The sequence below is a fragment of the Rhodoferax sp. genome, from assembly GCF_034519335.1.
Lineage (GTDB): Bacteria > Pseudomonadota > Gammaproteobacteria > Burkholderiales > Burkholderiaceae_C > Allorhodoferax.
On the sequence record NZ_JAXHOL010000002.1, the window covers coordinates 56,821 to 113,532 of the forward strand.

Sequence of the window (56,712 nt, forward strand, 5' to 3'; positions counted from 1 at the left end):
ATCCTGCTGCACGAAGCGATTGGCCACGGGCTGGAAGGCGACTTCAACCGCAAGGGCAGCAGCGCCTTCAGTGGCCGTATTGGCCAGCGCGTGGCCGCCAAGGGCGTGACCGTGTTGGACGACGGCACGATTGCGGACCGCCGTGGTTCGCTGAATGTGGACGACGAAGGCAATGCCACCCAGAAGACTGTGCTGATCGAAGACGGCATTTTGAAGGGCTACATCCAGGACAACATGAATGCCCGCCTGATGGGCGTGAAGCCCACCGGCAATGGCCGGCGTGAGAGTTACGCCCACGTGCCCATGCCGCGCATGACCAACACGTACATGCTGGGTGGCGACAAGGAACCCGAAGAAATCGTCAAGAGCATCAAGAAGGGCTTGTATGCCGTCAACTTCGGTGGCGGCCAGGTCGACATCACCAGCGGCAAGTTTGTCTTCAGTGCGTCTGAGGCCTACTGGGTGGAGAACGGCAAGATCTTGTATCCCGTGAAGGGCGCCACCATTGTGGGCAGCGGCCCGGAGTGCCTCAAGCGCGTCTCCATGATCGGCAACGACATGAAACTCGACAGCGGCGTGGGCACCTGCGGCAAAGAAGGCCAGAGTGTGCCTGTGGGTGTGGGCCAGCCCACGCTGCGCATTGACGGATTGACCGTAGGTGGAACTGCGTAAAGCAGATTTTGAAACCTGTGCTACATTGAACCCCATGCATTCCGCACGTTTCTTTTTTAGCTACTTTTGGTTCTCACGCGCATCCGGCGGTCGAGAGATCTGAACGTACCCACAAGAAACGTCCTGAATCTTCCCAAAAACCGCCGGCACCCCCGGCGGTTTTTTTTATGCCTTTTTCTTTTTAACTTTGACCTCAGGAGCGACCCATGAATGCAAATGCAACGGCTACCGGTGACTGGTATGGCCAACCCCAACCCGCCGACCGCACCAGCAAGACCGACGACGAACGCATCAAGGACATCACCGTGTTGCCCCCTCCTGAGCACCTTATCCGCTTCTTCCCCATCCGTGGCAGCGCGGTGGAGAGCCTGATCACCGACACGCGCGGCGCCATCCAGAACATCATGGCTGGCAAGGACGACCGCTTGCTGGTCATCATCGGGCCCTGTTCCATCCACGACCCCGCCGCCGCGCTGGACTACGCGCGCCGCCTCAAGGCCGTGCGCGAGCAGTACAAGGACACGCTGGAAATCGTGATGCGCGTCTATTTCGAGAAACCCCGCACCACCGTGGGCTGGAAGGGCCTGATCAACGACCCCTACCTGGACGAGAGCTTCCGCATTGACGAAGGCCTGCGCATTGCACGTCAGTTGCTGATTGAGATCAACCGCCTGGGCCTGCCCGCGGGCAGCGAGTTTCTGGATGTGATCTCGCCCCAGTACTTGGGCGACCTGATTTCCTGGGGCGCCATCGGTGCGCGCACCACCGAAAGCCAGGTGCACCGCGAGCTGGCCTCGGGCATCTCGGCGCCTATCGGCTTCAAGAACGGCACCGACGGCAATATCAAGATCGCCACAGATGCGATCCAGGCCGCAGCCGGTGGTCACCACTTCCTGTCCGTCCACAAAAACGGCCAAGTGGCGATTGTGCAAACCAACGGCAACCCGGACTGCCACGTGATTCTGCGCGGCGGCAAGACGCCCAATTACGATGCCGCCAACGTGGCCGCGGCCTGTGCGGATTTGGCCAAGGCCAAGTTGCCCCAGACCCTGATGGTGGACTGCAGCCACGCCAACAGCAGCAAGCAGCATGAGAAGCAGCTGGACGTGGCCAAGGACATCGCTGGCCAGATCCGCGGCGGATCGAAGAGTATTTTTGGTGTGATGGTGGAAAGCCACCTGAACGCTGGTGCCCAGAAGTTCACCCCCGGCAAGGACGACGCGAGCAAGCTGGAGTACGGCAAGAGCATCACCGACGCCTGCCTGGGCTGGGACGATTCGATCGAGTCGCTGGAAGTTTTGTCGGCCGCCGTGCAGGCACGCCGCGCGCTGAAGTAAGCGCCGCGTTTCAGGTGGGTGCGGCGTCGCCCGTGCCCGCCTGTTCAATCATGGCCTCGGCCCATACTTGGGCGGCTGCCATGGTCTCGAAAATCTGGAAGGGCCGGTCAATGTCGGCATAAATCTTGGCGAACTGGGGCGCCATGATGCGACCGCCTTCCACATCCGGTGCGATCACAAACGCGGTGGCCACGGGAATCATGTTGTCGGGCTTGGGGGCGGCCATGATGGCGGCGTAGCGCGCAATACCCTCGGGGCTGCTCATCGCGTTGCCCACCAAGGTGCACACACTGACCCATGCCCCTTCGGGTCGGGTGGCCAGCAGGTAATCGCGCTGCGCAATCGCCAAACAGTCCACCAGCTCGGTGTTGAACGGGCCGGTGGCTTCGTAGTGCATCAGGCGGCCTTCCATCCAGATGTCCACCACCCCGTGGGGCGTGAATTGCGAGGCCTTGATTTGGTTGGTGCTGCGCTTCTTGGGCTGAGCTGCTGAGGACATGGTGTGTGGAAAAAGCGACTGGGTCTGCTCCCCGTCTTAGCGGGCACGGTCGTTCTTTTTTAGTCCGTAGCCACAGTCTACGCTCAGGGTATTCCCGCAATATTTGAAGCCAAAAATGGCGCTAAGCGCCGTTGATATTGCGCGAACAGCTATTGTTTTTGTAGCAGATTCAGTAATTTGGTGTGGATGCCCCCAAAGCCTCCATTGCTCATGCACAGAATGTGGTCGCCCGGGCGCACTTGTGCTGCCACTTGGTGGGCCAGGTCGTCAATGGAGTCGGACACCACCGCGCGCGCGCCCATGGGTGCCAGCGCCTCGGCGGCGTCCCAGCCCAGGCCACCGCTGTGGCAGAAGGCCAGGTCGGATTCCTCCAGGCTCCAGGGCAGCTGGGCCTTCATGGCGCCCAGTTTCATGGTGTTGGAGCGTGGTTCGAACACGGCCAGGATGCGCGCGCTGCCCACCTGGCGTCGCAAGCCATTCACCGTGGTGCGGATAGCCGTGGGGTGATGGGCGAAGTCGTCGTACACGGTGACCGGGTCGCCCCCAGAGGGGAGTGTTACCGCGCCGCGCACTTCCATGCGGCGTTTGACATTCTCAAAACTGGTCAGCGCCTTGGCCGCGATGGCGGTGCTCACGCCCACATGGTCGGCCGCGGCGATGGCGGCCAGCGCGTTGAGCTGGTTGTGCACGCCGCCCAAGCCCCACTGCACGCGGGCCACGACTTTGCCCTGCTGCAGGACGGCAAAGTCGTGCGGTTCGCCCTCGGCGCTGAAGTCGCTCACCGCAGCGCCAAAGCTGCGCACTTCGCTCCAGCAGCCCTGGTGCAGCACGCGGGTCAGGCTTTCTTCCACGCCATTGACCACCACGCGCCCGCTGGGTGGCACGGTGCGCACGAGGTGGTGGAACTGGCGTTCGATGTCGGCCAGATCATCAAAGATGTCAGCGTGGTCGAATTCCAAGTTGTTTAGCACTGCGGTGCGCGGGCGGTAGTGCACGAACTTGCTGCGTTTGTCGAAGAAGGCGGTGTCGTATTCGTCGGCTTCGATGACGAAATAATTTGTTCCGGAGGGGCGGTGGGGCACCAGCACCTTCTGCTCCGTGTCCCCCGCCCGCGTCGCGGGCTCCTCCTTTACCTGCGCAGAAGGCACTGGCACCCCACCGCCTAGGCGTGCCGATATGCCGAAATTCAAGGGGACGCCGCCCACCAGAAAGCCGGGTTGCAGGCCGGCGTATTCCAGAATACAGGTCAGCATGCTGGTGGTGGTGGTCTTGCCGTGCGTGCCGGCCACGGCCAGCACATGGCGGCCCTGCAGTACATGCTCAGCCAGCCACTGGGGGCCGCTGGTGTAGGGCGCGCCAGCGTCCAGAATCGCCTCCATCAGCGGGAATTTGGGGTTGCCGTCAGGCAGGCGGGCGCGGCTCACCACGTTTCCGATGACAAACATGTCGGGCTTCAGGGCCATTTGGTCGGCGCCAAAGCCCTCAATCAGTTCAATGCCCAAGGCGCGCAGCTGGTCGCTCATGGGGGGGTAAACGCCGGCGTCACAGCCGGTGACGCGGTGGCCTGCCTCGCGGGCCAGGGCGGCCAAACCGCCCATGAAGGTGCCACAAATACCAAGGATGTGAATATGCATGGGCGTATTTTACGTGTCTGGGGAGATCGAAATTTTCAAGCCATTTCTGCCTCTAGCCCTCGTCTAGTATGCGCAAGCAGCTATCAAAATTGAAGCAATCCCGTTGTGACGCCGGGGGCACAGGGGGCGCGGTACCATGGCGCCATGGACGATCTGAAAGAAGAAATCGCTGCCACCGCCGCCCGTTTGGTGGTGGAAGAGGGGCTGGAATACGGCCCTGCCAAGCGGCGTGCGCTCAAGCAGTTGGGAGTGGCTGGCCGTGCGGCCTTGCCAGACAATGCGCAGCTGGATGCTGCGGTGGAGGAGTACATCGACATTTTTTGTGCGGACACGCAACCTGTCGAACTGCGAGCCCTGCGCGAACTCGCTTTGGAGTGGATGGAGCGACTAGCCCCGTTTCGCCCACACGTGGGCGGCGCAGTCTGGCATGGCACCGCCACACGCCGTTCTGATATTTATCTGCTGTTGTTTTGTGATGACCCCAAATCGGCCGAAATCGCGCTGATTGATGGTGGCGTACGTTTTGAAGCCCGGTCAGTGCCAGGCTTGCATGGTGAGATGGTGGACGCGCTGAGTGTGCATGCCCTGTGCAGGCCCTTGAACGAGCAGGTGGGCGTACATCTGTTGGTGAATGATCTGGATGACGTGCGGGGCGCCCTACAGCCCGATGCTCGCGGGCGACGTCCCCGTGGAGATGCGTCAGCGCTGCGCCGTTTGTTGGGTGATGTAAGTCATGATTGAACCGCCTTCCTCTTCCCAGCCTGCTTCAGAGGCTAGCTCCCGTCGCTGGTTGTTGCGTGGGCTGGCGGGGGGGGCTGCTTTGGCGGGTGTGGGGGTTGCGGTGTGGCGCGGCGTGGGCGACACGCCGGCGGTGGCGGAGCCGGTGGCCGGATTTTGGGGGCAGCGCTGGGAGACGCCAGACGGCAAGCCGCTTGCGCTCCAGAGCTTCCAGGGGCGACCGTTACTCATCAATTTTTGGGCCACCTGGTGTCCGCCGTGTGTAGAAGAGTTGCCGTTAATCAACCAGTTTTTTCGGGAACATCGCACTAACGGCTGGCAAGTGTTGGCATTGGCGGTGGACAAGACTGCGCCCGTGCAAGCTTTTTTGCAGCGCATGCCCCTGGATTTTCCGGTGGCCATGGCAGGTATGTCGGGTGCAGACTTGGGCCGCAGCTTGGGGAATTTGACGGGTGGACTGCCGTTTACCGTGGTCTTGTCGGGCGATGGTGTAGTGCGGCAACGCAAGATGGGGCGGGTTCTGCCTGCCGACTTGCAGGCCTGGGCTGGGCTAAAATAGAGCGCACTCCCTAGGCGGGGCGCGCTCTGATGGGGGCGTTTTCCGCCCGTCATCTCTTGTGAGTTGTTATAAATGACCTCATTTGCAAAGAGATAAATAAAATTATCGGCAGATATCGACATTTTTGCGGTAAATTCGCCGCTTCTCAAATGTCGGTTGTTGGAGATTCCATGGATTTACGCAAACTCAAAACCCTGATCGATCTGGTGTCGGATTCCAATGTATCGGAACTCGAAATCACCGAAGCCGAAGGCAAGGTGCGTATCGTCAAAGGTGGTGGCGCGATGGTGCAGGGTTATGCCCAGCCGGTGTACGCCAAGCCCGCTGCTGGCGTGCCCGCGGCTGCGCCCGCTGCCGCGCAGGCTGCTCCTGTTGCCGCCCCCGTTGTGGAAGTGGCTGCAGGCCATGCGGTGAAATCGCCCATGGTCGGAACGTTTTATCGCTCGTCTGCTCCTGGCGCCAAGCCCTTCGTGGAAATTGGCGACACCATTAAGCAAGGCGAGACGATTTGCATTATCGAAGCCATGAAGATCCTCAACGAGATCGAAGCCGACAAGTCGGGTACTGTGACCCAAATCCTGTGTGAAAACGGACAGGCCGTGGAATACGGTCAACCTTTGTTCACGATCGAATAAGTACACGCACCCATGTTCAAGAAAATCCTGGTCGCCAACCGTGGCGAGATTGCCTTGCGGATCCAGCGCGCGTGTCGTGAGCTGGGTATCAAGGCTGTCATGGTCTACTCCGAGGCGGACCGCGAAGCCAAGTACGTCAAGCTGGCCGAAGAGGCCGTGTGTATCGGGCCTGCACCTTCTGCGCAAAGCTACCTCAACATGCCGGCCATCATCTCGGCCGCCGAGGTGACGGATGCCGAAGCCATCCACCCCGGCTACGGTTTTTTGAGCGAAAACGCCGACTTTGCCGAGCGGGTTGAGAAAAGCGGCTTCCAGTTTATTGGCCCTACGCCTGAGTCCATCCGCATCATGGGTGACAAGGTGTCGGCCAAGCAGGCCATGATCCGCGCGGGCGTACCTTGCGTTCCGGGGTCTGAGGGCGAGTTGCCAGACGATCCCGTGCTGATCAAGCGCATGGCCAAATCCGTGGGTTATCCGGTCATCATCAAGGCGGCTGGCGGCGGCGGCGGTCGTGGCATGCGCGTCGTGCATACCGAGGCTGCGCTGGTGAATGCCGTGGCCATGACGAAGGCCGAGGCGGGTGCCGCATTTGGCAACCCTGCGGTGTATATGGAGAAGTTCCTCCAGAACCCGCGCCATATCGAAATCCAGATCCTGGCCGACAAGCACAAGAACGCAGTCTACCTGGGTGAGCGGGATTGCTCCATGCAACGCCGCCACCAGAAGGTGCTGGAAGAGTCGCCTGCGCCGGGCATCAACCGCAAGCTCATCGAGCGCATCGGTGAGCGCTGCGTCGCTGCCTGCAAGAAGATTGGCTACCGCGGCGCAGGTACCTTTGAGTTCCTCTACGAGGACGGCGAGTTCTACTTCATTGAGATGAACACCCGCGTGCAGGTGGAGCACCCGGTGACCGAGATGGTGACAGGCATTGACATTGTCAAAACCCAGATCATGGTGGCGGCCGGCGAGAAGCTGCCCTTCACACAGCGCCAGATCGAGGTGCGTGGCCATGCCATTGAATGCCGCGTGAATGCCGAAGATCCTTACAAGTTCATACCCTCGCCCGGTCGCGTGACCATGTGGCATGCGCCCGGCGGCCCTGGGGTACGTGTGGATTCTCACGTCTACACCAACTACTTCGTGCCACCGAACTACGACTCCATGGTCGGCAAGATCATCGTGCACGGCGATACGCGTGAGCAGGCCATGGCCCGCATGCGCACCGCTCTGGCTGAGACGGTGGTGGAAGGCATCAACACCAACATCCCGCTACACCGCGAGCTGATGGTGGATGCCAAGTTCATGGACGGTGGGACCAACATCCACTACCTGGAACACTGGCTGGAACAGCACAAGCGATAAGGTCTGGCATGTTTGAATTGCGTTTGATGTGTCCCGAAGATCGGGTCGAGAACCTGAGCGATGCGCTGGATGCGTTGGACGCCCTGAGTGTGAGCGTGGAGGACGCAGACGCGCAAACCGATGCAGAGCAGGCCTTGTTTGGCGAGCCAGGTATGCCACCGCCCAAAGACGGCTGGCAGCGGTCCCGGGTGATTGCCCTGTTTGCCGACCAAGCGTTGGCCGATGATGCCGCGCGTCTGCTGCAGGCGCAGGACTTTTTCGCAGGTTGTCAGGTCTTGGGCATCGCCGCCGTCGCCGATCAGGATTGGGTGCGCTTGACGCAGTCGCAGTTCGCGCCTGTGGAAATCACACCGGAGTTCTGGATTGTCCCCACCTGGCACGAGCCACCGGCGCAAGCCAAACAGGTTATTCGCCTGGATCCAGGGCTGGCTTTTGGCACTGGCACCCACCCAACCACACGCATGTGCTTGCGCTGGGTGGCAGGACATCCTAACCAGCCCGAGGTGTTGGACTATGGTTGCGGCTCTGGCATTCTTGCCATCGGGGCGGCTAAGTTTGGTGCACAACACGTGGTGGCGGTGGACATTGACGAAGCCGCCGTGCAGTCCACGGTGCTTAATGCCGATGCCAATGGCGTGCAATTGTTGGCGGGCTTGCCCGACAAGGCCGATGGGCACTACACCTTGGTGCTGGCCAATATCTTGGCGACACCCCTTAAAGTGCTCGCACCGTTGCTGTGTGCGCATGTGAAGGCGGGTGGGCATTTGGTGTTGGCTGGTATTCTTGCCCGGCAAGCGGATGAGTTGATCGCTGCCTACTCGCTCTATTGCAAGCTGTCAGTGGCGGACGAAGAGGACGGCTGGATTCTGATGACCGCCACCCTCTGATCGCAGCGATCACGGCTCTACAATGTGACGCGATGAGCCTGATTACCCAATGCCCAGCCTGCGCCACGATGTTCAAGGTCGTGCCGGACCAATTGCGTATTTCGGACGGTTGGGTGCGCTGTGGGCAGTGTGATGAGGTCTTCGATGCCAATGCCCACCTCTATAACGATCCCGAGCAGCAGACAGATTCCATCGTTCAAGAAAGCGTCTTGGCGGACGAGAGAAGCAGTGATTGGAAGTCTTCACTGAAGTTCACTGCAGACCAGCAAGCGCCGGTACCGTCCGAGCCTGAGCCTGCTTTGGCGCCAGATGATGCTGACGTTGTGGGCGTGTTTGAAATCCAGGCCGAAGTCTCGGAGGGGCATTTTTCCCCAGAAGCGCGCGCTTACCCTGCAGAGCAAAAGCCGGATCTGGATTCCCTGCTGGACTTGCGACCTGGCCATGCGCGTGACGAGCTTGAAGCGCCTGCTGATGATGTGCAAGAGAATACCAAGACACTGCCCGTGGCAGAGCCAAGGTTTGCGCAGGCCCATGTCAAGACAGTGGAGCCTGCCGACGCACCCAAACTCTCATTCATGCGCCAGTCTAGGGGCGGGGGTGTTTGGCAAGGTACTGGTGTGCGCGTGCTTCTGGCATTGATGGCGCTGTTGCTAGTCGCCACATTGGGATTGCAAGTGCTGGTCCACGAAAGAGATCGCATTGCTGCCACAGAGCCGGCCGCCAAGGAGGTATTGTTGACGGTTTGTGCTTGGCTGGACTGTGGCATTCAGCCGGTGCGCCAGATTGAATCCGTCGTCATCGACAGCTCCTCGTTTACCAAAGTGCGAGCAGATGTCTATCGCCTTAACTTCACACTTAAAAGTACGGCCGCGATTGCTTTGGCGGTGCCTGCGCTTGAATTGACCTTGACCGATCTGCAGGACCAGGCGGTGGTGCGCCGTGTACTGTTGGCGTCTGAGTTGGGCGCAGGCAAGGACACATTGGATGCAGGCTCCGAACTCACCACGGCGATTCCCATTACGGTCAAGCCCGGTGCTAATACCGAACGTATCTCTGGTTACCGATTGCTGGCCTTTTACCCCTGAGTTGCCCATGAAAAAAGCCCGAAACCTTACGGTGTCGGGCTTGGGCGCCTAAGTCGTAAACGCTTAAGGCTTGCTGGAAGTCGGAAACGGCCAAGCCGCTTGCGGATTCAGCGTGGTTTGCGCCGCAGGGGCTGCTGGGGCAGCTTTGGCAGCGGGTGCTTTCGCGGCTTTCTTCGCAGCGGGCTTCTTCGCTGCTTTTTTGGCTACAGGCTTCTTCGCTGCAGGCTTCTTCGCTGCAGGCTTTTTGGCTACAGCAGCTTTCTTCGCTGGAGCTGCCTTCTTTGCTGCTGCCTTTTTAGCGGGAGCGGCTTTCTTGGCTGGAGCTGCCTTCTTTGCTGCTACCTTTTTAGCGGGAGCGGCTTTCTTGGCTGGAGCTGCCTTCTTCGCTGCTACCTTTTTAGCGGGAGCGGCTTTCTTGGCTGGAGCTGCCTTCTTTGCTGCTACCTTTTTAGCGGGAGCGGCTTTCTTGGCTGGAGCTGCCTTCTTCGCTGCTACCTTTTTAGCGGGAGCGGCTTTCTTAGCAGGAGCTGCCTTCTTTGCTGCTACTTTTTTAGCGGGAGCAGCTTTCTTCGCGGGAGCGGCCTTTTTTGCGGCCGGTTTTTTTGCAGTTGCCATGATTTTCTCCTTGATCAATTTACAAAGAGCACTTCTTGCCAGTTGGTCGCAAGGAGTGATTCATGCTGTTGGGCGCAATCCCAGCAACATGAACGCGGTGACACGCTCCCATTCCGCAGTCTTGGCTGCGGTGCTGAGGGCGTGAAATTCTAGAAAGCATAGTTAGCGCTTTAGTCCCAAGACAGGGCGCCGCCCGATTGGTACTCGATCACGCGTGTCTCGAAGAAATTGCGCTCTTTCTTCAAGTCAATCATTTCGCTCATCCAGGGGAAGGGGTTTTCCTCATTCGGGAATAGCGGTTCCAAGCCAATCTGTGTCGCGCGACGGTTGGCAATGTAACGCAGATAGCCCTTGAACATGGAGGCGTTCATGCCCAGCACACCTCGCGGCATGGTGTCTTCCGCGTAGCGGTACTCCAGCTCCACGGCCTTTTCGAACAGGCCTTTGATTTCCGCTTTGAACTCAGCAGTCCACAGTTGAGGGTTCTCAAGCTTGAGCTGATTGATCAGATCAATGCCGAAATTGCAGTGCATGGACTCGTCGCGCAGGATGTATTGATACTGCTCAGCAGCGCCCGTCATCTTGTTCTGGCGGCCCAAAGCTAGGATTTGCGTAAAACCCACGTAGAAGAACAGGCCTTCCATGAGGCAGGCAAACACAATCAGCGATTTGAGTAGTGTCTGATCAGACTCTTGGGTGCCGGTGTGGAAGTTTGGATCCATGATGGCCGCGATGAACGGAATCAGGAACTCGTCCTTGTCGCGGATCGATTGGACTTCGTTGTAAGCGTTAAAAATCTCGCTTTCATCCAGGCCCAGTGATTCCACAATGTACTGGTAGGCGTGTGTGTGAATCGCTTCTTCAAACGCTTGGCGTAGCAGGAATTGGCGGCATTCGGGAGCCGTGATGTGGCGGTAGGTGCCCAGCACGATGTTATTGGCAGCCAACGAGTCTGCGGTCACGAAGAAACCGAGGTTGCGCTTCACGATGCGACGCTCGTCTTCGGTCAGGCCATTCGGGTCTTTCCACAGCGCGATGTCGCGGGTCATGTTGACCTCTTGCGGCATCCAGTGGTTGGCACAGGTAGCCAAATATTTTTCCCAAGCCCATTTGTACTTGAAGGGAACCAGCTGATTCACATCGGTTTGGCCGTTGATGATGCGCTTGTCGTCCGCGCGCATGCGGCGTGGGGTTCCGGTCTGCATGATTGCCGCTACGGCTGCAGGTGTTTGCAAGGGAGTCGGGGTGACTGGCGCCTGCGCAACCGACAACTGTTCAGACGGGTTGCGCGCAAAATTATTCGGCGATGTGGGCTTGACTTCTTCGTCCCAGGTCAACATAGATGATTCCAATCAGCGGATTATGAGAGCAGCGAAATGAAATGAAAAGAAGTCATGCATTTCGTTGCCCATTTGTGTTGCTCTATTGCATCGCAATCTCACTCGCGATGCGCCTTTCTATTACTGGCAGGACTCGCAGGTGGGGTCGTCCACACCGCAAAACTTGATGTCTGTTGCGGCATTGGTGGACAGCTCGATCTGCGCTTGTGCTGCAGCAGCGGCGGCTTCCAGTGCGCTCGACATTTTGGTCGAACCCTGTGCGTCGTTGCCAGATGACACTGCGTTCATGCGGCCGGCAGTCACTGTAGATTTCTCTGCGTGGGTGGCCGACATGGTGCGGAGGTAATAGGTGGTCTTGAGTCCACGCAACCAAGCCAGTTTGTAGGTTTCGTCCAGCTTCTTGCCCGAGGCTCCGGCCATGTAGATGTTCAGCGACTGTGCTTGGTCGATCCACTTCTGGCGACGTGCAGCGGCTTCCACCAGCCAGCGTGTTTCCACTTCAAATGCAGTGGCATAGAGCTGTTTGATTTCTTGCGGCACCCGGTCAATCGGGCTGAGCGAGCCGTCGAAGTGCTTCAAGTCCATGACCATCACGTCATCCCACAGTCCCAATGCTTTCAGATCACGCACCAGGTAGCTATTGATGACGGTGAATTCGCCCGACAGGTTGGATTTCACCGACAGATTGCCGAAGCAGGGTTCAATGGATGCATCCACTCCAATAATGTTGGAGATGGTGGCTGTGGGGGCAATAGCGACGCAGTTGGAGTTGCGCATGCCGTCCTGTGCAATTTTCTTGCGCAGCGCATCCCAGTCCAGCGTGGAGGAGCGATCGACTTCTACATAGCCGCCGCGGGCCTGAGCCAGCATGTCCAAGGTGTCGGGAGGCAAAACACCCTTGTCCCAGAGCGAGCCCTTGAAGCTGGAGTACTTGCCGCGTTCACGTGCCAACTCGGTGGAAGCCCAGTAAGCGTAGTAGCTGATGGCTTCCATGGATTTGTCCGCAAATTCCACAGCTGCATCGCTGGCGTAAGGGATACGCAGGGCATACAAGCTGTCCTGGAATGCCATGACCCCCAAGCCCACAGGACGGTGGCGCAGGTTGGAGTCGCGTGCTTTCTTCACTGCGTAATAGTTGATGTCAATCACGTTGTCCAGCATGCGCATGGCCGTCGCAATGGTGCGCTTGAGTTTGTCGTGGTCCAGTGCACCGTCTTTCAGGTGCTGACTCAGGTTGACAGAACCCAGATTGCACACCGCGGTTTCTGTGTCGCTGGTGTTCAGTGTGATCTCGGTGCACAGGTTGGACGAATGCACGACACCGGCGTGTTGTTGGGGGGAGCGCACGTTGCAAGCATCCTTGAAGGTGATCCAAGGGTGGCCGGTTTCGAACAGCATGGTGAGCATCTTGCGCCAAAGGTCGCTTGCCTGGATGGTGCGTGACGGTTTGATTTCACCGCGGGCTGCCTTCTCTTCGTAGGCTACATAGGCTCTTTCAAATTCAGCGCCAAACAGATCGTGCAAGTCTGGAACATTCGAGGGCGAGAACAGGGTCCAGGTGCCTTTCTCCATCACGCGGCGCATGAACAAGTCAGGAATCCAGTTGGCCGTGTTCATGTCGTGTGTGCGGCGGCGGTCGTCACCCGTGTTCTTACGCAACTCCAGAAACTCTTCGATGTCGAGGTGCCAGGTTTCCAGGTAGGTGCACACCGCACCCTTGCGCTTGCCGCCTTGGTTGACCGCAACGGCGGTGTCATTGACCACCTTCAGGAAAGGCACAACACCTTGCGATTCGCCATTGGTACCCTTGATGTGGGAGCCTAGGGCGCGCACACGAGTCCAATCATTACCCAAGCCGCCGGCAAATTTGGACAGCAGGGCGTTTTCCTTGATGGATTCGTAAATGCCGTCCAGGTCATCGGGCACCGTAGTCAAGTAACAGCTGGACAGCTGGGAACGCAGCGTGCCACTATTGAACAACGTTGGTGTGCTGGACATGAAGTCAAAGCTGGACAGCACTTCGTAGAATTCGATGGCCCGGGTTTCGCGGTCGATCTCATTGAGCGACAAGCCCATGGCGACACGCATAAAAAACGCTTGGGGCAGTTCAATACGCGTCTTGCCTTCGTGCAAGAAGTAGCGGTCATACAGCGTCTGCAGACCCAAATAGTCAAACTGCAGGTCACGACTGGCCTTGAGAGCTGCTCCCAAGCGTTTCAGGTCAAACTGCAGCAGTTTTTCGTCCAGCAGCTCGGCATCGACACCGCGCTTGATAAATCCTGGGAAGTAATCTGCGTAGGCCTCTTGCATGTCTGCTTGTGCGACATCACGCCCCAGCACTTCGCGGGAAATAGTGTGGAACAACAAACGTGCAGTGGCGTAGGTGTAGTCGGGGTCTTTTTCGATTAACGTGCGGGCGGCCAAGATGGATGCCTTGTACACCTCGTCCATGGGCACGCCGTCATACAGGTTGCGCATGGTCTCTGCCACGATGGGGCCTGGTTTTACGTCAGCACCCAAGCCGGCGCAGGCTGTTTCAATGCGGGACTGGAGTTGTGCCAGATCCAATGCGACGCGCTCGCCTCCTTCCAGAACATGGATGGTGGGCATCGCCGGTGCCGTTTGCGCCACTTGTTTGGCGCGCTCTTGGGTGCGGCGCTCACGATAGAGCACGTAGGCGCGAGCGATCTCATGGTGACCACCGCGCATCAGACCCAACTCCACTTGGTCTTGCACATCTTCAATATGGAATGTGCCGCCGCCGGGGCGTGAGCGCATCAATGCGCGAATCACCTGCTGGGTCAAGCCGTCCACCGTCTCGCGCACGCTAGCTGAGGCAGCCCCTTGGGTGCCGTGGACAGCCAAAAAGGCCTTCATCATGGCAACCGCAATCTTGTTGGGCTCGAAAGGAACTACGGCGCCATTGCGGCGAATGATTTGGTAGTGGGCCAGGGTGTTAGCCATGCCGGCCTCGGCATTTCCGCTGCTGTGGGCTGTAAGCAGTGTGCTGGATGGGCTGGGTGTTGCGGTAGAAACAGATTCCATGATTTCCTCGTCTAAATCAGTATTTTGGGGGCTTGTCTTGGTGCATAAACAGCCCCGTGTTTTGTTTGTGTGGGGCAGTGGTTGAAACTGACAGCGCACACTATATCTGGGGTCTGCAGTGGATACAAGCCACTACCGGTAGTGTACAGGCGGCAATCGGTGTGTTCTTGCCAGGAGCCGGCGTTTCAACCCCGTTGCACACCGTAAAACAGGCCTGTGAGGCGCGCGTGAAATAGGGCTTTGTGTGAGAAGCGCAAGCACTGGTGCGTACTTTGAGAGGGTTTGGCCGGCAAACGCGCGTGAAATCAGCGCTGGGGGCGGACGGAATATTGCGTTTTGGTGGCCGCGGCGTACACGGCAAGGCAGAAAAATATTTTTACTCGTGTTCCAAACCTGTGGCTTTTGGATAAAAACTGGCAGGGAGTTCGAGGCTGTCGCGCAAAAGGTTCCATCGAAAACCGGGGCCGGGATCTTCCTTGCGGCCGGGCGCGATGTGCTCGTGGCCGGCCAGGTGGCGGATGGGGTAATGGGCCCCCAAGGCAGGAATCAGCGATTGCAGAGTCTTGTACTGTGCCGCCGCAAAGGTGTCGCCCTCCAGTCCTTCCAGTTCGATGCCAATCGAGTCGTCGTTGCAATTGCTTCTGCCGCGGTAGGAAGAGACACCCGCGTGCCAGGCGCGGTCATCGCAGCTTACAAATTGCCACAGGTCGCCGAGGCGGGTGATGAAAAAATGGGCGGATACCTGTAGCCCCTCGATCGATTTGAAGTACGGGTGGGCGTTCCAGTTCAGCCGGTTGGTAAACAGTTCGGCCACATGCGGTGTGCCGTATTCCCCGGGTGGGAGGCTGATGGAGTGCAGTACGACCAAGTCCACCAAAGCCCCGGCAGGTCGAGGTCCAAAATTGGGTGAAGCGCAAGCATGGGCGAATCGGTACCAGCCCTCGTGCCATAGCGGTGAGGTGTCGTCAGGCATCGGAGGGTTCATCGGATGCATTGGGTGCATCAATTTGCAGGCGTGCCATGCGGTAGCGAATTTGCCGCAGGCTGATGCCCAGTCGCTGGGCAGCGGAGGTGCGATTGAATCGGGTTTCGCGCAAGGTACGTACCAAGATGTCACGTTCAATACGGTCCAAGTGCACTTGCAGGTCACTTGGAATGGGCTCTGGCACGGCCGCTGGAGGCGGTGAGGGAGCAAAAAAAGTACTTGGATTCTCAGCCGGGCTGGATTCTTCGGGACCTTCCTGCAAAGGCTGCGGCTGTGTGAGCAAGGCGTGCGTGTCGAGTTCCAGTACCGGGCCTTCAGACAGGGCCATGGCACGGTGCAGCACGTTTTCTAGTTCACGGACATTGCCAGGTAATGGCAACGTACAGATTTGTGCCAAGGCTGGCGCGGAAAGCTTGGGGGGCGGCAAACCTGATTCTGCGGCAATCCTTGCCAATAGTGCTTGGCACAGGGCCGGCAGATCTTCGCAACGTTCCCGCAAAGGCGGAATATAGATATCAATGACGTTCAGGCGGTAATACAAGTCTTGCCGGAAGCGGCCTGCCTGAACTTCAGCAGCCAAGTCCTTGTGGGTGGCGCTCACAATGCGCACATCCACCAATTCCTCCTGCAGAGCGCCAAGAGGCCGAACGCTGCGCTCTTGGATAGCCCGCAGCAGCTTGGATTGCATGGCCAGTGGCAAGTCACCGATTTCGTCCAGAAACAGGGTTCCGCCGTGGGCAGCCTGGAAAAAACCGATGCGGTCTTGGCTGGCTCCGGTGTACGCGCCTTTGCGGGCGCCAAAAAATTCAGCTTCCAACAGGTTTTCCGGTATGGCGCTGCAGTTCACCGGGACCCAGGGGCCTTGCGAGCGATGGCTGTTGGCATGGATGGCGCCCGCGACCAGTTCTTTGCCAGTTCCCGACTCCCCGCGGATCAGCACCGGCGCCATGCTGCGTGCCACCTTGACAATCCGGTCTTTGACTTGCGCCATGACATTGGAACTGCCGACCATTTTGGCCATTGAGATCTCTGCGTTGGCAATGGCGTTGCCAGCGACGGTTTTTAGCGTTGTGTTGCGCGCGGGCACCGGCGGAGACGCAACATTGCCCTGTAAGGCATTGGCCACCACTGCCCGGAATTGCTTCAAGTCCACCGGTTTGGAGAGGTAGTCAAAGGCCCCTGCTTTCAGTGACTCGACGGCATTTTCTGCAGAGCCATACGCCGTAATCACCACGCAGCGCTCCGCGCGTTGCTCTGCACGCAGTTGCGCCAAAATGTCGGTTCCCGAGCCGTCGGGCAAACGCATGTCCGTGATGATGGCGTCGAAGCGTTGCTGTTTGAGTTGTTCCCGCGCCTCTTGCACGCAGCCCGCGGTTTCCACGCGGTAGCCCTCACGCAGCAAGGTCAGCTCATACAGCGTGCGCAAGTCCGGCTCATCATCGATGACCAGGATGCGAGCGTCGTTCAGTACAGGGAGGTTTGCCATGGTGCTTCTGTATTGTCGTCTGTCCCGGTGTTTTCGGTCAGTGGCAGCGTGATCGAAAACGCATTGCCCTCTGTGGGGCGGCCGGCCATGTCTTGTGTGCTGCGGTGGTAGCTCAACGCAGCACCGTGGCGTTCGCACAGTTCTCTGCAGATGTACAGTCCCAGCCCGCTCGATCGGCTCTCCGAGGAGAAAAAAGGCTCGAACAAATGGCGCTGGACGGAGGCATCCATGGGCGCACCGTCACTCCATACGGTTACGTGTGCCACCTTGGCGTTGCAGTCGCTCTCAACCTGAATGCTGGCAGCGCGTTTGCTCGCATAACGCTGCGCATTGTCCAGAAGATTGACCAGAACTTGCCGCAGGTGGTCCGCGTCAAATCTCACGGAAAGCGCCTCCGGGGAGGCCTTTATCTCGAGCTGGGCCAAGTGCCCAGTTTGCTGGGCCCAGTCAGACGCAATGCGGTGAACCTGTTCATGCCAGTGGATATGCTGTGCCAGAAGGGCTGGGTCATTGCCGCGGACGCGGGACACATTCAGGATGTCGTCCACAATTTTTTCGAGCCGTTTGGCATTTTGGGACACCATGCCCGTGAGTTTCTTGTGTCGGGCGTCTGTGATGTCTTCGTCCAGCAGCGCATTCGCCTGCGCGATGGCCGCAAGAGGGTTGCGTATTTCGTGCGCTACCGCGGTAGACAAGCGCCCCATGCTGGCGAGCTTCTCGGTGCGCAGGCGAGCCTCTAGTTCACGCTGATCTTGCAGAAACAGCACGCACAAACTGTCCTGCGCAATGCCTTGGGGCGCTGCCAGGCTGGTGCGTACCAAAACCCTTCGGGGGCCGCTACCGGCGTGGTGGATGGTGATCTCCGCCTGTTGGGCGCGGCCGCTGCCCATGCTCAGACGGGTCAGGTGCAGCAGGGCCTGCCATGCAGGATCGCTCTTGAGATCAAACATGGTGGTTCGCAATTGCGATTGCGCGCTTCCGAGCAATAGCCTCGCAGCAGGGTTCGCAGCACGCACTATGCCTTGTGCATCCACAATCAGCACGCCGTCGGGCAAGGACTCAATCACTAACTCATTGACCTGCCGTTGGACCGTGGCCGCCAATTGGCTCAGGCGCGCGCGTTGTCCTTCGCTGGCCAAGCGCGATGCCAGCTGGTTTGCCAACAAGGCAATCAAAAAATAGCCGGCACCCGCCAGAGCGGCTTGTACAAAAGCTGGTGTGGCCTCGCCCGGTGCGTCACTGTGCATCCAGTAGGTGCCGCCCAACAGCAACATGCTGATGCCAGCGGCAGTGCCGAGTGCCAGACGCAAAGAGCCCAAAACGGATGACAGCAAAACGGGCAGTGCAAACAGCGGGGTGTAGTTGAGGTTGTTGCCCTGCAACCACTGCAGACCCGAGAACACCGCAATGTCCAAGCCGATCAGTACGCCCCATGCGCGATTAAAGGCCTGCCCCAGGTGGCGCGGCCGGACAAACATCCGTGTCGCCAAGGTGCCCAGAAAATAGGCCACGCAAATGGCCATGAGCGACCGGCTTTGTGCGGACCCTGCAACGTACAAGCCCGCTTGCAAAACTACCAGCACCAGCCCCAATGTGAGCCTGGCGGTCATGAAAGCTTGCCAAAGGCGCGAAAACTCCTGCGTGCCTTCGGGCGGTTCGGGCGCCGGCTCCAGCGCGACAGGTCCGAACCAAGAATGTTCGGGGAGCGGATTTGGCATTAGCCTTCCGCCGCGTGGCGGTGTGCCGGGCTGCAGTACATCCCCTGTTGGCCTCGCAGCGATTCATCGGTGGGCAGATGCAAACCGCAATGGCGGCACGCCACCATGTCCGTTGGCTGTGCCTGGCTTTTGGCGGAGGGCTTCGGGGCTGCGACAGCAGTGCGCGCACTGCGCCAGCGCCAAGCCACCAATACCACCACCACGAGGACGATGAAATATTTCATGCACCGCGCCCCAAGATCACTTCCATCACAAAACGCGAGCCCACGTAGGCCAGCAGCAGCAGCAGGGAGCCGGTGTAGAGCATGCGATTGGCTTGCTTTCCACGCCAGCCAAACTGGTAGCGCCCAGCCAGCAGAATGGCAAAGGTAAGCCATGCCAGCACGGAAAACACGGTCTTGTGGTCCCACCGCCAGGCATGGGTAGGCCCGTACAAAACATCGCCAAAGCCATATCCCATCACCAAGGTTGCGCTCAGCAGCACAAATCCCGCAGCGACAAACCGGTAGGTCAAGCGCTCTAGCGTCAGCAGCGGCAGTCCGCTATGGGGGTCGGCCGCTTGGCGGATACGGGCTTCGGTCCGTGTCATGAACCAGGCATGGACCACCGCAGTCCCGAACAGGCCATAGCAGGCCACGCCAAACAGCAGGTGCAGCGGAAGCCACACCGAGGCTGTGGCGGCCAGCGGCACGCCGGGGAACACAAATGCGAGCACTACGGCCAGTGCCCCCAAAGCAGCCAGCGCCCAGCGCGTTTGCAGCTGCGGAAAGACCTGACTTTCGACTGCGTAGACCGCGGCAACCAGCCAAGCAGTGACCGACAAGGCTGGCGCAAACCCGAAGTGGGCTGTGCTTCCCATCAGGCTCCAGGCGAGCAGGGCACCATGTAGCACCCAAGCAACGACCACCCAGCCGCGCGCTGCGTTGGCCGAAAGATGGGTCGCGCGCAGAGCCGTCCATGCGTAGGCACTGGCGGCCAAAACCGAGAGGGTCAGGCTGATGGGAGTCGCACTGGCTAAAATCATCCCCACAGTTTAGCGTTTTGCTCCCTGCCAGCCCCGGCTGGCCTTCACCACAGGTTCCGCTTGCCGGAATACGTCATATGGCCTCCGCCCTTACCGACAAACTCTCCCGCCTCGTCAAAGACCTGCGCGGCCAAGGCCGCATCACCGAAAGCAATGTCACCGACATGCTGCGCGAAGTGCGCATGGCACTCTTGGAGGCCGACGTGGCCTTGCCCGTAGTGCGCGATTTCATTGCCCGGGTGAAAGACAAGGCGTTGGGCCAGGAAGTACTGGGCTCCTTGCAACCCGGCCAGGTGCTGGTGAGCATCGTCAACCGCGAGTTGGCCGCCACCATGGGTGAGGGCGTGAGCGACATCAACCTTGCGGCCCAACCGCCCGCCGTCATATTGATGGCAGGCCTGCAAGGTGCCGGCAAAACCACAACCACGGCCAAGCTGGCCAAGCACCTGATCGAGAAGCGCAAGAAGAAGGTCCTGACCGTCTCGGGTGACGTGTACCGCCCCGCCGCCATTGAGCAGCTCAAGACTGTCACGGCCCAGGCCGGTGCCGAGTGGTTTCCCAGTACGCCAGATCAAAACCCGGTCGACATTGGCCGCGCCGCACTGGACTACGCCAAAAAGCATTTCTTTGATGTGCTGCTGGTGGACACCGCAGGCCGCCTGGCGATTGACGAAGCGCTGATGCTGGAAATCAAAAACCTGCACGCTGCGCTCAACCCGGTGGAAACGCTGTTTGTGGTGGACGCCATGCAGGGCCAGGATGCGGTCAACACCGCCAAGGCGTTCAAGGAGGCGCTGCCACTGACCGGCATCATTCTCACCAAAACCGATGGCGATTCGCGCGGCGGTGCGGCGCTATCTGTGCGCCAAGTCACCGGTGCGCCCATCAAGTTTGCTGGCACCAGCGAAAAGCTGGATGGCTTGGAGGTGTTTGACGCCGAGCGCCACGCCGGCCGCATTTTGGGCATGGGCGACATCGTGGCTCTGGTGGAGCAAGTCACCGCCGGTGTGGACATCGAAGCCGCCAAAAAGCTGGCCGACAAGGTCAAGAGTGGTGGCGGGTTTGACCTGAACGACTTTTTGGCCCAGATCCAGCAGATGAAACAAATGGGCGGTCTCTCCAGCCTGATGGACAAGCTGCCCGCTGCCATGGCGGCCAAGGCCGGTCAGGTGGACATGGACAAGGCCGAGAAAGACATCAAGCGCAAGGAAGGCATCATCCACAGCATGACGCCGCTGGAGCGCCGCAAGCCCGATCTCATCAAGGCCACCCGCAAGCGCCGCATTGCCGCAGGCGCCGGTGTGCACGTGCAAGAGGTCAACCGCATGCTCAAGGAATTTGAGCAGATGCAGGACATGATGAAGAAGATGAAGGGCGGCGGCATGATGAAAATGATGAAGCGCCTGGGCGGCATGAAAGGCATGCCCAAAATGCCGTTTTGATGGCGGACCAAGCCCGTGCGCAAGTCTTGAAAGGTATCGGCCTGGCCATCGCGGCCATGGCCTGTTTTGCCGCCCTGGACACCACCACCAAATGGGTGTCGCTCAGCGCCCCGCTGATGGTGGCCATGTTTTTCCGTTACGCGTTCCAGGCCGTGGCCACCACGGCCATTGAGCTGCCCCGCCAGGGGCGTTCCTTGCTGCACACCGCACACATCGGCCTGCATGTGCTGCGCGGCGGCCTGCTGTTGATGGGCGGGATGGGCAGCCTGGGCCATTTCATCTTTGTCCAGGCCTTCAAGCGCACCCCCGCCGCCGTGCTCATGCCCTATATGTACGCCCAGATCGCGTTTGCCATGCTGGGCGGCTGGCTGATGTTCTCGCACGTGCCCGACGCCTGGACCATCGCCGGCATGGCCCTGATTGCGGTGTGCGGTGCCGCAGGTGCGTGGCTCACGGCGCACGAGAGCCTGGCATCGGCAGAGGCACCGGAGCACTGAAGGTGCTCAGAATGATTGGTTTGAGTTTCGAATTGGCCTCTGGTGCCCGTGGAATATGCGCTAGCAGCTCCTGATTTAATAGCAAACTATTGCTCGAACGTGTGGGTGGCAGAGTGGGGAGTCCGGGCCCCCGCCTCATACTGCCAAACGCGCACAAATCGGCGGGGCCCCGGACTCCCCGCTCTGCGGGTGACGTGGTTGGTGCGCTGGGTTGGGTCGGTTAAGGTTGGGAGCCGCTTTGCAGCGACAACAGACATCCGCCGTCACCCCAAATGGTAGGGTCGCAACACACTGACAATCCAATCACTCGGTAAGCTTCTATGCCCAATTCAATCCCTGCGCTGTACGTCTCTTTGGTTGTTGCGATTTCGGCATTTTTAGCAATAGTGGCCCTTGTGGTTAGCGCAGTTACTACGCTACATCTCCGACGTCGATACAAAAAGGCTGAATGGATTCCTGTACCCGTCACAGTAGAACACTCCGAAATCGTAAAGAATGGCAGAGTATTTACTCCTTCGATTAGGTACAGCTACTCATTTGATGGTTTGCAGTACACATCTTCGATCATCAGTCCAGATCTTCACTACGCAAGTTCAAACGATAAAACTGACCCTCAGAAGTGGGTAACGCTCTTCCCTGTTGGCACTAAAGTAACTGCATACCTCGACAAGGCGAACCCTAGCGTAGCTGTCTTGTTTCCTGATTTTCGCTATGGCTGGTGGTATATCTTTCTTGTCGCTTTTGCCGTGTTTGGAGGAAGTAATTTCATTTTGCTTGTTATCCCCTTGATTCGGCCTTAGTGGAGTTCCATCGCTTTACACATTCGCTGACATCGCTCAATCAGTTCACTAGGTGGGCTGCGTTGATGTTTCCAGACATATGGGGGCGTTCCACTCCGACGGTCTCTTCGCTGATCCTCGGAGGTTCTAGTTCTTAGCCCGGCGAAACTGTTGCTAAGACTGCTTTGGAGCGAAACGGAATTCCGCAATCAGCCTAAAGCGGACCACTCTCCCTACGCTGTACCGCTCGCCTCCCCCCCACAGGCGGGCAAGAAATTCCAAGCCAAATCAGCCTCTAGCCCCCGCACTGATTGCGCAAGCAGCTCCTAATTCAATAGCAATCTAAAGCATCCGCCCGGTCTTCACAAACCGGTAGTGCCACGACAGGGCCTAGCTCAGGATGTGTGGGGTGCGGCGGCCGAGGGCTTCTTTCGGGGTGCGGTCAAAGTGGTCGCACAGGGCGGGGCGGGAGTCCGATGCGCTTGCGGTACTGAGCGTCAGGCCGCGTGTTCTGCCACCAGCACTTCGCCACGCAGGGTGTAGCTGCGGGTCTCGGTGATCGTCACATCCACCAGCTGCCCCACCAAGCGCGGCTGACCGGCAAAGTTGACCACGCGGTTGCACTCGGTGCGGCCCATCAGTTCGCCGTTGTCGCGCTTGCTCATGCCTTCCACCAGAATGCGTTGCACCGTGCCCAGGCGCTGGTTGCTGATGGTGGCAATGTTGGCGTTGATAGCGGCTTGCAGCTCTTGCAGACGCGCCAACTTCACTTCGTGCGGGGTCTCGTCCTGCAAGTTGGCGGCAGGCGTGCCGGGGCGGGGGCTGAAGATGAAGCTGAAAGAGTTGTCAAAGCCTACGTCAGCGATCAGCTTCATCATCTTGGCGTGGTCTTCGTCCGTCTCACCCGGGAAGCCGACGATGAAGTCCGAGCTGATGCTCATGTCGGGCCGGATGGCGCGCAGTTTGCGGATTGTGCTTTTGTATTCCATGGCGGTGTAGCCGCGTTTCATGGCCATGAGGATCTTGTCGCTGCCGTGCTGCACGGGCAGGTGCAGATGGCTCACCAGCTTGGGCAGCTTTTCGTACGCGGCAATCAGGCTGGGCGTGAACTCGTTGGGGTGGCTGGTGGTGTAGCGGATGCGCTCGATGCCGGGGATGTCGCTCACATACTCCAGCAGCGTGGCAAAGTCTGCCATCTCGCCGCCCGCGGTCAGCGGCGCACGCCAGGCGTTCACGTTCTGGCCCAGCAGGTTCACTTCTTTCACGCCCTGGTCGGCCAGGCCGGCAATCTCCACCAGCACGTCTTCAAACGGGCGGTTCACCTCTTCGCCACGGGTATAGGGCACCACGCAATAGCTGCAGTATTTGCTGCAGCCTTCCATGATGCTCACGAAGGCGCTGGCGCCGTCCACTTTGGCGGGCGGCAGGTGGTCAAACTTTTCAATCTCGGGGAAGCTGATGTCCACCTGGGGCTTGTTTTGCAGTGCGCGCTGGTTCAGCAGCTCGGGCAGGCGGTGCAGGGTTTGCGGGCCAAACACCACGTCCACATAGGGCGCGCGTTTGATGATCTCGGCCCCCTCTTGGCTGGCCACGCAGCCGCCCACGCCAATTTGCACGCCCTTGGCCTTGAGGTGCTTGATGCGGCCCAGGTCGCTAAACACTTTCTCTTGCGCCTTCTCGCGCACCGAGCAGGTGTTGAACAGAATCAGGTCGGCCTGCTCCACATCGTCGGTGGGCTCGTAGCCTTGGGCGGCGCCCAGCACGTCGGCCATCTTGTCCGAGTCGTACTCGTTCATCTGGCAACCAAAGGTTTTGATAAAGACTTTTTTAGACATGGCGTGTCCCATCGAATGCTATAAATTCAGGAGCTGCTTGCGCAGACGGGGCGGGCGCTAGAGCCCTAAAATGCATCAAGCCTGGCCGGTCAGGGCGTGGCTGGAATGAGTTTGGCTTCGACGTCGGTCAGCACCCACACCTCATGCAGCATGCCCTGCGGCTCGCGCAGGTACACCACGGGCACGGTCTGGCCAATCAGGGACGCCGACATGGCCAGCATGCCATTGGCCCCCCGAATGCGGGCGCCGGGCGAGAGGCGGGTCACTTGGTTGTCCAGCAGCACCTCGGGTGGTGCCACTACCTGCAGCGTGCCGCGCACGGCTTTGGGTGGGAAGGTGCGCACCGCCACGACCACCGTGCCGGTACTGTCGGTCAGCTGTTGGGAGGTGGGGCTGGTTTGTGCCAGGCCGCCCAGGGGCAGGGCGGCCAGTAGGCCCAGAGCGCAGAGGGTGTGAATGCAGCGATTCATGGTGTGTATCCAGAGGCTGTGAAGGAAGGCGCCGATTTTACCGGTGCAGGGCAAACTGCAAAGAAAAACCCGCAGGGCTTGCGCACTGCGGGTTTTCAATCTGGTGGTCGTAGGTGGATTTGAACCACCGACATCAGCATTATGAATGCTGCGCTCTAACCAACTGAGCTATACGACCGAAGCCCAGAATTATAGACCAAAAATTATTGGTGGGTAAAGTGGGCCGGGCGCTTGTTGACGAAGGCGTCCATGCCTTCTTTTTGGTCGGCGGTGGCAAACAGGGAGTGGAACAGGCGGCGTTCGAACACAATGCCGTCGGCCAACGTGCCCTCAAATGCGCGGTTCACGGCCTCTTTGGCCGCCATCGTGGCTATTTGCGAGAAGGCGCAAATTTGCAGTGCCGCGCCCAGGGCTTCCTCTTGGAGTTTGTCCAGCGGTACCACGCGGCTGACCAGCCCCGCGCGTTCGGCCTCGGCGGCGTCCATCATGCGGCCGGTCAAGGCCAGGTCCATGGCTTTGGCCTTGCCCACCGCGCGCGGCAGGCGCTGCGTGCCGCCGGCGCCGGGGATGATGCCCAGCTTGATCTCGGGCTGGCCGAACTTGGCGTTGTCGGCGGCGATGATGAAGTCGCACATCATGGCCAGCTCGCAGCCGCCGCCCAGTGCAAAGCCGCTCACCGCGGCGATGACCGGTTTGCGGATGCTGCGGATGGTTTCCCAGTTGCGGGTGATGAAGTCGCCCTTGTAGGCATCGGCAAACGTGAACTTGGCCATGGCGGTGATGTCGGCGCCCGCGGCAAAGGCCTTTTCGCTGCCGGTGAGCACGATGCAGCCAATGGCAGGGTCGGCGTCAAAGCCCTTGAGCGCGGTGCCCAGTTCGTCCATGAGCTGGTCGTTCAGCGCGTTCAGCGCCTTGGGGCGGTTCAGCGTGATGACGGCAACCTTGTCGCCTTCGATACGGGTGGTGATGCATTCGTAACTCATGATGGGGTCTCCAGATTTTTGCGTCTTGGCACTATAGCGAAGAGGGTTTGCACATGACTGACACCGCGACGACTCCCACCCCGGAAACACCGGTTTTGTATGCCGAGTACGGTGCCGTGGCGCTGGTGACGCTGAACCGCCCGGCGGCGCTCAACGCCTTCACCCGTGAGATGCACCACGCGCTGTGGGCCGCGCTGGACCGGGCGGAGGCCAACCCAGCCATGCGCGCCGTGGTGCTAACCGGGGCCGGGCGGGGTTTCTGCGCAGGGGCCGACCTGAATACCGGCGAGCTGGGGCCTGACGCTCATCCTACTGGCCGGCCCGACCCCGGCGTGAGTATTGAGCAGGCTTTCAACCCTACGACGCGCCGCCTGCAGGCGCTGCGCATGCCTACCGTTGTGGCGGTGAATGGTGTGGCGGCCGGGGCCGGTATGTCGTTTGCGCTGGCCTGTGACATCGCCATTGCCGCGCCGGGGGCGAGTTTTATCCAGGCCTTCAGCAAGATTGGCCTGATTCCCGATGCGGGCAGCACCTGGTTTCTGCCGCAGCGCCTGGGCATGCCACGCGCGCTGGCTTTGGCCATGACGGGTGACAAGCTGATGGCCGCGCAGGCCAAGGAGTGGGGGCTGATTTGGGACGTGGCCGACGATTGTGTGGGCGCGGCGCTGGCCATGGCGCAGCGTCTGGCCTCCATGCCCACGCAGGCGCTGGTGGCCACGCGCCATTTGCTGCGGGATGGTGCTGCGCGCACTTTGAACCAGCAGCTGGATGCCGAGCGTGATGCCCAGAGTGCGATGGGGCGGACGGATGACTATGTGGAAGGGGTGCAGGCTTTTCGCGAGAAACGGGCGCCCAAATTTACGGGGAGCTAGTTGCTGCGCGCCTGCAGGGTTGGGGCGCCGAAGCGGGTGGGGCCAGGCTCCTCATACTGTCCTGCTGGCCAGAAATCGGGGCCCGGCCCCACCCGCTTCGGCGTGCGGTGCGTGTCTGTGTTGGTCAGGCAATACCGGGGGTGCCATCCAGCCATTTGGCGACTGCTGCTGCGTCGCGGATGGACAGGCGCACGGCGGTGCTGGGCGAGGGCATGGCCAGTGTCAAGGTCATCAAACGTTTGTCGCGGGACACCAGTGCGCTGACCTTTTTTGCTTTGCCGGTGTAGAGCGTCAGGTCGTCCAGTACTTGCATGCGCCATGGTTCACCCTCGCCCTTGCCCTCGGTTTGCACCGCAATCCATTCGTCTCCGGCGGCAAAACCAGCCTTCTCGGCGACTCCGCCGCGCAGCACTTGCTGGATGAACAGGCCGCCGTTTTCTTTGACGCGCAGGCCCAGTTGCTGGGCCACCTGGTCGGGCTCGCGGTTCACCTGCACGCCGTGCTGCTCCAGCAGCTCGGCCACGGGCAGCTCTTTGGTGCTGTGCACCCAGTGGGCGATGTCTTTGGCGTAGCTGCGGCCGCCCAGTTCCTGCAGCACGGCCAGCAGGTCGGCCTCGGCCATGGGGCCGCCGGCGCAGCGGGTCCACAGGCCGCGCATCACGGCGTCCAGCGTGGTTTTGCCCTCTGCGCGCAGCGTCAGGTCCAGGCACAGGCCTACCAGTGAGCCCTTGGTGTAGTAGCTCACCGTGGCGTTGGCGGTGTTTTCGTCCTGGCGGTAGTACTTCACCCAGGCGTCAAAGCTGCTTTGTGCCACGCTTTGCACCAGGCGCCCCGGCGTCTGGGCCACCTGGTTGATGGTTTTGGTCAGCAGCTTGAGGTAGGTGGCGTTGTCGATGCGTTTGGCGCGGCGCAGCAGCAGGTCGTCGTAATAACTGGTGAAGCCCTCAAAGAACCACAGCAGCTGGGTGTAGTTCTCTTGCGTGTAGTCGTAGGTGGCCAGCTCGGACGGACGCAGGCGCTTGACGTTCCAGGTGTGGAAGTACTCGTGGCTGATCAGGCCCAGCAGCGTGGTGTAGCCCTCGGGCTGCTTGTGGGTGGTTGGTGCCAGCGTGCTGCGCGGCTGGCGCGGCAGGTCTTTGCGGTTGCAGATGAGGGCGGTGGAATTTTTGTGTTCCAGGCCACCGTAGCCGTCGTGCACGGCGTTCAGCATGAAGACGTAGTTTTTGAAAGGAATCGGGCTCTGGGGCCCGTCCTTCTTGCGCAAGCTGCTCACTTTTTTGACATCAGTGTCGACTGCATCACCATGCCAGAAGCGCAGCTCGGCTTCGCAGATGGCCTGGGTGTCGGCCAGCAGCTGGGCGCCGTCAAAGCTGGGCGGCGCACCCGCCACCACAAAGCGGTGCGGAATGCCGCAGGCCATAAAGTTGCCGCTCCAGAACGGGCCCATCTCTACCGGGCAGTCCACCAGCGTGTCGTAGTTGTCGGCGCGGTACAGGCCAAAACCGGCCTTGTCGCACTTCACGGGCTCCAGCCCTGTAGCCACGCTCCAGCCTTTGAGTGCGTCACTGGCGATCAGCCCCATCGTGTGCGGGGCCTGCGCTTGTTCTGGCACTTGCAGGCACAGGCTGGTGCCGTTGAAAAAGCCGCGCGAGTTATCCAGCCAGGCGGTGCGCACCGAGTTGTCAAACGCGTACACCTCGTACTGCACCTCCAGCGGTGTGCCGGGGGTACAACTCACTTCCCAAGTGGCTTTGTCGTGCTGCAGCACGGCCATGCGTTTGCCGGCCTGGCGGACTTCCAGCTTTTGCAGGTGTTTGGCAAATTCACGCACCAGGTAACTGCCCGGAATCCACACCGGCAGGCGCAGAGTCTGCGTGGCAGCGGGCGTGGGCACTGTGAGCGTGACCCGGAACAGGTGGGCGTGCACATCCAGCACCTCCACCTGGTAGTGCACGGGGGCAACGGTGGCGGTGGAAGTGCGAGATTTCATGTCAAATTGGCCTCTGGCCCGCGCGGAATGTGCGCGAGCAGCTATAAAAATGGGAGTGCTTTGCGCTGGCTGGATCAGCCCTTGGCGGCAGCCAAGTGCTTCTCGATCTGCGGCGCGTCAATGGCGCCAGGCACGCGGCTGCCGTCCTGGAAAATCAGTGTGGGGGTACCGTTGATGCGGTAGGTCTTGCCAAACTCCACATTGCGGGCCAGCGGACTCACGTCGCACATGGCCGCCGCTGTCGGGGCGGCTTGGTCGCGCAGCATCCAGTCTTGCCAGGCGGTGACTTTGTCCTTGCTGCACCAGATGGCTTTGGACTTCTCGGTCGAATCGGGTCCCAGGATGGGATAGAGAAACATGTAGATGGTGACGTTGTCGACCTTCTGCAGGTCGCGCTCGAAGCGTTTGCAGTAGCCGCAGTTGGGGTCTTCAAACACCGCGACTTTGCGCTGGCCGTTGCCACGCACGATGGTGAAGGCGTCCTTGAAGGGCAGGCTCTCAAACTTGACAGCGGTGAGCTTGTTGATGCGCTCTTCGGTCAGGTTGCGCAGTTCTTTGCCCTTGGTCGCGAACAGATTGCCCTGGAACAGGTGATCGCCCTTGGCATCGGTGTAATACACCTCGGCACCATTCACGCGAATCTCGTAAATGCCGGGAATGGAGGTCTTGCGCACCTCGTCAATGTCTTTGAGCTGTGGAATGCGTTTGCCGATGTTGGCGCGGATGGCTGCTTCTTGCGCGTGCAGGCTGCTGCCCAGGGTACACAGCGCCAGTGCGGCAGCCAGAAGGGAGGTGGAGAGTTTCACAGGCGAGGTCTCGTGGTGAGGGAATAGATTGCATTTAAAGGGGCGAACTGCCCATGGCACGCCGTGCGACCCAGTGCTTGAGCAGGCCGCTGGCGTTGAAGCCTTGCATGCCCCAGTTGCGCAGGCTGGCCGCGGCCGCATGGGGGTGAGAAAACAGTTGCTGCAGGGCGTCGCCGGTGCCGCCTACCAGCGCAAAGTCCGCCTTGCGGGCGCGCTCGTAGCTGCGCAGCAGTTTGGGATCGGCTACGCTGCGCCAGTAGGGGCGGGTGTCCAGCACGCGCACCAGCTCGGCCACATCGCCCAAGCCCAAGTTCAGGCCCTGGCCGGCCAGCGGGTGCACATTGTGGGCGGCGTCGCCCGCCAGTACCCAGGCGCCAGTGGTGTCGGCTTGGGCGAATCGGCCGCTCCAGCGGCGTGCCAGGGCATGCTGTAGCGGCCACACCTTGCGCGCGCTCTCCAGTGTCACGGCGCCCAGGGCATCGTGGCTGGCGGTTTGCAGGGCATCTGTAAATTCCATATCGGAGGCAGCTTGCAGGGCGGAGGCGCGGTCTGGAGAGACTGACCAGACCACGGCGCATAAGTTCCCACCGGGGCCACCCATGGGCAGAAAAGCCAGTATCTCGCCCTGCGAGAACCACTGCCGCGCCACCTGGCCGTGGCCCTGGGCGCAGCGTACGCGCGCAGCCAAGGCCCATTGGCCGTAGGCCGTCACATCAAAGTCCACGCCCAGTTCTTCGCGCGTGCGGCTGGCCCGGCCTTCACACACCACGGTGAGCGTGGCGGGGGGCGGGGTGTCCACCACCTCAATCAGGGGCTGAAAGCGAACCGCTTCTGCCAGTTGGGCTTCCAGTGCGGGCACATCCACAATCCAGTTCAAGGCATCGCCGCCTTGCAGCGCGGCGTCAAACGCCACTTCGCCACCGTTGTCGCCATGCACTTCCATGCGCAGTACGGGCGTGGCCTGGGCGGTGTCGGGCCAGCAGCGCACACCTTCGAGCAGCGCACGGGCGGGTTGGTTCAGTGCGTAGGCGCGCACATCGGACTCGGCCGGGGTGGACGGCGCTGCGTACAGCGCCACGCGCAGCCGTTTGGCGGCCAAATGCAGGGCTAGCGTACGGCCCACAATGCCGGCGCCGCGGATGCCAATGTCGTAAGTAGAAGCCATCCGGCCATTGTAGGAGGCCGGGTACCATGCCCCTTTGACTTGAGCAGGAAGACCCCTATGCGCGAAGGTGCCAGCGATGTACAAGGGCAGATTGCCCGCCTGATGATTTACCCCGTGAAATCCTGCGCCGGTGTGGCCGTCTCTGAAGCCGTGCTGCTGGAGACTGGTTTGCAGTGGGACCGCCACTGGATGGTGGTGGATGCCGAAGGCCTGTTTGTGAGCCAGCGCGAATGCGCGCGCATGGCCTTGATTCGCCCGCAAATTGAGGCTGACGCCTTGCTGCTGCAGGCGCCTGGCATGCCGGAGTTGCGCGTGCCGCTGCAGGCGAGCGGCCCCGCGCTGCGTGTGCAGGTGTGGGACGACGTGGTGGACGCGCTGGACATGGGACCGGAGGCCGCCCAGTGGTTGCAAGCCTTTCTGGGCGCGCCAGCCCAGCGCTTGTTGCGCTTTGACCCGGCCGCGCGGCGCGCCTGCAGCACCAAGTGGACCGACGGCGTGCCGGCCAGTACCCAGTTTTCCGACGGCTATCCGGTGCTGGTGACCACCGACAGCGCCATGGACGAACTCAACACCCGACTGGCAGCAATGGGCCACCCGGCAGTGGGCATGGATCGGTTTCGGCCCAATGTGGTGCTCAGCGGCCTGCTGCCGCATGACGAAGACCACCTGGGCCCATTGGAGGTGTGGGACAGCGGCGCTGCCGTGGCGGGTCTGCAGTTGGTCAAGCCCTGTGCGCGTTGCCCTATCCCGAACATTGATCCTGCCACCGCAGAAAGCCATCCGGGGGTGGGCGATGCCCTGCAGGCCTACCGCCAGGATGCACGGGTGAGTGGCGCCATCACCTTTGGCATGAATGCCATCGTGACCCATGGCGCCGGGGCCGTGCTGCGTGTAGGGCAGGCCGTGCAGGCGGATTACACATTCGGTTGAGTAGGCATTTCGCTGCTTGCCCCGTGCGCCGAGTGCATCGACGACAGAGGTGCAGGCAGCGTGGTGGCAGGTTCCAGAAAACGGATGGGGCGGCGGGTGCGCGGCGAGATGCCCTCGAGCACATTGCCCAGCTCTTCCAGGATAGTCCGCGGGTCGGGGATCACCTCGCTGAGCAGGACGCACGCGACGTGGAACTGCAGGGTGACCTCGGGCTTAAGCCCGGGCAGGGGAATCAGGCCCGAGGCGATCAGGCGCACCATGCGTTCGGTCAGAGCCTGGCGGTCCTGTACGCCATCGAGCACCAGACCAAAACGCGCACTGTCCAGCCGCCCTGCGGGGTCCACATCCCGCAACACGCGGTGCAATTTGACGGCAGCGCGCAGCAGGCACTGCTCCGCGATCGCATCGCCGTATGAATCGCGCAGGTACTTGAAATTGACCACGTCGACCAGCACGATGGCGGATGGCTCACTGTCGTGGCGTGCCCGGGCCAAGGCATGTTCCACCTGCTGCTGAAGCAGGGGCGCAGTCAGCAGCCCCGTCAGGGCATCTTGCGCGGGCAGGGCTTTGGCGCGTTCTTCAGCCTCGCGGCGTTCGCGGATACGGGTGTGCAAGGCCTGTTGCAGCAAGGGCACCATCATGGCAATAGCGACGACAAGCAGGTAGCGGGTTTGCCACCAATCGGGCACGATGAACCACAACTGAAGGACCTGAAGCAGCACCACTGCGCACTGCGGCAGGTACGCCATAAGCAACCATTTGCTGACGGCGTACCCGCGTCGCCAAGTCAGAGTTGCGGTCAAGATGGTCAGCACGGGCCCGGCGAGCAAGTACACCGAATTGACATTCAACGCCAGCCGCCGGTCTATCGCAATAGACAGCAAAGCCACTGGCAAGGAGGTCAAGCCAACGGCGTAGACAATTTTTGCAAGACGCGGAAATCCCACGTCCAGAGACGCAATGTGGCGGACGAATAGAAGCGTGCCGCCCACTCCCAAAATGGGCAGTGCCATGTGGGCAAAGTTTGACCACAGGGGCGAGGTGGGCCACAGCCACAACGCGGCCAAGCCGGTGATGTTGGCAATGATGACCAGCACCAAAGCCGCATATGCGGTGTACCAACCGTCTGCACGGTCTTGGCTTTGCAGGTAGTGGATAAAGCAGACCCCTATCAGCATGATCAGCATGCCGATCAACACACCTAATCCCAGATTTTCAAGCTCCCGTTGACGGTCGCGCTCGCTTTTGGTTACCAGCTGCAGCGGCAGTGCAATCGATTTGAAATTGCGCACTTCCAGGTAGGCCTCATGCACTTCCTGTTCAGGCAGCGTGATGTCAAAGTCCGGGTAAAGCGACGGGTGATTCCATTGCGCTACGGCAATCGTGTCGCCAGCCACTTGTTTGTTCCAGCCACCCTTGCCATCGGGTTGATAGAGTGCGGCGTAATCCAGGTAAGGCAGTGGCACATGCAGTGTCCATTCGCTGGGTGCAGCAGCATCTTTTTTAAGGACCAGACGGACCCATACCGTGCGATCCTCGCGCAAAGCAAACCGATGGTCTGCGGGCACCGGTGAGAAGCTGGCCCGAGCTTTTTTGCTGATGGCGTCTATTCCGGCACTGGTTCCGCTTTCCGTGAGCACCTCCAGCGTACCGCCAATCTGCAGGCGAGAGAAAGAGCCGTCCAGCACGATCCGGTTGGTGACTTGTGCATGCGCCGCGCCCATGCACAGGCAACACAGAATCCAACACACCGACAACCAGTGGCGCAGCGTGGTGGGCCGTCTCATGCCGGCTCCGTTAGCGGGGCCAAGGGAGCGGCCTGGGTCGGCACCGGCTCCAAGAACCTGATGGGGCGGCGCGTGCGCGGCGAAATCCCAGCCAGCACTGCGGACAAATCGTCCAGCACCCGATCGGGTGGTACCGGGTTGTCATGCAGCAGCACGCAGGCCGCCTGGAACTGCAAAGTAACTTCTGGCTCCAGGCCCTGCAGCGGGACCAGGCCTGAAGCGACCAGTTTGACCAAACGTTCAGTCAGTATCTGACGAGAATTCACCCCCTCCAGCACCATGGCGAAGCGCTCGGTGCCAATGCGTGCTGCCGGGTCCACATCGCGCAGGATGCGATGCAGTTTGATCACGGCGCGTAGCATGCACTGCTCGGCGGTGGTGTCGCCCATGGTCGCGCGAATACGTTCCAGGTTGATCACGCTGACGAGCACGAGCGCTACCGGCTCCCGGGTGTCAATCGCACGCTGGTAAGCATCTTCCACATGGATTTGAAAGGCCTGCGCGGTCAGCAGGCCGGTCAGCGCGTCCTGGGTGGGTAGTTGGTCGGCGCGCATGGCGACTTCCTTGCGGTCATGGGTGGCTCGGCTCAGGGCATAGATCAAGGTAGGCACCGACAGCGCCACGCTGAAGGACATGAGGTAGCGCATTTCCCAGTGGGTGGTGACCAGGCCAAAGGATTCGGCCACCAGCCACATCAGGCACATAAATTGGGGCGCATAGGCCAGCATGAGCCAGGTGCCAATGACCGAGCCGCCGCGCCAGCTCATCACCGTGATCAGTAGGCCAGCCGTGGTGGCTGCCAGCAGGGCAGCGGTGCCAATGCGGTCGGCCATCTCACGCCCCAGCAGCACATACCCCACCACGGCGCCTAGGGTGCCCCAGGCGATCAGTACCAGGGTCTTGTCGTAGCGGTGGAAATGGGTTGACAGCGCATACAGCTTGCGCACAAACAGAAGCGAGGTACCCACCGCCACCAACGGCAGGATGCTGTTGGCATAGTCGGCCCAGGTGGGCCAGGTGGTCCACAAAAGGGCGTTGAGCACACCATTGACTTGTGCCACCGAGATGGCGACCAGCAGCCCGTACCAAGCGGCTTTTAGGTCGAAGGGGTTCTTGTGCTCGTAGTGCCGGATGACCGAGAGCGCGGCCAGTGTGAGCAGGGTGCCGATCACCAGGCCCAGCCCCACGCTTTCCAGCTGGCGCTGGCCTTCGCGCAGTGGTGTGGTGGCTAGGCGCAGCGGCAGGCTCAGGTGTTTGAAGTTTCGTACTTGCAAATACACGTCTTGCGGTACGCCGCTGGGCAGGTCTAGCGTGAATTCTGGATAGAGGCCACGCCGGCTCCATTGCACCTGCGGTAGCGTGTCGCCAGCGGACTGGGCCTGCCACTGCTTCCCGTCGCTGCTCTGATAAAGCGTGACTGAGTCCACGTAGGGAGCTGGAACGTTCAGAGTCCATTGGGCGGTGTTGCCAGCCGCCCGCACAACACGCAGGCGCATCCAAAGCGTATTGCCAGTATGCAGGGCGTGGCGGGTGAGTGCGGGTGCCGATGTGAAGGCGGTGGGGGTGTTGGTGACCTCTTCGATGGTGGCACGGGTGCCACTTTCCAGCCAGACAGATACCGGGCCTGTCAGTTCCCAAGCAGGGTTGCCATCGCCCAAAACCAGTGCCTCAGGTGCGGCAGTCGCTGCCGCCCCAGCAGGTCCTCCAACCATGCCAAAGGCCAGTGCCAGAGCCAGCATCAAGCGCAAAAGCAGGTATGGCATACACTTGGCACCCAGTTTTTAGAGGTTTGTTATGAGTTTGAAGTGTGGCATTGTAGGCCTGCCCAATGTGGGGAAAAGTACCCTGTTCAACGCCCTGACCAAGGCGGGCATTGCTGCAGAAAATTACCCGTTTTGCACCATCGAGCCCAATGTGGGCGTGGTGGAAGTCCCAGACCCGCGCCTGCAGCAGCTCGCCGAGATCATTACCCCCGAGCGTATCGTTCCAGCGATTGTGGAGTTTGTGGACATTGCCGGTTTGGTGGCGGGAGCCAGTACCGGTGAAGGCCTGGGCAACAAGTTCCTGGCCCACATCCGCGAGACGGACGCCACCATCAATGTGGTGCGCTGTTTTGAAGATGACAACGTGATCCACGTGGCCGGCAAGGTGGACCCGATTGCCGATATCGAAGTCATCCAGACCGAGCTGTGCCTGGCCGACTTGGGCGCGGTGGAAAAGGCCCTGCACCGCGTGACCAAGTTGGCGCGCTCGGGTGACAAGGAGTCCGTCAAGTTGGTGGCCATCCTGGAGAAATGCCAGGTCGCGCTCAACGAAGCCAAGCCGGTGCGCACGCTGGACTTCAGCAAGGAAGAGCTGCCGCTCCTCAAGCAGTTTTTCCTGATCACTGCCAAGCCCGCCATGTTTGTGGCCAACGTGTCGGAAGACGGCTTTGAGAACAACCCCCTGCTAGACCGCCTGACTGCCTTTGCCAAGGCGCAGGGCGCGCCCGTGGTGGCTATTTGCGCCAAGATGGAAGCCGAACTCTCCGAGATGGACGATGCCGACCGGCTGGAATTCCTCAAGGAGCTGGGCCAAAGCGAGCCAGGCCTGAATCGCCTGATCCGCTCCGCCTACACCCTGCTGGGCTTGCAGACCTACTTCACCGCGGGTGTGAAGGAAGTGCGCGCCTGGACCATCCACGTGGGCGACACCGGCCCGCAGGCCGCTGGCGTCATCCACACCGACTTTGAGAAGGGCTACATCCGTGCCCAGACCATTGCGTTTGACGACTTCATCGCCTTCAAGGGCGAGCAAGGCGCCAAGGACGCGGGCAAGATGCGCGCTGAAGGCAAGGACTACGTCGTCAAGGACGGCGATGTGATGAACTTCCTGTTCAGCTCCTGATGCCTTTCGCGTCCCTGTGACCCTGTCCTACGACTGGTTGGCCTTGGGGGCAGCGGCCTGCTGGGCCGTCACCGGGCTGCTGTCAGCCCCACAAGCGCGCCATCTGGGCGCGTTTGCATTTACGCGCTGGCGCATGGGGCTGGTGTTTTTGATGTTGCTGCCAGTAGTGGTGGCCAGCGGAGGCTGGCACACGCTGTCCTGGGCCTCCTTTGGGGTGCTCGCACTCAGCGGACTGATTGGCATTTTTGTGGGCGATACCGCGCTGTTTGCCTCCATGAACCGGCTTGGCCCGCGTCGCACGGGGGTGCTATTTGCCACTCACGCCTGTTTCAGTGCGCTGCTGGGGTTTGCGGTGCTGGACGAGCGCATGGGCGCCCAGGCCCTGCTGGGCGGCGCGCTGGTGGTGGGCGGTGTGATGATGGCTGTGGCCCTGGGGGCGCACAAAAATGAATCGCATGCGCTGGAAGTCACGCGCGGCCATTGGCCGCTGGGTGTGGCGTTGGGACTGCTGGCCGCACTGTGCCAGGCCCTGGGCTCGCTGATCGCCAAGCCCATCATGGCTTCGGGGGTGGACCCGGTGACGGCCACCGTGGTGCGCGTCGGCGCAACCTGTGTGGCCCATCTGGTGCTGCTGTGGGCGGGTGTGGGGGTAGCGCGCACGCAGAACGCCCTGTCGTTGCGTGTGCTGGCATGGGTCGCCTTGAGCGGCATGATTGGCATGGGCTTGGGCATGAGCCTGATCCTGCTGGCATTGCGCCATGGCGACGTGGGCATGGTGGGCATCCTCTCGTCAGTATCCCCGGTGCTGGTGCTGCCGCTGTTGTGGTGGCACTTGGGGCGTGCGCCAGCGCGTGGGGCCTGGTGGGGTGCTGCACTTACGGTGCTGGGTACTGCACTTGTTTTGGTGCGCTAAGGCCCATGGATTCTGCGCGGGCAGCTATTAAATTTGTAGTGTGTGGCGCAGATGTGGTGTGCGTTACCAGAGGCTGACCAGGCCCGTGAGGGCTGCAGTCATCAGGGTGTAGCGTGCCAGTTTTCCCACCGCCATGTAGGCCACGCAGGGCCAGAATGGCAATTTGAGCCAACCCGCCACGGCGCACAAGGGGTCGCCCACCAGCGGTAGCCAGGCCATCAAGCAAGCCTTGGGGCCTAGGCGGCGCAGCCAATCCAGTGCGCGCAAGTGATGTTCGCTTTTCCCGTAGCGGTCGGCCACGCGGTGTGCGCCGTAGCCCATCCACCAGCTCACCGCCCCCCCCAAGGTGTTGCCAGCCGTAGCCACCAGCACCACGGGCCAGAACAACGCGGGGTTGAGCTGCACCAGCCCGAACACCACCGGCTCCGAGCCCATGGGCAACAGCGTGGCTGAAATAAACGACACCACAAACACCGTGCCGAGGCTGTATTCGGGCAGCGCGAGCAAGTGCAAGAGGGTGGGGATCCAGGTGTCCATGGCGAGCGCAGTATAGGGAGTGCGCCAATTCGCTGCGCTGCAGCAGGCGAATTTCAATTGCTGAAATTTTGGGCAGTTAGAATGCAGTCTGGCCCCAACGTCTTGGGGCCCTTGTCTTTTTAAGCCACCCCCGTTTCACCCACAGTCCATGCACATTGGCCCGTTCGCTTTGGCGAATCACCTCTTTGTCGCTCCCATGGCGGGAGTGACGGATCGCCCGTTCCGGCAGCTGTGCAAGCGCCTGGGCGCGGGCTACGCGGTGAGCGAAATGGTGACCTCGCGCAAGGACCTGTGGAACACACTCAAGACCTCGCGTCGCGCCAACCACGAGGGTGAGCCCGGCCCGATTGCGGTGCAGATTGCAGGGACCGAGGCGGCCATGATGGCCGAGGCCGCTGCCTACAACATCGACCGCGGCGCGCAGATCATCGACATCAACATGGGCTGCCCGGCCAAAAAGGTGTGCAACAAGTGGGCGGGCTCGGCCCTGATGCAGGACGAGCAACTGGCCATTGAGATTGTGGAAGCTGTGGTGCAAGCCTGCGCGCCACGCAATGTGCCGGTCACGCTGAAGATGCGCACTGGCTGGTGCCAGGCCGAGAAGAATGCTGTGGTGCTGGCGCGTGCCGCCGAGGCTGCAGGTGTGCAGATGGTCACGGTGCATGGCCGCACACGCGAGCAGGGCTACAAGGGCGCTGCCGAGTACGACACGATTGCAGCAGTCAAGGCCGCGCTGAAGATCCCGGTGGTCGCCAACGGCGACATCACCACGCCCGAGAAGGCGCGCGAGGTGCTGGCCGCCACGGGCGCCGACGCCATCATGATTGGCCGTGCCGCCCAAGGTTACCCGTGGATCTTCCGCGAGGTGGCGCATTACTTGGCTACTGGCACGCACCTTGCGCCACCGCTGGTGAGCGAGGTCAAGCGCCTGCTGGTTGAGCACCTGTACGACCACTACAGCCTGTACGACGAATTCATCGGTGTGCGCTCGGCGCGCAAGCACATTGGCTGGTACCTGCGCGAACTGCCGGGCGGCGAGGACTTCCGCCAGCGCATGAACCTCATCGAGGACAGCACGGTGCAGGTGGCTGCGGTGGAAGACTATTTGGATCAACTGAACGAAAAAATGGACCGCATCCCGCGCCGGGAGCACGCGTCCAGTCTGGCAAGGGGACATGACATGATGGAATTGGCAGCATGAGCAAGAAGCACATTGATGAGTGCGTGCGCGCGAGCCTGGAGCTGTATTTCGCGGACCTGGGCGGCACCGAGCCGGATGGCATGTACGACATGCTGGTGCGCGCGGTGGAGAGGCCGCTGCTCGAAGTGGTGATGGCCCAGGCCGACCACAACCAATCCAAAGCCGCCCAGTGGCTGGGCCTGAACCGCAACACCCTGCGTAAAAAACTGGTCGAGCACAAGCTGCTCTCTTGACCCTCCCTGCCAGGCCCCGCCGTGGCGCGGGTCTGGTGAATCGCTTTCTGCTTTTAACTTCACCCCCGCACCATGAACGCACAAAAAACCGCACTGCTGTCCGTCTCGGACAAGACCGGCATCGTCGAACTCGCCCAAGCCCTGCACGCCCAGGGCGTCAAGCTGCTGTCTACCGGTGGCACTGCCAAGCTGCTGGCTGAACAAGGCCTGCCCGTGACCGAAGTGGCCGAGATGACCGGCTTTCCCGAAATGCTTGACGGCCGCGTGAAGACGCTGCACCCCCGCGTGCATGGCGGCCTGCTGGCACGCCGCGACTTTCCCACCCACATGGCGGCGCTCAAAGAGCATGCCATCAATACCATCGACTTCCTGGTGGTCAACCTGTACCCGTTTGAAGCGACGGTGGCCAAGCCCGGCTGCACGCTGGAAGACGCGATCGAGAACATCGACATCGGCGGCCCTGCCATGGTGCGCAGCGCTGCCAAGAACTGGAAAGACGTGGCGGTGCTGACCGACGCAGCACAGTACGACACCGTGATTGCCGAGCTGAAAGCCAAAGGTGTGGTGAGCGACAAGACCAAGTTGGACCTGTCGATTGCCGCTTTCAACCGCATCAGCCAGTACGACGGTGCCATCAGCGACTACCTGTCCGCCATCCAGATCGGTGACGACGTACCCGCCGGCGACAAGGCTCCCGTGCTGGATCTGTTCCCCGGTCAGAGCAACGGCCGCTTCGTCAAGGTGCAAGACCTGCGCTACGGCGAAAACAGCCACCAGCAGGCTGCGCTGTACCGCGACCTGTTCCCCGCCCCCGGCTCGCTGGTCACTGCCAAGCAGTTGCAGGGCAAAGAACTCAGCTACAACAACATCGCTGATGCCGACGCGGCGTGGGAATGCGTGAAGAGCTTCAATACCCCTGCTTGCGTGATCGTCAAGCACGCCAACCCTTGCGGTGTGGCCATTGGCGCCAACGCGCGGGAGTCGTACAGCAAGGCCTTTCAGACTGACCCCACCAGCGCGTTCGGCGGCATCATCGCGCTGAACTGCGAGCTGGACGAAGCCGCTGCGCAGCAGATCTCCAAACAGTTCGTCGAAGTGCTGATGGCCCCGAGCTTCACGCCGGCGGCGCTGGAAGTCTTCAAGAGCAAGGTGAACGTGCGTATCCTGGAGATCGCCTTGCCCAAGGGCGGTAGCACCGCGTGGGACCAGGGCCGCAACCTGATGGACATGAAGCGCATCGGTTCCGGCATCCTGCTGCAAACGGCAGATAACCACGAGCTGGCGCTGAGCGACCTGAAGGTCGTGACCACCAAGCAACCCACGGCCGAGGAACTCAACGATCTGCTGTTTGCCTGGACCGTGGCCAAGTACGTCAAGTCCAACGCCATCGTCTTTTGCAAGGGCGGCATGACCATGGGCGTGGGCGCTGGCCAGATGAGCCGTTTGGACTCTGCCCGTATCGCCTCCATCAAGGCCGGCCACGCCAACCTGTCGTTGGCTGGCACGGTGGTGGCGAGCGACGCCTTCTTCCCCTTCCGCGATGGCTTGGATGTGGTGGTCGACCATGGTGCGACTTGCGTCATCCAGCCTGGCGGCTCCATGCGCGACCAGGAAGTGATTGACGCGGCGAATGAGCGTGGCGTGTCCATGGTGTTCAGCGGCGTGCGCCATTTCCGCCACTAAAAAGTAGGTAATTCCATGCTGTCTTTTCGTACCCTCACGGCCGGCATCTCGCTGCTGCTGACCCTTTCAGCGGCCTCGGCGCAACTGTCTGACAAGCCTATTCGTCTGATCGTCCCGTATGCTGCTGGCGGGCCGCTGGACATCACGGCCCGTGTGCTGGCCGAGCGCGTGAAGGACAGCCTGGGCACCGTGGTGGTGGACAACCGCCCCGGCGCCGGCGGCAATATCGGTGCGGACGCGATTGCCAAGGCGGTTCCCGATGGCTACACCATTGGGCTTGCCGCCACAGCCACCCATGCCGTGAACCCCTGGCTGTTTGCCAAGATGCCGTACAACGCCGCCACCGACTTTGCGGCCATCACCCAAATGGTGCGGGTGCCCAATGTCCTGGTGATGAACGCTGAGGCAGCGCAGCGCCTGCACATCAAGAGCCTGGCCGACCTGATTGCCTACGCCAAAGCCAATCCCGCCAAGCTCAACTACGGCAGCGGCGGAAACGGCAGTGCCGGCCATCTGGCGGGTGAAATGTTCAAGAAAGAAGCCGACATCTTCGCGCTGCACATCCCCTACAACGGCGGTAACCCGGCGCAACTGGCGTTGTTGAGTGGGCAGGTGGATTTCAACATCGACAACCTGGCCACCGCTGCACCGAACATCCGCTCCGGCAAGCTCAAGGCCTTGGCTGTGACTTCGCTGGCGCGCAGCAGTGCATTGCCCGATGTACCGGCCATGTCGGAAACGCTCAAGGGCTTCGGCATTGACACCTGGTGGGGCTTGGTGGCGCCGGCTGCCACACCCAAGGAACGCATTGCGCAACTCAACCAGGCTTTTGTGGCGGCCCTGCAGGCGCCGGAGACCAAAACGCGCTTTGCCACGCTGCTGGCAGAGCCCGCGCCCAGCACGCCCGTGGCCTTTGATGCCCTGATGAAAGCCGAGCGCGCCAAGTACGAGAAAGTGGTCAAGGCCACCGGTGCGCGGGTGGATTGATACCTTGGGCTGCCAAATCCGCGGTTACCGCATGGTTTCGGCGCGACCGGGAATAATTGCGACATGAAACACCATATCGAATCGAGCTTGCAAGAGGCGCACTCTGCATTAACCAACTTGCTGGCCAACCCGGCCGCCTTGGCCACGGTGGAGCAAGCGGCGCAGCTGCTGATCCGTACGTTTGAAAAGCAGGGCCGCGTGTACTCCTGCGGCAACGGCGGCTCAATGTGTGACGCCATGCACTTTGCCGAAGAGCTGACCGGCCGCTACCGCAAGGACCGCAAAGCCCTGGGGGCCACGGCTATCAGCGACGCCGGCCACCTGACCTGCGTGGGCAACGACCATGGTTATGAGCAGGTGTTTGCACGCTATATCGAAGGCCACGGCCGCCCCGGCGATTGCTTGGTGGCCCTGAGTACCAGCGGTACCAGCAAAAACGTGGTCAAGGCCGCCGAGGCTGCCAAAGCACTGGGCATGACCGTCATCATCCTCAGCGGCAAGCGCAGCGAGAAGCTGGAGCCCCTGAGCGATGTCTACATCTGCACCCCCGGTGGCACCTACGCCGACCGTGTGCAGGAGTTACACATCAAGGTACTGCACATCCTGATCGAGCTGATTGAGCGGCACTTCTTCCCCGAGAACTACGTGGGCGAGTGATGTTTGCCGGTGACCCAGCGCGCTGAAACAAGCGGGGTCTAGAGGGGAAAATTGCCCCTAGCCCGCGTGGAATATGCGCTGACAGCTTCTATTTTGATAGCAAATTAAAGACCTCACCTGCAGCTGCTACAGTTTCAGCGATGTCTGCATCGGTGTGCGCTGCACTCATGAAGCCAGCTTCGTACAGCGCAGGTGCGATGTAGACGCCGCGGTCCAGCAGGCCGTGGAACAGGGTGTTGAAGCGGGCGTTGTCCGTGGTCATCACCTTGGCGTAGTTCTGTGGCAACTCCTTGAACAGGAAGAAGCCGAACATGCCGCCCTCGCTGTCACCACAGAAATCCACACCGGCCTTGTCAGCCTCGGCTTGCAAGCCACGGATCAGGCTCTGGGTCTTGCGGCCCAGGTCTTCGTAGAAACCGGGTTTGCCGATCTCCTTGAGGGTCGCCAATCCGCAGGCGGTTGCCACCGGGTTGCCGGACAGGGTGCCGGCCTGGTAGACCGGCCCCAGTGGCGCGAGTTGCTCCATCACCGCGCGCTTGCCGCCAAAGGCCGCCAGGGGCATGCCGCCGCCAATCACTTTGCCCAGCACCGTCATGTCGGGCTCGAAACCGGGAATGCTGCGGGCATACACGCTTTGCGCGCTACCCAGGGCCACACGCAGGCCGGTCATCACTTCGTCGAATACGAATAGCGCGCCGTACTCGGTGCACAGCTCGCGGCAGCGTTGCATGAACGGCACGCTGGCGCGCACAAAGTTCATGTTGCCAGCGATCGGTTCGATCATCAGGCAGGCGAGCTCTTTGCCGTGCAGGGCAAAGGCTTCCTCGAGCTGTTGGATATTGTTGTATTCCAGCACCAGCGTGTGCTGCACCACTTCGGGGGGCACACCGGCGCTGGTGGGGTTGCCAAAGGTGGCGAGACCCGAGCCAGCCTTCACCAGGAGCGCATCGGCATGGCCGTGGTAGCAGCCTTCAAACTTCAAAATCTTGCTGCGGCCAGTGGCGCCACGCGCCAGGCGGATGGCGCTCATGCCGGCCTCAGTGCCACTGCTGACCAGACGCACCATGTCCATGCTGGGCACGCGTTCCAGAATCGCTTCGGCCAGCTCTACCTCGCGCTCGGTTGGCGCACCAAACGAGAAGCCATCCAGCGCGGCTTTTTGCACGGCTTCCAGCACAGCCGGGTGGCCGTGGCCCAGGATCATGGGGCCCCAGGAGCCGATGTAATCAATATGGCGCTTGCCATTGGCGTCCCAAAAGTAGGCGCCTTGGGCACGCTGCACAAAGCGTGGTGTTCCACCTACGGCCTTGAAGGCGCGGACAGGTGAGTTCACGCCGCCGGGGATGACCCGTTTGGCGCGGTCAAAGAGTTCTTGGTTGCGGTCTGTAGGCATAGGAGATGGAAAAGAGATCAATGACGGGTAGCGTGTGGGGGCAGGTCGAAGTCCACGTCGTCGGGGGCTTCGTCGTCGTCTGCATCGGGGTGGGCCCAGAAAAGACGGTCCGGGATCACCTGGCCCATGCCAGGCCGAAAGCCACTTTCCAGGCAGCGATCCAGGTAACTCAGAGCCTCGGTCACGGCTTCCGTAAGCTCGGTGCCACTGGCAATCAGGGCTGCCAAGGCTGCGGACAAGGTATCACCCGCACCAGTGAAAACGGCTTCAAACCGTTCAAACTTCTCGCTGCACATTACCGCGGTAGGTGAGGCCAGCACGTTGTCGATGAACTGGTCGGGCAACGGGATGCCGGTGACCAAGGTGTATGGCACACCAAAGGCATTGGCCGCTTTGGCGATGTCACGCGCGCTGGGGCTTTTGTCGGAACTCCAGTCGGGCAAAAGCCAGCGGGAGAGCGTGCTGTGGTTTCCAACCAACACTGTGGTCTGCGGCAAAAGTAACTCTGTGCAAGCGTCTTGGTAGAGGTCGATCTGGTCGTCCTGCCACCAAGAGAGGTCGGGCATGTACGCCACCAAGGGGATGTCAGCGTAGTCCGATGCCAGCTCGGCGATGGCGCTGAGGTTCTCGGGGGTGCCGACAAATCCGACCTTGAAAACTTGGGCGGGGACGTCCTCCAGAATCACCCGGGCTTGCTCCGTCACAGCCTCGTCATCCAGAGGGAAGTGGTCTACGATTTCCGAGGTATCCCGGGCATAAACGCCGGTCACCACGGGCAGCGCGTGGGCACCCACCGATGCGATGGCACTGAGGTCTGCGGAGGTCCCGCCACCACCACTTGGGTCGTTGGCATTGAATGCCATGACACACGCCGAGGGGCCGTCGTCGTCAATTTCTTCTTCGGGAGCGAGGGGGGGAGTTGCCGACATCGAGGGGGCCTGTATTGGGGTTTGTCATCAGGCAGAATGGCGAACTTTCAGCGGGCGGCCCGCATTTTCGCAAGAGCTGCTCTATACAATCGTTGCATTCTATTCGAAGGCCCCTTAAGCTGTGACCGATACTAAAACTTGGATGTGCTTGATTTGCGGTTGGATTTATGACGAGGCTACCGGCGCGCCGGACCACGGCATTGCGCCAGGTACCCTCTGGGCTGATGTGCCCATGAACTGGACCTGCCCTGAATGCGGTGCACGCAAAGAAGATTTTGAAATGGTGCAGATCTGATGCTGCATCGCTGGTGCGGATTTGACCCATCCTGACCTTCCACGCTAGTACTGGAGCAAAGCCCCTTGAGCACCACAGCATCTACCTTCAAAGTTCTGGTTATTGACGATAGCAACACCATACGTCGCAGCGCGGAGATTTTTCTCAAGCAGGGTGGGCATGAGGTGATGCTGGCCGAAGATGGCTTTGATGCGCTGGCCAAGGTCAACGATTACCAGCCCCATTTGATTTTTTGCGACATTTTGATGCCCCGTTTGGATGGTTATCAGACCTGCGCGATCATCAAACGCAACGCCAAATTTTCCGGGGTTCCTGTGGTCATGCTGTCTTCCAAGGACGGCGTATTCGACAAGGCGCGTGGCCGCATGGTTGGTGCCCAAGATTACCTGACTAAACCCTTTACCAAAGACCAGCTGTTGCAGGCAGTGCAGCAGTTCGGAGCTGTATTGCAAGGAGCTAACTGATGGCCATAACAAAAGTACTGATCGTTGACGACTCGAAAACCGAACTGATGTTCCTGACCGAGTTGCTGCAAAAAAATGGCTTTACCGTGCGATCTGCAGAAAACGCAGATGAGGCGTTCAAGCGACTCTCGGAAGAAAAACCCCATTTGATCCTGATGGACGTAGTCATGCCCGGTCAGAATGGATTCCAGCTCACCCGTGCCATCAACCGGACGCCTGAGTATTCAGAGATTCCAATCATCATGTGCACCAGCAAGAGCCTGGAGACAGATCGCGTCTGGGGCATGCGCCAGGGTGCCAAGGACTACATCACCAAGCCCGTCGATGCGGCGGAGTTGTTTGCAAAAATCAAGGCCTTGGGCTGATCAGCGTCATCCATGGCCAACAGAGAAGCACTTCGAGAACTCCAAGCCCGCTTGGCCAGCCGCCTGCAGGCGGCGCGCGCCGAGGGTATGTCCGTGGCGTGGCTTGCCGTGCGTGCGGGTGGCGGCAATTACCTGTTCCCTTTGGGTCAGTCGGGTGAAATCGTTCCCTTGACGCAGTTGCAGCCTGTTCCGTATTCGCTGGATTGGTTTCGTGGAGTAGTCAACATCCGTGGCGGACTATTTGGCGTAGTGGATTTGGCAGGATTTATTGCTAGCAGCGGAGGCGTTCCACGCCAGGAGCCTGCAGTGGGGGAGCCCAGCGTAGTGACTCTGAATGCGCTGCTGGAAGTCAATTGCGCGCTGCAGGTGGATGTGTTGTCCGGTTTGCGTGGACCTGATGCATTTGCGTCATCCAAGCCCGCTGCGGTGGATGCGCCAGCCTACTTTGGCAACCAGTTTTTCGACGCCGCTGGCGAGCAGTGGCAAGAGATCAATTTGCGTACCCTGTCCCAAACCCCCCAGTTTTTGAGCATCAGCGCTTAAGTATCACCAGTAAGGCCTCATCATGTCTGTTGTCGACCAATTGAAAAACCTGTTCTCCAAGAAGCCCCAGGAGTCCGAGTTGGATTCTCGTTTGAGTCTGGCCATGCCTGATGCGACGGTGGATGCTGTGGGGCAGGAAACGGTGCAAGAGTCCCAAAACGCTCCATTGCAACCACCAGTCACGCAGGAAGCCTTGGGTGAGGCCCCTTTGGTCAACGAAGGGGACCTCGTTTCTGTGCCAGGTTTGGGGCGCAGAACGGTGGCGCAACACCAACGTACGCTGTCCTTCTTGTTGGGGGGGGCGTTGCTGGTGCTTGCGGTAGTGGTGTTCATCGTGTTGAGCCAATCGGATCGCGTGGCTCAGCAGTTGGGTGCTACTGGCCAGTCTTTGATGCAGTCGCAGCGCTTGGCCAAGTCAGTGTCGCAAGCCGTGGTGGGCAGCGCTCAGGCTTTCCCGGATGTGTCTGAAAGTGCCGGTATTCTGGCCAAGTCGGCCCGAGGCCTGCTCTCTGGGGATGCCGAGATGCGCATCAACCCATTGGATGAAGAATATGCCCCCGAACTGGGTAAAGTGATCCCCTTGGTTGAGCGTGCAGAGAAGAACGCCAATGCCGTGATGGGCCAGCAGAAGATGTTGACGCAAATTGGTTCTGCGCTGCGTTTGATCAACCGCCAATCTTCGGATTTGTTGGAAATTGCAGAAACGGTAGCTTCCCTGAAGCTGCAACAAAACGCCCCTGCGGTGGAAATCTCCGCAGTGGGTCAATTGGTGATGCTGACCCAGCGTATTGGCAAATCTTCCAATGAGTTTTTGACCGCTGAAGGGGTGAGCCCGGAGGCCGTGTTTTTGCTGGGCAAGGACTTGAATACGTTCAAGGAAATTTCCGAAGCCTTGTTGTCTGGCAGCACTGAGCTGCGCCTTACTGCCACCAAAGATCCCGCGACTCGCGAGCAGTTGGAGGCATTGATCAAGATGTACGAAGAGACTCGTGTGCAAGCTGGAGCCATTCTGGGCAACTTGCAAGGCTTGGTCTCCGCACGTGAAGCGCAAGGCGCAATCATTGCAGACAGCGAGCCATTGCGTCGGAACCTTGAAGAGCTGCAATCCAAATTGTCTGGCCAGGCTGGTATCAGCGGTGGTTCCTTGGCCATCATGGTCGCTGCCGCCGCTTTTGCTCTGTTGTGTGCGGGCGGCTTGTCTTATGTGCAGCTGCAAGACAGTCGCAAACGCCAGGTACTGGCTGAAGACCAACGACTGGAAGCCGAACGTCAAGAACATGAAGCCAAGCGCGTAAACGACGCCAACCAAGCGGCTATTTTGCGTTTGATGAACGAATTGCAAACAGTGGCTGAAGGGGACTTGACCCAGGAAGCCACGGTGACTGAAGACATTACGGGAGCTATTGCTGACTCGGTCAACTACACGGTTGAAGAATTGCGCTCCTTGGTGTCTAACGTACAAAACACGGCGGCCCGCGTGGCTCAAACCACGGCTGATGTGGATGCTACCTCGACCGAGCTGCTGGCAGCTTCCAACGAACAACTCCACGAGATTCGTGAAACAGGTAAGTCCGTGGTGGACATGGCCGGACGCATTAACGAAGTGTCTGCCCAAGCGCAAGAGTCTGCGGCTGTAGCCCGCCAATCCCTGCAAGCTGCCGAGTCCGGTTTGCAAGCGGTGCAAAACGCCATCGGCGGTATGAACTCCATCCGCGACCAGATCCAGGAAACCTCCAAGCGCATCAAACGACTGGGTGAATCTTCACAGGAGATTGGTGAAATTACCGAGCTGATCTCGGACATTACCGAACAGACCAACGTCTTGGCTTTGAACGCTGCCATTCAGGCTGCCTCAGCCGGTGAAGCGGGGCGCGGTTTCTCGGTGGTGGCCGAAGAAGTGCAGCGCCTGGCTGAGCGTTCTGCCGATGCGACGCGTCAGATTGCTGCGCTGGTGAAGGCCATTCAGACCGATACCCAAGATGCGATTGGCGCTATGGAGCGCTCTACGCAGGGTGTGGTGGAGGGGGCCAAGCTGTCCGATAACGCCGGCACCGCGCTGACCGAGATTGACCGTGTGTCACGCCGTGTGGCCGACCTGATTGAGCAGATTTCCAACTCTGCGTCCCGCGAAGCTGGCTTGGCGAACGTGGTGGCTGACAACATTCAGCACATTTTTGCGGTGACCGAGCAAACGGGAGAAGGTACCCGTGCAACCGCCAACCAGGTGCGCGAACTGTCTCGCATGGCGGAAGAGCTACGCCAGTCGGTGTCCCGATTCAAGATCGCTTGATCCCCCGTGCACCGCGACCCCCCTTGCCCCGTGAGATCCAGGAGAGCCTGAGCCTATGTCATCGAATACAGCCGCTCCCGGCGACAACGAACTAGCGGTCAGCGATCTGGGCCCTTTGGCTTGGGTGTTGGACGAGCTGCGCAAGTCTTTGGACGGCGCGACCAAAGCGATGCGCCGGTTTGTGCGTGATGCCGAATTGGCACGAGGCTCGGATTTGACTGAGCTTGATGCCAGTCATTTGCGTATTGCTCGCCAGCAACTTCACCAAGCGGTGGGGGCGTTGGAGATGGTGGGCCTGGTAGCCCCGGCCAAAATTCTTCGTTCGATGGAGTCTCTGGCGCAGAAATTTGTGCAGCGTCCTGAACTCTGTAGTGATGAGGCCGCGAATTGCATGGAGCGCGCGAGCTTCGCACTTACTGAATATCTGGACGGTGTTCTGAAGGGTAAAACTGCTTCGTCGGTAGCGCTGTTTCCTCAGTACCGTGCGTTGCAGGAGTTGGCCGGCGCAGACCGTATTCACCCTGCAGACTTGTGGCCCCCTGAGTGGCGCTGGTTGCCGGTCCCGGTACCCGCCTCGGCGCAGCCGTTGGCCTACAGCGCAGAGGTTCGGCGTGACATGGACCATGGCGTATTGCGCTTGGTCAAATATGCAGACGTGAAGTCTGCCCGGCGTTTGCAAGATATCAGTTTGGGTTTGGCTGCAGGGCGCAGCGATCTTGAATCCCGTACGTTTTGGATGGTCTGCGCTGCGTATTTCGAAAGCACGGCTTTGGGCCTGTTGGCAGGGGACATCTACAGCAAGCGCGCTGCGTCACGCATCCTGCAACAGTATGTCAGTCTGGCCAAGGGTGACGTTGCCATCTCCGATCGGCTGGCGCAAGACCTGGTGTTCTTCTGCTCTTTGGCAATGCCAATCTCAGCTGCGGCGGCCCCTGTTTTGCACGCAGTCAAGAGCGTTTACGGCTTGGCTCGCAGCAAGGCGGTGGACTATGAAACGGAGCAATTTGGCCGGTTTGATCCTGCTCTCTTGGTGTTGGCTCGCAAACGTATTGCAGCCGCTGCAGAAACATGGTCCGCATTGGCGGGCGGAGACACCAATCGGCTCAAGGTTGCTGGGGAGCAGTTTGCCGCCGTAGCCGATACAGTGACGAAGTTGCATGCGGAAAGTGGTGAATTGGGCAAAGCCTTGTCTCGTGCCATCGAGCTCACCATTCGTGCTGGCACAGCGCCTGCCCCAGCAGTCGCCATGGAAGTGGCAACGTCTGTTTTGTATTTGGAAGCCGCCTACGAAGACTTGGACCCAACCGACAGCCAAATGGCCGATCGCAGTGCGCGATTGGCTCAACGTTTGGCCCATGTCACATCAGGCGGAGAGCCGGAGCCGCTGGAATCTTGGATGGAGGAATTGTACCGCCGTGTGAGTGACCGCCAGACCATGGGCAGCGTGGTGGATGAGTTGCGCACCACTTTGGGCGAGGTGGAAAAGTCTCTGGACCAGTTCTTCCGAAACCCGCAAGACAAGGCGCCTTTGCGCGAGGTGCCAAGCCAATTGGCCCAGATGCGCGGTGTGTTTTCGGTGCTGGGTCTGGATCAGCCTTCTATTGCCGCCTTGCGGATGCGTTCCAGCGTGGAGCAATTCCTTGTGGATGACATCGACGAGGCCAGTGCACGCTCCGGAATTTTCGAAAAGGTTGGCAACAGTTTGGGGGCCATGGGCTTCCTGATCGACATGCTGAGCTACCAGCGGACGCTCGCCAAGACGCTGTTTGTCTACGACGAGGATGCCGGTGAATTCCGTCCTCTGATGGGCCGCGAACGTGCGGAGGTGCAAACGCATGACGAGCCCCCTGCAATGGCGGACATGGCCATACAGGACGATCTTGCGGCGTTGCAAATGGCTGTGGCGCCTCAAGCTGCCCAGGTGCCGGTGGTTGCGCAAGCAACTGCGGTGGCACCACCTGCCGCAGATCCAGACGCGGATGACGATGCTGAGTTGCGTGACATCTTCCTGGAGGAAGCACGTGAGGTCATCCAGAATGGTCTTTCTGCGCTAGCCGCCTTGCGGGCAGAACCCACCAACCTGGCAGACCAAACCACTTTGCGCCGGGCGTTCCATACCCTTAAAGGCAGCTCCCGTATGGTGGGGCTCAATGATTTTGGTGAGTCCGCTTGGGCCTTTGAGCAGTTGCTCAACACGTCCTTAGCAGAGCAGCGCCCAGCCAGCGACGCATTGATGTCTGTGTCAGAACAGGCCATGCAAGCATTTGAGCGCTGGGTCGAAGATATCGCCAGCCGTGCAGACACGCCATGGAGCACCCAAGATTTCCGTAAATCTGCAGATGCTTTGCGTCTGGATGGTGCGTATCTTCCGCTGCAAGGGCCTGGAGCCGATGCGGTGCCCGTATCGCAGTCGCTGCCGGAACCGGCGGAGCCCGCTATGGACATGGTCATCGATGAAGCTCCGGCAACCTTGGAGCGCGACGCACCAGTCGATTTTGCCTCTACCCAAATGTTCAATGATTTGGACATGGCAGCTCCCGCCTCTGTGCCGCAGCCCGTGGAGTTCGCGTCGACCCAGATGTTCAGTTTCGAGAGCACCCAGGCGTTCGAAACAAGCAGTCCTGTGGGTGATGCATCCAACGCCTCTGCCACGGAAGTGAATGAGTTGGATTTGGGCGACTTCGATTTTGGCGACTTGGAAGCCAAGCCTGGGCAAGAAGATGCCCCGGACACGGTGATCGCAGATATTGCTGAGGTGCCATTCGAAGTCGAGCTAGCCGAGCCTGCCGAAGACGTTGCTCCCTCCACGATGTTGGACATGGTCGCCATGCCGGAAACCGAGGCAGCGAACGATGCACCGGAAGCAGTACTTGAATCCCCCACATCGGACAGCGATGATGGAATGAAGGTTATTGGCCCTCTGCGATTGAGTATCCCGCTGTACAACGTGTACCTCAACGAGGCTGACGAGTGGTCACGTCGCTTGCAGACTGAGCTCAGTGAATGGGCACTCGAGTTGCCCAAAGTATTGCCAGACTCAGTCATTGCGTTAGCCCATTCTCTATTGGGAAGCTCTGCCACCGTGGGGTTTGCCGCGTTGTCGGACATGGCCAGGGCCCTGGAACAGGCATTGCAGCATGTGCAACTTCACCGCCAAGGCACACCAGACCAAGCATCTGTATTCAACGATGCTGCAGAAGATATCCGCCGCTTGTTGCACCAGTTTGCGGCAGGATTTTTGAAAGAGGCGGACGCACGGGTGTTGATCGAGCTGCAGGCGATCACCGAGACAGAGTTTCCGGCGCCCTCGTTGGACCCAGCTCCACTCGATGCGATTGAAGAGCCTGTCGCGGAATTCGAGGACAGTGTGCCAACGATGCCTTTGGTGGAGGCCGATGCAGAACTGCCGGCTCCAGCCCTGGCGGTCGCTGCCCCGCTGACGATTGCTGACGCGCAAGACGATGAAATTGATGCGGAAGACCATCTGGATGATGACCTTTTGCCAATTTTTGAAGAAGAGGCCGCGGAGCTAATGCCGCAACTGGGGACTGCGCTTCGCCAGTGGGTATCCCATCCGGACAATATGGGGGCACGCAACGAAATCCTGCGTTTGCTGCACACCCTCAAAGGCAGTGCCCGCTTGGCAGGGGCTATGCGGTTGGGGGAAATGTCTCACCGTATGGAGTCCTCTATTGAGCAAATCGGCACGGAGGCGCTCCAAGCCGTTCAGTTGGAACCCTTGCTCACCCGTTTTGATTCGTTGCAATCTGTTTTTGCGGCTTTGGGCAAAGAGGCGATAGAGCAGGAGACTGCAAATGCCCCGGCAGCGAAGCCAGCACCCGCTGCGGCACAAGCCGCGGCATCGGGTGCACCGTTGAGCGTGCGCCCTGTTGTGCATGCCCCTCAGGTCGCAATGCCCCGTAGCACCGGTAATCAGTCGGTGCGTGTGCGTTCACAATTGCTGGATCGCCTGGTCAACCAGGCGGGTGAGGTCATGATCACCCGCTCGCGAATGGACGCTCGACTGAACCAATTGCGTTCATCGTTAGGGGAGCTTGGCGGCAACCTTGACCGATTGCGTCAACAACTGCGCGACGTTGAGTTGCAAGCTGAGTCCCAAATGCAGTCGCGTTTGGCCCAAACCAAAGACTCTGCCCAGGCGTTCGATCCCTTGGAGTTCGACCGATTTACCCGTGTGCAGGAGCTGACCCGGATGATGGCCGAGTCCGTCAACGACGTGGCCACGGTGCAGCGTAATTTGCAACGCTCCGTGGAAGGCACGGAAGATGACCTGATTGCCCAAGGTCGGCAGGCGCGCGAGCTTCAGCGCGATCTGTTGCGCACCCGTATGGTCGAATTCGAAGGCATTTCTGACCGCTTGTACGGGGTGGTTCGGCAGGCGGCCAAAGACTCCGGCAAACAGGTGAAGCTGGACATCACCGGTGGCTCCATTGAAATGGACCGAGGCGTCTTGGATCGCATGGCGCCAGCCTTTGAGCATTTGTTGCGCAATGCCGTAGCCCACGGCATCGAAAGCGCGGAAGCGCGGGCGGCAGATGGCAAGTCGGCGGCTGGCAACATCACTATCCATGTGCTGCAGGAAAGCAATGACGTATCCGTCTCGTTTAGTGACGATGGTGGTGGTTTGCATCTGGACCGCATTCGAGCGAAGGCCATCGCCAACGGCGTGATAGAAGCTGATGCAGCGTTGAGCGATAACGACGCCGCCAACCTGATTTTTATGCCTGGCTTTTCCACTGCAGACCAGATCACGGAACTCGCTGGGCGTGGCATCGGAATGGACGTGGTGCGCTCTGAAGTGAATGCTTTGGGTGGCCGCATTGAAACCCAAACAGAGCCCGGAAAAGGAACGACCTTCAAGCTGGTCTTGCCTTTGACTACCGCGGTTACGCAAGTCGTGATTTTGCGCATGGGCGAATTCACCATCGGGGTGCCGGCGAACATCATGGAGACAGTGCTGCGTGTGCCATCCGCGCGGCTTGAACAAGCTTATTCCGACCAGTCGTTCGACATGGCAGGCCAGCTGCTGCCATTCTTCTGGGCTGGCGCCTTGTTGCAAGTGTCTGCACGTAGCAATGAACCGTTGGCGAAGACCATGCCGGTCGCCATATTCCGCAGCGCGGGCCAACGCTTGGCATTGCACGTCGATGAAGTGCTGGGCAACCGGGAAGTTGTGGTGAAAAACCTGGGGCCTCAACTGGCGCGTTTGCCCGGTTTGGCTGGAATGTCAGTGCTGGCCTCCGGCGCGGTGGTCCTGATTTATAACCCGGTGGCGTTGGCTGCTGTGTATGGCGATCTGGCACGTGTGCTGGGTGCCACTGTCGATACAACTAACCTAGATGCCAATGTGGCGAATGCCGCGCCCAAAGTTGTCGAAGCCAGCAACCAGCTGCCCTTGGTGCTGGTAGTGGACGATTCGATCACTGTCCGCCGTGTGACCCAGCGCTTGCTTAAGCGCGAAGGTTACCGGGTGGCCTTGGCCAACGATGGCTTGCAGGCGCTGGAGCGCTTACAAGAAGAGGTCCCTGCGGTTATTCTGTCCGACATTGAAATGCCGCGTATGGATGGCTTCGATCTGGCGCGCAACATCCGCAGCGACGAACGTACCAAGGCTGTTCCCATCATCATGATCACATCACGGATTGCGGAAAAGCACCGTGAGCATGCGCGTGAACTTGGTGTCGATCACTACCTTGGCAAGCCCTACTCGGAAGATGAGTTGCTGGGCTTGGTCCGCAGTTACTGCGGTGACGCGGTGGAAGCCTAAACCGGCTTTTTCACCACGCCGTAGCGCAGGAGCGTTCGGGCCCGAGCCTTGGCATGGTCAACCACCGGTGCTGGGTAGTCTTGTCCCAGGGTAAGGTTGGCCGCCGTTAGCTCTAGCGGCTTAGCCAGCCATGGCGCATGGATGGCCTTGGGCCCCAATTTGGCCAATTGCGGCAGGTAACGCTGGATAAATTTGCCTTCGGCATCAAACTTCTCGCTTTGCGCAATGGGATTGAAGATGCGAAAGTAGGGCTGGGCATCGCAGCCGCTCGAGCTGACCCATTGCCAGCCACCGTTGTTGGCTGATAGGTCAAAGTCATTGAGCGTTTGCGCAAAGTAACGCTCCCCCCAGCGCCAGTCCACTCCCAAGTGTTTGACCAAAAAACTGCCAGTTACCATGCGCAGGCGGTTGTGCATGTAGCCCGTTTGGTTGAGCTGGGCCATGGCGGCATCCACCAATGGGTAGCCTGTCTTGCCTGTACACCACGCTGCAAATAGTTCATCTGCAAGTGGCCCCTCTTCCCAGTCAATCTGGTCGTACTCCGGCTTGAACGAGGAGCCGGCCACGTGGGGGAAGTTGGCAAGGATCTGGGCATAAAAATCGCGCCACACGAGTTCACCCAACCAGGTGGACGCGCCTTCGTCGCCCTGCAAATGGCGCGGGTACGCCGCATTCACCAGTTGCCGGATGGAGACCGTGCCAAAACGCAGATGTACGCTCAGATAGCTAGGGCCTTTGATCGCGGGAAAATTGCGGGTCTCTTCGTAGCGGCCCATACGCACCAGAAAATCTGTCAATAGATTTTGGGCGCCAGTCTCTCCTGTGGGAATACGCAGGGCATGCAGGTTGGTGGCTTCAAAGCCAATCTCTTTCAAATCTGGTACCGGTCTGCAGTAGAGATCCGGTCGTGGTGCAAGGCGTTGCGTGTGTGTTGGCGAAACATCAGGAGCGGGGTGCTGCGCCAAGCGTGCCAGCCAGGCGCGCATATAGGGCGTGAACACCCCATACGGTTTACCCATTTGTGTAAGCACTTCACGTTCTTCGAAAATGACATGGTCTTTGTGAAGCTGCAATGTTTTTCCGTCCATTGCCAGCGTTTGGGACACGGCGAGGTCCCGTGCGATGGCCTGCGGCTCATAGTCCCGTCCGGCAAATACCGCCTGCACCCCCAACGCCTTGGCCAGCGCAGGGATCTCCTTCTCCGCCCGCCCGTGCAAAACGATCAGTCCTGCATTGCCGTGCGGGCTGAGGGCTCTCAGCGTGGCATCCAATTCCACCAGCGATTCGCGGATGAACTCGACCCGCCGGTCCTGGCGTGGCAGCGGCGCAAGAATCTCTGTGTCGAATACAAAAACGCAATAAACCCGTTCACATTGCGCAAGGGCCATGTTCAAGGCGGTGTTGTCGTGTGTGCGCAGGTCTCGGCGGAACCAGACCAGCCCAGAGGCGAATTGTGTGTGCATGCCAGCCGTTAAAATCCGTGGATGTCCGGCCATTCTGCACCCTTCAATCTCACCAACCATTTTTTGATTGCAATGCCCGGATTGGAAGACGCCCTTTTTTCCAAAAGTGTGGTCTACGTGTGTGAACACAACAGCAAAGGGGCGCTGGGCTTGGTAATCAACAAGCCGGCAGACATGGACCTCAAGGCCTTGTTTCAGAAGATTGACCTACCCATGCAACGCAGCGACTTGCAGGGCAATCGCGTGTTCCAGGGCGGGCCGGTCCAAACTGAACGTGGTTTCGTCTTGCACGAGGCGACTGAAGTGCCCGGCGCTGACACTACCAAAGCCTCCCTCTACGCCTCCACCATGACCATTCCCGGTGGGTTGGAGATGACCACGTCCAAAGATGTGCTCGAAGCGATTGCCAGCGGCTCAGGGCCACGCAAAGTGCTGGTTTCCTTGGGGTACTCCGCTTGGGCAGGGGGGCAACTGGAAACGGAATTGGGTGAGAACAGCTGGATCACGGTGGACGCAGACCAGGCCATCATTTTTGATACGCCGGTTGAGCAGCGTTACGACAAGGCACTGGCCTTGCTAGGCCTGCAGGCCTGGATGATCTCCACGCAAGCGGGGCACGCATGAACGCACCGGCTGCGCCTGTGCCTGTGCCTGCCCATCTGACGACATTTATTGCTTTTGATTTTGGACTGAAGCGCACCGGAGTCGCGGTTGGCAATCGCTTGTTAAAGACTGCGCAGCCCCAGGGCTCCATCCATGCCGAGGGCAACGCCCGGTTCGACGGCGTAGCCGCCAAGCTCAAGGAGTGGCAACCCGAAGCGATCGTGATCGGTGTGCCTTATCACCCTGATGGCGCTGCGCACGAGAACACCGCGCGGGCCAAAAAATTTGGTCGGCAGCTCAGCGGT

The 56,712-nt window shown here is 60.2% G+C and carries 50 protein-coding genes and 1 tRNA gene (2 of these 51 cut by a window edge); 28 read left to right on the plus strand and 23 right to left on the minus strand.

What is annotated here, in order from left to right; genetic code table 11:
* Together tldD and U5O12_RS02105 are read left to right on the plus strand one after the other, a co-directional pair.
* Window positions 1-672: the 3' end of a metalloprotease TldD gene (tldD, locus tag U5O12_RS02100; RefSeq protein WP_322577037.1), read on the plus strand. 789 nt of this gene lie to the left of the window's left edge; 672 of the gene's 1,461 nt are visible here — the last part of the coding sequence; its start codon lies beyond the left edge, outside the window; the stop codon is at window positions 670-672.
* A 206-nt stretch (window positions 673-878) separates the two neighbouring features.
* Window positions 879-2,009: a 3-deoxy-7-phosphoheptulonate synthase gene (locus U5O12_RS02105; RefSeq protein ID WP_322577038.1), complete on the plus strand. Its 1,131-nt coding sequence runs from the start codon at window positions 879-881 to the stop codon at window positions 2,007-2,009.
* 10 nt (window positions 2,010-2,019) lie between these two features.
* On the opposite strand, the gene U5O12_RS02110 is transcribed toward U5O12_RS02105, so the two are convergent.
* The gene (locus tag U5O12_RS02110) at window positions 2,020-2,508 is read right to left on the minus strand and encodes a hypothetical protein (protein ID WP_322577039.1); all 489 of its coding nucleotides are present in this window, start codon (window positions 2,506-2,508) and stop codon (window positions 2,020-2,022) included.
* A 149-nt stretch (window positions 2,509-2,657) separates the two neighbouring features.
* Complete coding sequence (gene mpl, locus U5O12_RS02115) at window positions 2,658-4,142, minus strand: UDP-N-acetylmuramate:L-alanyl-gamma-D-glutamyl-meso-diaminopimelate ligase (RefSeq protein ID WP_322577040.1); 1,485 nt, start codon at window positions 4,140-4,142, stop codon at window positions 2,658-2,660.
* 144 nt (window positions 4,143-4,286) lie between these two features.
* Between mpl and U5O12_RS02120 the strand changes: the two genes are divergently transcribed.
* From U5O12_RS02120 to U5O12_RS02145, 6 genes are all read left to right on the plus strand, one after another.
* Window positions 4,287-4,883, plus strand: coding sequence for a hypothetical protein (locus U5O12_RS02120; protein ID WP_322577041.1), 597 nt, complete (start codon window positions 4,287-4,289; stop codon window positions 4,881-4,883).
* Complete coding sequence (locus U5O12_RS02125) at window positions 4,876-5,439, plus strand: TlpA disulfide reductase family protein (RefSeq protein ID WP_322577042.1); 564 nt, start codon at window positions 4,876-4,878, stop codon at window positions 5,437-5,439. Before U5O12_RS02120 ends, U5O12_RS02125 begins: the two co-directional genes overlap by 8 nt.
* Before the next feature lie 170 nt (window positions 5,440-5,609).
* Window positions 5,610-6,074: an acetyl-CoA carboxylase biotin carboxyl carrier protein gene (accB, locus tag U5O12_RS02130; RefSeq protein WP_322577043.1), complete on the plus strand. Its 465-nt coding sequence runs from the start codon at window positions 5,610-5,612 to the stop codon at window positions 6,072-6,074.
* Between the two features lie 12 nt (window positions 6,075-6,086).
* On the plus strand, window positions 6,087-7,436 hold the full coding sequence (gene accC, locus U5O12_RS02135) for an acetyl-CoA carboxylase biotin carboxylase subunit (RefSeq protein ID WP_322577044.1): 1,350 nt from the start codon (window positions 6,087-6,089) through the stop codon (window positions 7,434-7,436).
* Between the two features lie 8 nt (window positions 7,437-7,444).
* Complete coding sequence (prmA, locus tag U5O12_RS02140; protein WP_322577045.1) at window positions 7,445-8,323, plus strand: 50S ribosomal protein L11 methyltransferase; 879 nt, start codon at window positions 7,445-7,447, stop codon at window positions 8,321-8,323.
* Between the two features lie 32 nt (window positions 8,324-8,355).
* Entirely contained in the window at window positions 8,356-9,408 is a 1,053-nt protein-coding gene (locus U5O12_RS02145) for a zinc-ribbon and DUF3426 domain-containing protein (protein ID WP_322577046.1), read from the plus strand.
* A 63-nt stretch (window positions 9,409-9,471) separates the two neighbouring features.
* Here U5O12_RS02145 and U5O12_RS02150 read toward each other — a convergent pair whose 3' ends face one another.
* The 8 genes from U5O12_RS02150 to U5O12_RS02185 form a co-directional block, all read right to left on the minus strand.
* Window positions 9,472-10,023: a histone H1-like DNA-binding protein gene (locus U5O12_RS02150; RefSeq protein ID WP_322577047.1), complete on the minus strand. Its 552-nt coding sequence runs from the start codon at window positions 10,021-10,023 to the stop codon at window positions 9,472-9,474.
* A gap of 170 nt (window positions 10,024-10,193) precedes the next feature.
* Window positions 10,194-11,363: a ribonucleotide-diphosphate reductase subunit beta gene (locus tag U5O12_RS02155; protein WP_322577048.1), complete on the minus strand. Its 1,170-nt coding sequence runs from the start codon at window positions 11,361-11,363 to the stop codon at window positions 10,194-10,196.
* Window positions 11,364-11,483: 120 nt separating this feature from the next.
* Window positions 11,484-14,408, minus strand: a complete 2,925-nt coding sequence (locus tag U5O12_RS02160; RefSeq protein ID WP_322577049.1) for a ribonucleoside-diphosphate reductase subunit alpha — start codon at window positions 14,406-14,408, stop codon at window positions 11,484-11,486.
* A 376-nt stretch (window positions 14,409-14,784) separates the two neighbouring features.
* Entirely contained in the window at window positions 14,785-15,381 is a 597-nt protein-coding gene (ampD, locus tag U5O12_RS02165) for a 1,6-anhydro-N-acetylmuramyl-L-alanine amidase AmpD (RefSeq protein ID WP_322577050.1), read from the minus strand.
* The gene (locus tag U5O12_RS02170; protein WP_322577051.1) at window positions 15,374-16,879 is read right to left on the minus strand and encodes a sigma-54 dependent transcriptional regulator; all 1,506 of its coding nucleotides are present in this window, start codon (window positions 16,877-16,879) and stop codon (window positions 15,374-15,376) included. Before U5O12_RS02170 ends, ampD begins: the two co-directional genes overlap by 8 nt.
* Entirely contained in the window at window positions 16,858-18,597 is a 1,740-nt protein-coding gene (locus tag U5O12_RS02175) for a sensor histidine kinase (RefSeq protein ID WP_322577052.1), read from the minus strand. Before U5O12_RS02175 ends, U5O12_RS02170 begins: the two co-directional genes overlap by 22 nt.
* On the minus strand, window positions 18,597-18,821 hold the full coding sequence (locus U5O12_RS02180; RefSeq protein WP_322577053.1) for a PP0621 family protein: 225 nt from the start codon (window positions 18,819-18,821) through the stop codon (window positions 18,597-18,599). The genes U5O12_RS02175 and U5O12_RS02180 overlap by 1 nt, the downstream gene beginning before the upstream one ends.
* Entirely contained in the window at window positions 18,818-19,621 is an 804-nt protein-coding gene (locus U5O12_RS02185; protein ID WP_322577054.1) for a cytochrome C assembly family protein, read from the minus strand. Before U5O12_RS02185 ends, U5O12_RS02180 begins: the two co-directional genes overlap by 4 nt.
* Before the next feature lie 77 nt (window positions 19,622-19,698).
* Between U5O12_RS02185 and ffh the strand changes: the two genes are divergently transcribed.
* From ffh to U5O12_RS02200, 3 genes are all read left to right on the plus strand, one after another.
* Complete coding sequence (gene ffh / locus U5O12_RS02190; RefSeq protein ID WP_315479564.1) at window positions 19,699-21,063, plus strand: signal recognition particle protein; 1,365 nt, start codon at window positions 19,699-19,701, stop codon at window positions 21,061-21,063.
* On the plus strand, window positions 21,063-21,560 hold the full coding sequence (locus U5O12_RS02195; RefSeq protein WP_322577055.1) for an EamA family transporter: 498 nt from the start codon (window positions 21,063-21,065) through the stop codon (window positions 21,558-21,560). Before ffh ends, U5O12_RS02195 begins: the two co-directional genes overlap by 1 nt.
* A 320-nt stretch (window positions 21,561-21,880) precedes the next feature.
* On the plus strand, window positions 21,881-22,360 hold the full coding sequence (locus tag U5O12_RS02200) for a DUF3592 domain-containing protein (protein ID WP_322577056.1): 480 nt from the start codon (window positions 21,881-21,883) through the stop codon (window positions 22,358-22,360).
* A 476-nt stretch (window positions 22,361-22,836) separates the two neighbouring features.
* On the opposite strand, the gene miaB is transcribed toward U5O12_RS02200, so the two are convergent.
* From miaB to U5O12_RS02220, 4 genes are all read right to left on the minus strand, one after another.
* Window positions 22,837-24,174 carry a tRNA (N6-isopentenyl adenosine(37)-C2)-methylthiotransferase MiaB gene (miaB, locus tag U5O12_RS02205; protein WP_322577057.1) on the minus strand — a complete coding sequence of 446 codons (1,338 nt, stop codon included), beginning with the start codon at window positions 24,172-24,174 and terminating at the stop codon, window positions 22,837-22,839.
* Between the two features lie 89 nt (window positions 24,175-24,263).
* On the minus strand, window positions 24,264-24,644 hold the full coding sequence (locus U5O12_RS02210; protein ID WP_322577058.1) for a hypothetical protein: 381 nt from the start codon (window positions 24,642-24,644) through the stop codon (window positions 24,264-24,266).
* Between the two features lie 101 nt (window positions 24,645-24,745).
* Window positions 24,746-24,822 (minus strand) — tRNA-Met (locus tag U5O12_RS02215).
* Between the two features lie 25 nt (window positions 24,823-24,847).
* The gene (locus U5O12_RS02220) at window positions 24,848-25,627 is read right to left on the minus strand and encodes an enoyl-CoA hydratase (RefSeq protein ID WP_322577059.1); all 780 of its coding nucleotides are present in this window, start codon (window positions 25,625-25,627) and stop codon (window positions 24,848-24,850) included.
* 53 nt (window positions 25,628-25,680) lie between these two features.
* On the opposite strand from U5O12_RS02220, the gene U5O12_RS02225 reads away from it, so the two are divergent.
* Window positions 25,681-26,499: an enoyl-CoA hydratase-related protein gene (locus tag U5O12_RS02225; RefSeq protein WP_322577060.1), complete on the plus strand. Its 819-nt coding sequence runs from the start codon at window positions 25,681-25,683 to the stop codon at window positions 26,497-26,499.
* A 124-nt stretch (window positions 26,500-26,623) separates the two neighbouring features.
* On the opposite strand, the gene U5O12_RS02230 is transcribed toward U5O12_RS02225, so the two are convergent.
* From U5O12_RS02230 to U5O12_RS02240, 3 genes are all read right to left on the minus strand, one after another.
* Window positions 26,624-28,489, minus strand: a complete 1,866-nt coding sequence (locus U5O12_RS02230) for a peptidase M61 (RefSeq protein ID WP_322577061.1) — start codon at window positions 28,487-28,489, stop codon at window positions 26,624-26,626.
* A 74-nt stretch (window positions 28,490-28,563) separates the two neighbouring features.
* Window positions 28,564-29,295, minus strand: a complete 732-nt coding sequence (locus U5O12_RS02235) for a DsbC family protein (protein WP_322577062.1) — start codon at window positions 29,293-29,295, stop codon at window positions 28,564-28,566.
* A 34-nt stretch (window positions 29,296-29,329) separates the two neighbouring features.
* The gene (locus U5O12_RS02240) at window positions 29,330-30,460 is read right to left on the minus strand and encodes an FAD-dependent monooxygenase (protein WP_322577063.1); all 1,131 of its coding nucleotides are present in this window, start codon (window positions 30,458-30,460) and stop codon (window positions 29,330-29,332) included.
* 57 nt (window positions 30,461-30,517) lie between these two features.
* Here U5O12_RS02240 and U5O12_RS02245 point away from each other — a divergent pair, with 57 nt between their 5' ends.
* Window positions 30,518-31,390, plus strand: coding sequence for an MOSC domain-containing protein (locus U5O12_RS02245; protein WP_322577064.1), 873 nt, complete (start codon window positions 30,518-30,520; stop codon window positions 31,388-31,390).
* Here the strand turns inward: U5O12_RS02245 and U5O12_RS02250 are convergent.
* Window positions 31,375-33,177: a 7TM diverse intracellular signaling domain-containing protein gene (locus U5O12_RS02250; RefSeq protein ID WP_322577065.1), complete on the minus strand. Its 1,803-nt coding sequence runs from the start codon at window positions 33,175-33,177 to the stop codon at window positions 31,375-31,377. The two genes, U5O12_RS02245 and U5O12_RS02250, sit on opposite strands and share 16 nt — an antisense overlap.
* Entirely contained in the window at window positions 33,174-34,940 is a 1,767-nt protein-coding gene (locus tag U5O12_RS02255; RefSeq protein WP_322577066.1) for a 7TM-DISM domain-containing protein, read from the minus strand. The genes U5O12_RS02250 and U5O12_RS02255 overlap by 4 nt, the downstream gene beginning before the upstream one ends.
* Window positions 34,941-34,971: 31 nt before the next feature.
* Here U5O12_RS02255 and ychF point away from each other — a divergent pair, with 31 nt between their 5' ends.
* Together ychF and U5O12_RS02265 are read left to right on the plus strand one after the other, a co-directional pair.
* The gene (gene ychF, locus U5O12_RS02260) at window positions 34,972-36,063 is read left to right on the plus strand and encodes a redox-regulated ATPase YchF (RefSeq protein ID WP_322577067.1); all 1,092 of its coding nucleotides are present in this window, start codon (window positions 34,972-34,974) and stop codon (window positions 36,061-36,063) included.
* Window positions 36,064-36,079: 16 nt separating this feature from the next.
* On the plus strand, window positions 36,080-36,976 hold the full coding sequence (locus tag U5O12_RS02265) for a DMT family transporter (RefSeq protein WP_322577068.1): 897 nt from the start codon (window positions 36,080-36,082) through the stop codon (window positions 36,974-36,976).
* 63 nt (window positions 36,977-37,039) lie between these two features.
* Here U5O12_RS02265 and U5O12_RS02270 read toward each other — a convergent pair whose 3' ends face one another.
* A complete protein-coding gene (locus U5O12_RS02270; protein WP_322577069.1) occupies window positions 37,040-37,513 on the minus strand; it encodes a YqaA family protein in 474 nt (157 codons plus the stop codon).
* A 148-nt stretch (window positions 37,514-37,661) separates the two neighbouring features.
* Here U5O12_RS02270 and dusB point away from each other — a divergent pair, with 148 nt between their 5' ends.
* From dusB to U5O12_RS02295, 5 genes are all read left to right on the plus strand, one after another.
* Complete coding sequence (gene dusB / locus U5O12_RS02275; protein WP_322577070.1) at window positions 37,662-38,714, plus strand: tRNA dihydrouridine synthase DusB; 1,053 nt, start codon at window positions 37,662-37,664, stop codon at window positions 38,712-38,714.
* On the plus strand, window positions 38,711-38,947 hold the full coding sequence (locus U5O12_RS02280) for a Fis family transcriptional regulator (RefSeq protein WP_322577071.1): 237 nt from the start codon (window positions 38,711-38,713) through the stop codon (window positions 38,945-38,947). Before dusB ends, U5O12_RS02280 begins: the two co-directional genes overlap by 4 nt.
* A gap of 72 nt (window positions 38,948-39,019) precedes the next feature.
* Window positions 39,020-40,630 (plus strand): bifunctional phosphoribosylaminoimidazolecarboxamide formyltransferase/IMP cyclohydrolase, encoded by a 1,611-nt coding sequence (purH, locus tag U5O12_RS02285; protein ID WP_322577072.1) that lies wholly within the window; start codon window positions 39,020-39,022, stop codon window positions 40,628-40,630.
* 15 nt (window positions 40,631-40,645) lie between these two features.
* The gene (locus U5O12_RS02290) at window positions 40,646-41,617 is read left to right on the plus strand and encodes a tripartite tricarboxylate transporter substrate binding protein (protein ID WP_322577073.1); all 972 of its coding nucleotides are present in this window, start codon (window positions 40,646-40,648) and stop codon (window positions 41,615-41,617) included.
* Window positions 41,618-41,680: 63 nt separating this feature from the next.
* Entirely contained in the window at window positions 41,681-42,274 is a 594-nt protein-coding gene (locus U5O12_RS02295) for an SIS domain-containing protein (protein WP_322577074.1), read from the plus strand.
* Between the two features lie 88 nt (window positions 42,275-42,362).
* On the opposite strand, the gene hemL is transcribed toward U5O12_RS02295, so the two are convergent.
* A complete protein-coding gene (hemL, locus tag U5O12_RS02300) occupies window positions 42,363-43,667 on the minus strand; it encodes a glutamate-1-semialdehyde 2,1-aminomutase (RefSeq protein WP_322577075.1) in 1,305 nt (434 codons plus the stop codon).
* A gap of 17 nt (window positions 43,668-43,684) precedes the next feature.
* Complete coding sequence (gene thiD / locus U5O12_RS02305; protein WP_322577076.1) at window positions 43,685-44,596, minus strand: bifunctional hydroxymethylpyrimidine kinase/phosphomethylpyrimidine kinase; 912 nt, start codon at window positions 44,594-44,596, stop codon at window positions 43,685-43,687.
* 142 nt (window positions 44,597-44,738) lie between these two features.
* Here thiD and U5O12_RS02310 point away from each other — a divergent pair, with 142 nt between their 5' ends.
* The 6 genes from U5O12_RS02310 to U5O12_RS02335 all read left to right on the plus strand — a co-directional run bounded on the left by U5O12_RS02310 (window position 44,739) and on the right by U5O12_RS02335 (window position 54,341).
* Window positions 44,739-44,891 (plus strand): rubredoxin, encoded by a 153-nt coding sequence (locus tag U5O12_RS02310; RefSeq protein ID WP_370446738.1) that lies wholly within the window; start codon window positions 44,739-44,741, stop codon window positions 44,889-44,891.
* Between the two features lie 65 nt (window positions 44,892-44,956).
* Window positions 44,957-45,355: a response regulator gene (locus tag U5O12_RS02315; protein WP_322577077.1), complete on the plus strand. Its 399-nt coding sequence runs from the start codon at window positions 44,957-44,959 to the stop codon at window positions 45,353-45,355.
* A complete protein-coding gene (locus tag U5O12_RS02320) occupies window positions 45,355-45,720 on the plus strand; it encodes a response regulator (RefSeq protein WP_322577078.1) in 366 nt (121 codons plus the stop codon). The genes U5O12_RS02315 and U5O12_RS02320 overlap by 1 nt, the downstream gene beginning before the upstream one ends.
* 12 nt (window positions 45,721-45,732) lie before the next feature.
* Window positions 45,733-46,263 (plus strand): chemotaxis protein CheW, encoded by a 531-nt coding sequence (locus tag U5O12_RS02325; RefSeq protein WP_322577079.1) that lies wholly within the window; start codon window positions 45,733-45,735, stop codon window positions 46,261-46,263.
* A 22-nt stretch (window positions 46,264-46,285) separates the two neighbouring features.
* Window positions 46,286-48,553: a methyl-accepting chemotaxis protein gene (locus U5O12_RS02330; protein WP_322577080.1), complete on the plus strand. Its 2,268-nt coding sequence runs from the start codon at window positions 46,286-46,288 to the stop codon at window positions 48,551-48,553.
* 55 nt (window positions 48,554-48,608) lie between these two features.
* Complete coding sequence (locus U5O12_RS02335; RefSeq protein ID WP_322577081.1) at window positions 48,609-54,341, plus strand: Hpt domain-containing protein; 5,733 nt, start codon at window positions 48,609-48,611, stop codon at window positions 54,339-54,341.
* On the opposite strand, the gene U5O12_RS02340 is transcribed toward U5O12_RS02335, so the two are convergent.
* On the minus strand, window positions 54,338-55,804 hold the full coding sequence (locus tag U5O12_RS02340) for a deoxyribodipyrimidine photo-lyase (RefSeq protein WP_322577082.1): 1,467 nt from the start codon (window positions 55,802-55,804) through the stop codon (window positions 54,338-54,340). The genes U5O12_RS02335 and U5O12_RS02340 overlap by 4 nt on opposite strands.
* Window positions 55,805-55,825: 21 nt before the next feature.
* On the opposite strand from U5O12_RS02340, the gene U5O12_RS02345 reads away from it, so the two are divergent.
* Window positions 55,826-56,428 carry a YqgE/AlgH family protein gene (locus tag U5O12_RS02345; RefSeq protein WP_322577083.1) on the plus strand — a complete coding sequence of 201 codons (603 nt, stop codon included), beginning with the start codon at window positions 55,826-55,828 and terminating at the stop codon, window positions 56,426-56,428.
* Window positions 56,425-56,712: the 5' portion of a Holliday junction resolvase RuvX gene (ruvX, locus tag U5O12_RS02350; protein ID WP_322577084.1), read on the plus strand. Its footprint extends 132 nt past the window's final position; 288 of the gene's 420 nt are visible here — the first part of the coding sequence; it begins with the start codon at window positions 56,425-56,427; the stop codon falls past the right edge of the window. The genes U5O12_RS02345 and ruvX overlap by 4 nt, the downstream gene beginning before the upstream one ends.

Bases quoted from the DNA above. Each gene is read 5' to 3' on its own strand.
- mpl (WP_322577040.1), bottom strand. From the start codon at position 4,142: ATGCATATTCACATCCTTGGTATTTGTGGCACCTTCATGGGCGGTTTG.
- U5O12_RS02145 (WP_322577046.1), top strand. From the start codon at position 8,356: ATGAGCCTGATTACCCAATGCCCAGCCTGCGCCACGATGTTCAAGGTC.
- U5O12_RS02185 (WP_322577054.1), bottom strand. From the start codon at position 19,621: ATGATTTTAGCCAGTGCGACTCCCATCAGCCTGACCCTCTCGGTTTTG.
- U5O12_RS02240 (WP_322577063.1), bottom strand. From the start codon at position 30,460: ATGGCTTCTACTTACGACATTGGCATCCGCGGCGCCGGCATTGTGGGC.
- U5O12_RS02180 (WP_322577053.1), bottom strand. From the start codon at position 18,821: ATGAAATATTTCATCGTCCTCGTGGTGGTGGTATTGGTGGCTTGGCGC.
- U5O12_RS02245 (WP_322577064.1), top strand. From the start codon at position 30,518: ATGCGCGAAGGTGCCAGCGATGTACAAGGGCAGATTGCCCGCCTGATG.
- U5O12_RS02150 (WP_322577047.1), bottom strand. From the start codon at position 10,023: ATGGCAACTGCAAAAAAACCGGCCGCAAAAAAGGCCGCTCCCGCGAAG.
- prmA (WP_322577045.1), top strand. From the start codon at position 7,445: ATGTTTGAATTGCGTTTGATGTGTCCCGAAGATCGGGTCGAGAACCTG.
- U5O12_RS02225 (WP_322577060.1), top strand. From the start codon at position 25,681: ATGACTGACACCGCGACGACTCCCACCCCGGAAACACCGGTTTTGTAT.
- U5O12_RS02345 (WP_322577083.1), top strand. From the start codon at position 55,826: ATGTCCGGCCATTCTGCACCCTTCAATCTCACCAACCATTTTTTGATT.
- ychF (WP_322577067.1), top strand. From the start codon at position 34,972: ATGAGTTTGAAGTGTGGCATTGTAGGCCTGCCCAATGTGGGGAAAAGT.
- U5O12_RS02160 (WP_322577049.1), bottom strand. From the start codon at position 14,408: ATGGAATCTGTTTCTACCGCAACACCCAGCCCATCCAGCACACTGCTT.
- accB (WP_322577043.1), top strand. From the start codon at position 5,610: ATGGATTTACGCAAACTCAAAACCCTGATCGATCTGGTGTCGGATTCC.
- U5O12_RS02125 (WP_322577042.1), top strand. From the start codon at position 4,876: ATGATTGAACCGCCTTCCTCTTCCCAGCCTGCTTCAGAGGCTAGCTCC.
- U5O12_RS02220 (WP_322577059.1), bottom strand. From the start codon at position 25,627: ATGAGTTACGAATGCATCACCACCCGTATCGAAGGCGACAAGGTTGCC.
- ampD (WP_322577050.1), bottom strand. From the start codon at position 15,381: ATGCCTGACGACACCTCACCGCTATGGCACGAGGGCTGGTACCGATTC.
- dusB (WP_322577070.1), top strand. From the start codon at position 37,662: ATGCACATTGGCCCGTTCGCTTTGGCGAATCACCTCTTTGTCGCTCCC.
- U5O12_RS02110 (WP_322577039.1), bottom strand. From the start codon at position 2,508: ATGTCCTCAGCAGCTCAGCCCAAGAAGCGCAGCACCAACCAAATCAAG.
- U5O12_RS02335 (WP_322577081.1), top strand. From the start codon at position 48,609: ATGTCATCGAATACAGCCGCTCCCGGCGACAACGAACTAGCGGTCAGC.
- thiD (WP_322577076.1), bottom strand. From the start codon at position 44,596: ATGTCGGCAACTCCCCCCCTCGCTCCCGAAGAAGAAATTGACGACGAC.
- U5O12_RS02330 (WP_322577080.1), top strand. From the start codon at position 46,286: ATGTCTGTTGTCGACCAATTGAAAAACCTGTTCTCCAAGAAGCCCCAG.
- U5O12_RS02170 (WP_322577051.1), bottom strand. From the start codon at position 16,879: ATGGCAAACCTCCCTGTACTGAACGACGCTCGCATCCTGGTCATCGAT.
- U5O12_RS02320 (WP_322577078.1), top strand. From the start codon at position 45,355: ATGGCCATAACAAAAGTACTGATCGTTGACGACTCGAAAACCGAACTG.
- U5O12_RS02200 (WP_322577056.1), top strand. From the start codon at position 21,881: ATGCCCAATTCAATCCCTGCGCTGTACGTCTCTTTGGTTGTTGCGATT.
- U5O12_RS02255 (WP_322577066.1), bottom strand. From the start codon at position 34,940: ATGCCATACCTGCTTTTGCGCTTGATGCTGGCTCTGGCACTGGCCTTT.
- U5O12_RS02280 (WP_322577071.1), top strand. From the start codon at position 38,711: ATGAGCAAGAAGCACATTGATGAGTGCGTGCGCGCGAGCCTGGAGCTG.
- U5O12_RS02175 (WP_322577052.1), bottom strand. From the start codon at position 18,597: ATGCCAAATCCGCTCCCCGAACATTCTTGGTTCGGACCTGTCGCGCTG.
- U5O12_RS02210 (WP_322577058.1), bottom strand. From the start codon at position 24,644: ATGAATCGCTGCATTCACACCCTCTGCGCTCTGGGCCTACTGGCCGCC.
- U5O12_RS02250 (WP_322577065.1), bottom strand. From the start codon at position 33,177: ATGAGACGGCCCACCACGCTGCGCCACTGGTTGTCGGTGTGTTGGATT.
- ffh (WP_315479564.1), top strand. From the start codon at position 19,699: ATGGCCTCCGCCCTTACCGACAAACTCTCCCGCCTCGTCAAAGACCTG.
- accC (WP_322577044.1), top strand. From the start codon at position 6,087: ATGTTCAAGAAAATCCTGGTCGCCAACCGTGGCGAGATTGCCTTGCGG.
- U5O12_RS02195 (WP_322577055.1), top strand. From the start codon at position 21,063: ATGGCGGACCAAGCCCGTGCGCAAGTCTTGAAAGGTATCGGCCTGGCC.
- U5O12_RS02120 (WP_322577041.1), top strand. From the start codon at position 4,287: ATGGACGATCTGAAAGAAGAAATCGCTGCCACCGCCGCCCGTTTGGTG.
- U5O12_RS02310 (WP_370446738.1), top strand. From the start codon at position 44,739: ATGTGCTTGATTTGCGGTTGGATTTATGACGAGGCTACCGGCGCGCCG.
- U5O12_RS02295 (WP_322577074.1), top strand. From the start codon at position 41,681: ATGAAACACCATATCGAATCGAGCTTGCAAGAGGCGCACTCTGCATTA.
- purH (WP_322577072.1), top strand. From the start codon at position 39,020: ATGAACGCACAAAAAACCGCACTGCTGTCCGTCTCGGACAAGACCGGC.
- U5O12_RS02270 (WP_322577069.1), bottom strand. From the start codon at position 37,513: ATGGACACCTGGATCCCCACCCTCTTGCACTTGCTCGCGCTGCCCGAA.
- U5O12_RS02290 (WP_322577073.1), top strand. From the start codon at position 40,646: ATGCTGTCTTTTCGTACCCTCACGGCCGGCATCTCGCTGCTGCTGACC.
- U5O12_RS02325 (WP_322577079.1), top strand. From the start codon at position 45,733: ATGGCCAACAGAGAAGCACTTCGAGAACTCCAAGCCCGCTTGGCCAGC.
- U5O12_RS02230 (WP_322577061.1), bottom strand. From the start codon at position 28,489: ATGAAATCTCGCACTTCCACCGCCACCGTTGCCCCCGTGCACTACCAG.
- miaB (WP_322577057.1), bottom strand. From the start codon at position 24,174: ATGTCTAAAAAAGTCTTTATCAAAACCTTTGGTTGCCAGATGAACGAG.
- U5O12_RS02155 (WP_322577048.1), bottom strand. From the start codon at position 11,363: ATGTTGACCTGGGACGAAGAAGTCAAGCCCACATCGCCGAATAATTTT.
- U5O12_RS02105 (WP_322577038.1), top strand. From the start codon at position 879: ATGAATGCAAATGCAACGGCTACCGGTGACTGGTATGGCCAACCCCAA.
- hemL (WP_322577075.1), bottom strand. From the start codon at position 43,667: ATGCCTACAGACCGCAACCAAGAACTCTTTGACCGCGCCAAACGGGTC.
- U5O12_RS02340 (WP_322577082.1), bottom strand. From the start codon at position 55,804: ATGCACACACAATTCGCCTCTGGGCTGGTCTGGTTCCGCCGAGACCTG.